The 42,511-nt window shown below is 69.3% G+C and carries 60 protein-coding genes; 36 read left to right on the top strand and 24 right to left on the bottom strand.

Going from position 1 to position 42,511, the window contains the following annotated elements:
- Positions 1-249 precede the first annotated feature (249 nt).
- Genes ACK4SG_RS12505 through ACK4SG_RS12615 form a run of 23 tightly spaced genes read right to left on the bottom strand, consistent with a single transcriptional unit; the run spans position 250 to position 11,673 of the window.
- Complete coding sequence (locus ACK4SG_RS12505) at positions 250-600, bottom strand: Mor transcription activator family protein (RefSeq protein ID WP_409602203.1); 351 nt, start codon at positions 598-600, stop codon at positions 250-252.
- On the bottom strand, positions 597-1,061 hold the full coding sequence (locus ACK4SG_RS12510) for a phage protein GemA/Gp16 family protein (RefSeq protein ID WP_409602205.1): 465 nt from the start codon (positions 1,059-1,061) through the stop codon (positions 597-599). Before ACK4SG_RS12510 ends, ACK4SG_RS12505 begins: the two co-directional genes overlap by 4 nt.
- Positions 1,058-1,312, bottom strand: a complete 255-nt coding sequence (locus ACK4SG_RS12515; protein ID WP_409602207.1) for a hypothetical protein — start codon at positions 1,310-1,312, stop codon at positions 1,058-1,060. The genes ACK4SG_RS12510 and ACK4SG_RS12515 overlap by 4 nt, the downstream gene beginning before the upstream one ends.
- A gap of 7 nt (positions 1,313-1,319) precedes the next feature.
- Entirely contained in the window at positions 1,320-1,646 is a 327-nt protein-coding gene (locus ACK4SG_RS12520; protein WP_409602209.1) for a hypothetical protein, read from the bottom strand.
- Positions 1,639-2,457, bottom strand: a complete 819-nt coding sequence (locus tag ACK4SG_RS12525) for an HNH endonuclease (protein WP_409602211.1) — start codon at positions 2,455-2,457, stop codon at positions 1,639-1,641. Before ACK4SG_RS12525 ends, ACK4SG_RS12520 begins: the two co-directional genes overlap by 8 nt.
- Positions 2,458-2,459: 2 nt before the next feature.
- The gene (locus tag ACK4SG_RS12530) at positions 2,460-3,362 is read right to left on the bottom strand and encodes a recombination-associated protein RdgC (RefSeq protein ID WP_409602213.1); all 903 of its coding nucleotides are present in this window, start codon (positions 3,360-3,362) and stop codon (positions 2,460-2,462) included.
- 2 nt (positions 3,363-3,364) lie between these two features.
- Positions 3,365-3,616, bottom strand: a complete 252-nt coding sequence (locus ACK4SG_RS12535) for a hypothetical protein (RefSeq protein ID WP_409602215.1) — start codon at positions 3,614-3,616, stop codon at positions 3,365-3,367.
- Positions 3,616-3,876, bottom strand: coding sequence for a hypothetical protein (locus ACK4SG_RS12540; protein WP_409602217.1), 261 nt, complete (start codon positions 3,874-3,876; stop codon positions 3,616-3,618). The genes ACK4SG_RS12535 and ACK4SG_RS12540 overlap by 1 nt, the downstream gene beginning before the upstream one ends.
- Complete coding sequence (locus ACK4SG_RS12545; protein WP_409602219.1) at positions 3,873-4,148, bottom strand: hypothetical protein; 276 nt, start codon at positions 4,146-4,148, stop codon at positions 3,873-3,875. The genes ACK4SG_RS12540 and ACK4SG_RS12545 overlap by 4 nt, the downstream gene beginning before the upstream one ends.
- Positions 4,148-4,762 carry a DUF3164 family protein gene (locus ACK4SG_RS12550; protein WP_409602221.1) on the bottom strand — a complete coding sequence of 205 codons (615 nt, stop codon included), beginning with the start codon at positions 4,760-4,762 and terminating at the stop codon, positions 4,148-4,150. The genes ACK4SG_RS12545 and ACK4SG_RS12550 overlap by 1 nt, the downstream gene beginning before the upstream one ends.
- A gap of 2 nt (positions 4,763-4,764) precedes the next feature.
- Positions 4,765-5,097, bottom strand: coding sequence for a hypothetical protein (locus ACK4SG_RS12555; RefSeq protein WP_409602223.1), 333 nt, complete (start codon positions 5,095-5,097; stop codon positions 4,765-4,767).
- On the bottom strand, positions 5,094-5,591 hold the full coding sequence (locus tag ACK4SG_RS12560) for a hypothetical protein (RefSeq protein WP_409602225.1): 498 nt from the start codon (positions 5,589-5,591) through the stop codon (positions 5,094-5,096). Before ACK4SG_RS12560 ends, ACK4SG_RS12555 begins: the two co-directional genes overlap by 4 nt.
- Entirely contained in the window at positions 5,584-5,922 is a 339-nt protein-coding gene (locus tag ACK4SG_RS12565) for a hypothetical protein (protein WP_409602227.1), read from the bottom strand. The genes ACK4SG_RS12560 and ACK4SG_RS12565 overlap by 8 nt, the downstream gene beginning before the upstream one ends.
- The gene (locus ACK4SG_RS12570; protein ID WP_409602229.1) at positions 5,906-6,307 is read right to left on the bottom strand and encodes a hypothetical protein; all 402 of its coding nucleotides are present in this window, start codon (positions 6,305-6,307) and stop codon (positions 5,906-5,908) included. The genes ACK4SG_RS12565 and ACK4SG_RS12570 overlap by 17 nt, the downstream gene beginning before the upstream one ends.
- Positions 6,307-6,564, bottom strand: a complete 258-nt coding sequence (locus tag ACK4SG_RS12575; RefSeq protein WP_409602231.1) for a hypothetical protein — start codon at positions 6,562-6,564, stop codon at positions 6,307-6,309. The genes ACK4SG_RS12570 and ACK4SG_RS12575 overlap by 1 nt, the downstream gene beginning before the upstream one ends.
- Positions 6,561-6,755 carry a hypothetical protein gene (locus tag ACK4SG_RS12580; protein ID WP_409602233.1) on the bottom strand — a complete coding sequence of 65 codons (195 nt, stop codon included), beginning with the start codon at positions 6,753-6,755 and terminating at the stop codon, positions 6,561-6,563. The genes ACK4SG_RS12575 and ACK4SG_RS12580 overlap by 4 nt, the downstream gene beginning before the upstream one ends.
- Entirely contained in the window at positions 6,748-7,053 is a 306-nt protein-coding gene (locus tag ACK4SG_RS12585) for a hypothetical protein (protein ID WP_409602235.1), read from the bottom strand. The genes ACK4SG_RS12580 and ACK4SG_RS12585 overlap by 8 nt, the downstream gene beginning before the upstream one ends.
- 2 nt (positions 7,054-7,055) lie before the next feature.
- Entirely contained in the window at positions 7,056-8,222 is a 1,167-nt protein-coding gene (locus ACK4SG_RS12590) for an ExeA family protein (protein WP_409602237.1), read from the bottom strand.
- Complete coding sequence (locus ACK4SG_RS12595) at positions 8,219-10,018, bottom strand: hypothetical protein (RefSeq protein ID WP_409602239.1); 1,800 nt, start codon at positions 10,016-10,018, stop codon at positions 8,219-8,221. The genes ACK4SG_RS12590 and ACK4SG_RS12595 overlap by 4 nt, the downstream gene beginning before the upstream one ends.
- A 3-nt stretch (positions 10,019-10,021) precedes the next feature.
- Positions 10,022-10,957: a hypothetical protein gene (locus ACK4SG_RS12600; protein ID WP_409602241.1), complete on the bottom strand. Its 936-nt coding sequence runs from the start codon at positions 10,955-10,957 to the stop codon at positions 10,022-10,024.
- A gap of 16 nt (positions 10,958-10,973) precedes the next feature.
- Positions 10,974-11,267, bottom strand: a complete 294-nt coding sequence (locus ACK4SG_RS12605; RefSeq protein ID WP_409602243.1) for a helix-turn-helix domain-containing protein — start codon at positions 11,265-11,267, stop codon at positions 10,974-10,976.
- A complete protein-coding gene (locus ACK4SG_RS12610; protein ID WP_409602245.1) occupies positions 11,264-11,467 on the bottom strand; it encodes a hypothetical protein in 204 nt (67 codons plus the stop codon). The genes ACK4SG_RS12605 and ACK4SG_RS12610 overlap by 4 nt, the downstream gene beginning before the upstream one ends.
- Positions 11,464-11,673, bottom strand: a complete 210-nt coding sequence (locus ACK4SG_RS12615) for a hypothetical protein (RefSeq protein WP_409602247.1) — start codon at positions 11,671-11,673, stop codon at positions 11,464-11,466. The genes ACK4SG_RS12610 and ACK4SG_RS12615 overlap by 4 nt, the downstream gene beginning before the upstream one ends.
- 103 nt (positions 11,674-11,776) lie before the next feature.
- Between ACK4SG_RS12615 and ACK4SG_RS12620 the strand changes: the two genes are divergently transcribed.
- The 33 genes from ACK4SG_RS12620 (at position 11,777) to ACK4SG_RS12780 (ending at position 38,323) form a co-directional block, all read left to right on the top strand.
- Positions 11,777-12,241 carry a helix-turn-helix domain-containing protein gene (locus tag ACK4SG_RS12620; protein ID WP_409602249.1) on the top strand — a complete coding sequence of 155 codons (465 nt, stop codon included), beginning with the start codon at positions 11,777-11,779 and terminating at the stop codon, positions 12,239-12,241.
- A complete protein-coding gene (locus tag ACK4SG_RS12625; RefSeq protein WP_409602251.1) occupies positions 12,238-12,771 on the top strand; it encodes a hypothetical protein in 534 nt (177 codons plus the stop codon). The genes ACK4SG_RS12620 and ACK4SG_RS12625 overlap by 4 nt, the downstream gene beginning before the upstream one ends.
- A gap of 277 nt (positions 12,772-13,048) precedes the next feature.
- A complete protein-coding gene (locus tag ACK4SG_RS12630) occupies positions 13,049-13,369 on the top strand; it encodes a hypothetical protein (protein WP_409602253.1) in 321 nt (106 codons plus the stop codon).
- The gene (locus ACK4SG_RS12635; protein WP_409602255.1) at positions 13,366-14,043 is read left to right on the top strand and encodes a transglycosylase SLT domain-containing protein; all 678 of its coding nucleotides are present in this window, start codon (positions 13,366-13,368) and stop codon (positions 14,041-14,043) included. The genes ACK4SG_RS12630 and ACK4SG_RS12635 overlap by 4 nt, the downstream gene beginning before the upstream one ends.
- Positions 14,043-14,186, top strand: a complete 144-nt coding sequence (locus tag ACK4SG_RS12640; RefSeq protein WP_409602257.1) for a hypothetical protein — start codon at positions 14,043-14,045, stop codon at positions 14,184-14,186. The genes ACK4SG_RS12635 and ACK4SG_RS12640 overlap by 1 nt, the downstream gene beginning before the upstream one ends.
- On the top strand, positions 14,186-14,383 hold the full coding sequence (locus ACK4SG_RS12645; RefSeq protein ID WP_409602259.1) for a hypothetical protein: 198 nt from the start codon (positions 14,186-14,188) through the stop codon (positions 14,381-14,383). The genes ACK4SG_RS12640 and ACK4SG_RS12645 overlap by 1 nt, the downstream gene beginning before the upstream one ends.
- The gene (locus ACK4SG_RS12650; RefSeq protein WP_409602261.1) at positions 14,380-14,856 is read left to right on the top strand and encodes a hypothetical protein; all 477 of its coding nucleotides are present in this window, start codon (positions 14,380-14,382) and stop codon (positions 14,854-14,856) included. Before ACK4SG_RS12645 ends, ACK4SG_RS12650 begins: the two co-directional genes overlap by 4 nt.
- Positions 14,831-15,121 carry a hypothetical protein gene (locus ACK4SG_RS12655; protein ID WP_409602263.1) on the top strand — a complete coding sequence of 97 codons (291 nt, stop codon included), beginning with the start codon at positions 14,831-14,833 and terminating at the stop codon, positions 15,119-15,121. Before ACK4SG_RS12650 ends, ACK4SG_RS12655 begins: the two co-directional genes overlap by 26 nt.
- Positions 15,118-15,438 carry a hypothetical protein gene (locus ACK4SG_RS12660; protein ID WP_409602265.1) on the top strand — a complete coding sequence of 107 codons (321 nt, stop codon included), beginning with the start codon at positions 15,118-15,120 and terminating at the stop codon, positions 15,436-15,438. Before ACK4SG_RS12655 ends, ACK4SG_RS12660 begins: the two co-directional genes overlap by 4 nt.
- On the top strand, positions 15,435-15,746 hold the full coding sequence (locus tag ACK4SG_RS12665) for a hypothetical protein (protein WP_409602267.1): 312 nt from the start codon (positions 15,435-15,437) through the stop codon (positions 15,744-15,746). Before ACK4SG_RS12660 ends, ACK4SG_RS12665 begins: the two co-directional genes overlap by 4 nt.
- A 3-nt stretch (positions 15,747-15,749) precedes the next feature.
- Positions 15,750-16,289 (top strand): DUF3486 family protein, encoded by a 540-nt coding sequence (locus ACK4SG_RS12670; protein WP_409602269.1) that lies wholly within the window; start codon positions 15,750-15,752, stop codon positions 16,287-16,289.
- Position 16,290: 1 nt separating this feature from the next.
- The gene (locus ACK4SG_RS12675; protein ID WP_409602271.1) at positions 16,291-17,724 is read left to right on the top strand and encodes a terminase large subunit domain-containing protein; all 1,434 of its coding nucleotides are present in this window, start codon (positions 16,291-16,293) and stop codon (positions 17,722-17,724) included.
- Positions 17,721-19,250: a DUF935 domain-containing protein gene (locus ACK4SG_RS12680; protein ID WP_409602273.1), complete on the top strand. Its 1,530-nt coding sequence runs from the start codon at positions 17,721-17,723 to the stop codon at positions 19,248-19,250. Before ACK4SG_RS12675 ends, ACK4SG_RS12680 begins: the two co-directional genes overlap by 4 nt.
- Position 19,251: 1 nt before the next feature.
- Positions 19,252-20,514 (top strand): phage minor head protein, encoded by a 1,263-nt coding sequence (locus tag ACK4SG_RS12685; RefSeq protein ID WP_409602275.1) that lies wholly within the window; start codon positions 19,252-19,254, stop codon positions 20,512-20,514.
- A 3-nt stretch (positions 20,515-20,517) separates the two neighbouring features.
- Positions 20,518-21,102: a phage virion morphogenesis protein gene (locus tag ACK4SG_RS12690; RefSeq protein ID WP_409602277.1), complete on the top strand. Its 585-nt coding sequence runs from the start codon at positions 20,518-20,520 to the stop codon at positions 21,100-21,102.
- Positions 21,103-21,317: 215 nt separating this feature from the next.
- Complete coding sequence (locus ACK4SG_RS12695; RefSeq protein WP_409602281.1) at positions 21,318-22,472, top strand: hypothetical protein; 1,155 nt, start codon at positions 21,318-21,320, stop codon at positions 22,470-22,472.
- A gap of 110 nt (positions 22,473-22,582) precedes the next feature.
- On the top strand, positions 22,583-23,035 hold the full coding sequence (locus ACK4SG_RS12700) for a capsid cement protein (protein WP_409602283.1): 453 nt from the start codon (positions 22,583-22,585) through the stop codon (positions 23,033-23,035).
- Positions 23,036-23,122: 87 nt separating this feature from the next.
- Complete coding sequence (locus ACK4SG_RS12705; protein WP_409602285.1) at positions 23,123-24,079, top strand: hypothetical protein; 957 nt, start codon at positions 23,123-23,125, stop codon at positions 24,077-24,079.
- 107 nt (positions 24,080-24,186) lie between these two features.
- Entirely contained in the window at positions 24,187-24,549 is a 363-nt protein-coding gene (locus tag ACK4SG_RS12710) for a hypothetical protein (protein WP_409602287.1), read from the top strand.
- Positions 24,550-24,569: 20 nt separating this feature from the next.
- A complete protein-coding gene (locus ACK4SG_RS12715; RefSeq protein WP_409602289.1) occupies positions 24,570-25,097 on the top strand; it encodes a gp436 family protein in 528 nt (175 codons plus the stop codon).
- Positions 25,094-25,573, top strand: a complete 480-nt coding sequence (locus tag ACK4SG_RS12720; RefSeq protein ID WP_409602291.1) for a hypothetical protein — start codon at positions 25,094-25,096, stop codon at positions 25,571-25,573. The genes ACK4SG_RS12715 and ACK4SG_RS12720 overlap by 4 nt, the downstream gene beginning before the upstream one ends.
- The gene (locus ACK4SG_RS12725; RefSeq protein WP_409602293.1) at positions 25,570-25,746 is read left to right on the top strand and encodes a hypothetical protein; all 177 of its coding nucleotides are present in this window, start codon (positions 25,570-25,572) and stop codon (positions 25,744-25,746) included. Before ACK4SG_RS12720 ends, ACK4SG_RS12725 begins: the two co-directional genes overlap by 4 nt.
- Positions 25,746-26,501, top strand: coding sequence for a hypothetical protein (locus ACK4SG_RS12730; protein ID WP_409602295.1), 756 nt, complete (start codon positions 25,746-25,748; stop codon positions 26,499-26,501). Before ACK4SG_RS12725 ends, ACK4SG_RS12730 begins: the two co-directional genes overlap by 1 nt.
- Positions 26,501-27,040, top strand: a complete 540-nt coding sequence (locus ACK4SG_RS12735; protein ID WP_409602297.1) for a DUF6631 family protein — start codon at positions 26,501-26,503, stop codon at positions 27,038-27,040. The genes ACK4SG_RS12730 and ACK4SG_RS12735 overlap by 1 nt, the downstream gene beginning before the upstream one ends.
- 194 nt (positions 27,041-27,234) lie before the next feature.
- Positions 27,235-29,979 (top strand): phage tail length tape measure family protein, encoded by a 2,745-nt coding sequence (locus ACK4SG_RS12740; protein ID WP_409602299.1) that lies wholly within the window; start codon positions 27,235-27,237, stop codon positions 29,977-29,979.
- Entirely contained in the window at positions 29,979-31,733 is a 1,755-nt protein-coding gene (locus ACK4SG_RS12745) for a hypothetical protein (RefSeq protein WP_409602301.1), read from the top strand. The genes ACK4SG_RS12740 and ACK4SG_RS12745 overlap by 1 nt, the downstream gene beginning before the upstream one ends.
- Positions 31,726-32,568: a phage BR0599 family protein gene (locus ACK4SG_RS12750; protein WP_409602303.1), complete on the top strand. Its 843-nt coding sequence runs from the start codon at positions 31,726-31,728 to the stop codon at positions 32,566-32,568. The genes ACK4SG_RS12745 and ACK4SG_RS12750 overlap by 8 nt, the downstream gene beginning before the upstream one ends.
- On the top strand, positions 32,559-33,002 hold the full coding sequence (locus ACK4SG_RS12755) for a hypothetical protein (RefSeq protein WP_409602305.1): 444 nt from the start codon (positions 32,559-32,561) through the stop codon (positions 33,000-33,002). Before ACK4SG_RS12750 ends, ACK4SG_RS12755 begins: the two co-directional genes overlap by 10 nt.
- Positions 32,999-33,217 carry a hypothetical protein gene (locus tag ACK4SG_RS12760; protein ID WP_409602307.1) on the top strand — a complete coding sequence of 73 codons (219 nt, stop codon included), beginning with the start codon at positions 32,999-33,001 and terminating at the stop codon, positions 33,215-33,217. The genes ACK4SG_RS12755 and ACK4SG_RS12760 overlap by 4 nt, the downstream gene beginning before the upstream one ends.
- Positions 33,207-36,734: a hypothetical protein gene (locus tag ACK4SG_RS12765; protein WP_409602309.1), complete on the top strand. Its 3,528-nt coding sequence runs from the start codon at positions 33,207-33,209 to the stop codon at positions 36,732-36,734. The genes ACK4SG_RS12760 and ACK4SG_RS12765 overlap by 11 nt, the downstream gene beginning before the upstream one ends.
- Positions 36,734-37,117 (top strand): hypothetical protein, encoded by a 384-nt coding sequence (locus ACK4SG_RS12770; protein ID WP_409602311.1) that lies wholly within the window; start codon positions 36,734-36,736, stop codon positions 37,115-37,117. Before ACK4SG_RS12765 ends, ACK4SG_RS12770 begins: the two co-directional genes overlap by 1 nt.
- A 1-nt stretch (position 37,118) precedes the next feature.
- Positions 37,119-37,595, top strand: coding sequence for a hypothetical protein (locus tag ACK4SG_RS12775; protein ID WP_409602313.1), 477 nt, complete (start codon positions 37,119-37,121; stop codon positions 37,593-37,595).
- Positions 37,592-38,323, top strand: a complete 732-nt coding sequence (locus ACK4SG_RS12780; RefSeq protein ID WP_409602315.1) for a LamG domain-containing protein — start codon at positions 37,592-37,594, stop codon at positions 38,321-38,323. Before ACK4SG_RS12775 ends, ACK4SG_RS12780 begins: the two co-directional genes overlap by 4 nt.
- 32 nt (positions 38,324-38,355) lie before the next feature.
- Here ACK4SG_RS12780 and ACK4SG_RS12785 read toward each other — a convergent pair whose 3' ends face one another.
- Positions 38,356-40,143, bottom strand: a complete 1,788-nt coding sequence (locus ACK4SG_RS12785; protein WP_409602317.1) for an acyltransferase family protein — start codon at positions 40,141-40,143, stop codon at positions 38,356-38,358.
- Positions 40,144-40,320: 177 nt separating this feature from the next.
- Between ACK4SG_RS12785 and ACK4SG_RS12790 the strand changes: the two genes are divergently transcribed.
- The 3 genes from ACK4SG_RS12790 to ACK4SG_RS12800 are packed head-to-tail and all read left to right on the top strand — an operon-like array spanning position 40,321 to position 42,298.
- Entirely contained in the window at positions 40,321-40,530 is a 210-nt protein-coding gene (locus ACK4SG_RS12790; protein WP_409602319.1) for a hypothetical protein, read from the top strand.
- Positions 40,527-41,672: a GNAT family N-acetyltransferase gene (locus ACK4SG_RS12795; RefSeq protein ID WP_409602321.1), complete on the top strand. Its 1,146-nt coding sequence runs from the start codon at positions 40,527-40,529 to the stop codon at positions 41,670-41,672. Before ACK4SG_RS12790 ends, ACK4SG_RS12795 begins: the two co-directional genes overlap by 4 nt.
- Entirely contained in the window at positions 41,663-42,298 is a 636-nt protein-coding gene (locus tag ACK4SG_RS12800) for a formyltransferase family protein (RefSeq protein WP_409602323.1), read from the top strand. The genes ACK4SG_RS12795 and ACK4SG_RS12800 overlap by 10 nt, the downstream gene beginning before the upstream one ends.
- Positions 42,299-42,511 lie beyond the last annotated feature (213 nt).

A 42,511-nucleotide genomic window follows, 5' to 3' on the forward strand; every position in this document is an offset into this window, starting at 1 on the left:
GGCGGACTCCGGGGGACGGGTGGATGCTCATGGTACGCACGAAGCGTTGCGACTGGATGCAGGCGCCGGCACCGTCCCGTGATCGCCGCTGCCGGTGCGGGGCACGGCGCGGTCTGGTAGCTGACGGGGAGTGAGATAAATCAGGGGGTTCACTGAGATATCTTGCCGGAAGAGCCCGGAAGAAGGTGGAAGTCGGCGGGTGGATTTGCAAAGGCATTGCGCCACGCGTAACCGCCGACCTTTGGTGAATCAGCTCCCGAACAGCTTACCCTGATCCAGGTCCGGATCGCGGGTGCGGGCGCGCTTCAGGAGGCGCTGCAGGCCGGGCCTGGTCATGCGGTAGTCGCGCTGCAGCTCCTGCAGGGTGGCGCCGGCGCGGTGCCGGTTGAGGATCTCGATCTCGCGCAGCGACAGCTTGTAGCCGAAGTCCTGCGGCACGTAGATCTCCTGGCTGGCGTATTCCTCGGCCAGACCGTCCGCCACCGCCGCGCCGCACTGCTGGCGCAGCGCTTCGTCAACGCCCTGGTCCATCAGGACGCGCTGTACGGCGTCGTCGATGGCGGCGAAGAACTCGTGGCGGTTGGCGTACCGGTTGCTCATCCCGCGGCGGCCCTCCGCGCCCGGCGGTCGGCGTCGATCTGCAGGGCGGCGATGACCTTGGCCAGCTGGTCGGGGTTGCACCACTCGACGCGCTCGACCTTGCACACCCGCTTTGCCACGGAATGCGCGTAGGCCCACTCGCGGCCGGCGTCGGCCAGCAGCGCCTCGACCTTGCCCATCTGCGCGGTCAGGTCGCCCTTCGGCTTGCCGGACCACGTGCGGCGCCTGCCGGCCGCCTGCGCGGGCTTGCCGGCGATCCGGCGCAGCTCGTTGGCGATCGCATCCAGCTGCTTCGGCGTGCACTTGCCGGCGCTGCGCTGCTCCGGGCCGTGTTGGCCGCTGACGCGGGCCACCAGGCAACGGTAGGCGTCGTCCTCCATCAGGCACTCCTTGGCCAGCGCGTGGATCGCGCCCAGGACGCGGCGGCGGGCCTTGTCGGCGTAGTCGGTGCGGCGGGTCATGCAAGCCTCCGCCCGCGCTTCTTGGCGCGCGGGTACCAGATCAGCTCGTGGACGGTGGCACCCTGCGGGATCTCTGCCACGGGCGTCCGGATGCAGCGCAGGTTGCGCCGCCGAGGCCGCGTGGGGCTCTGCCGCATCTCGGCGACGTAGTAGCCCGAGCCGCCGCGGGTGCGCAGGTAGTGGCCCGGCTGCAGCTGGGGGATGCCGTCCACGTAGAGCTTGCATTCGGTGTAGGGCTGGCGGCCTTTCATGGCTGTCTCACAGCGCCCCGCGCGGGCCGCTGGGCGGCAGGCCGGCGCCGGGCTGCGGCGTGGTGGCCGCAGGGCCAGTGATGCGCGCTTGTCGATCCAGCGTGTCGGGCTTGGGCGCGTGGCCGATGAAGCCGCTCGCCGGCATGACGCCGCGGCCGCCGAACGCCTTCACGAACTCGGTTTCGGCTTTCGCAGATTCAATGATGCGGCCGGCCACGTCGGCGACCGCCTTGGCGCGGTTGATGTCCATTGGGTTGGCGGGATCGCGGAGCGCGCGGATGGTGGCGAACAGCTCGCCGCGCAGCTCGGTGATGGTGTTGGTGGAATCAGACATGGCGCTCTCCTCGGGATACGCGGTTGATGACTCGGGTCAGGACAGCCTTGGCCTGGATCGCCTCGTTGATCTCCTTCGGCAGGTTGTGCCGGGTGTTCCGCCGCATCATTTCCGCGGCGGTGACCAGCTCCAGCTTGTCGGGCGTGATTTCTTCCAGTACGGCGGTCTTCATGCCGGGTTTGAAGGCCACGCGATGGCCGGGCGGGATCGGGCCGTTTGCGTCCTCCCACACCAGGCGATGCACGGCGACCCAGCGGCGGGCCGGCACCGGATGGTCGTCGGTGACCTTGCGCTCCAGATAGCCGTCCTTGCCGTCGATGCGCAGCGTGCCGACGGGCACGTAGTTGTGCTGCGCGGCCCCGGCCATGCAGCCCTTCTTGAACTGCGTTTCGGCCATGCGGCCGGGCGCCCAGCCGGGGCGGCGCAAGCCTTTGTTGTGGGGCGTCGCGCCCTTCTTGATGCGGCTGGCGATCATGCGCGGATTGGTCAACGCGTTGCGCCGTGCCAACGTACGCAGGCGCTCTTGTGCAGCCGGCCCCTTCTTGAGGCCCAGCTGCATGGCGCGCTGGTACACGGAACGATCGGATCGGCCCATGTCGCGGCCGATATCGGTTGTCAGCTCATTGGCATAGCGCTCGCGCAGCTGCGCGTCCTCGGCCTCGGTCCAGTACCGGCCGGATTCCAGCCCGAGCTTGCGCGCGCGCTGGCTAACGCAATTCTCGCTGCGCTCCAGCAGCCGCGCGATCTCCGCCGTCGGCAACCTGCCGTAGGCCAACCGCAGCGCGTGGTCTTCCTCCGGAATCCAGCGCATGGTCACCCCGCCTTGCTCAGCCGGAAGCAGGCTTCCAGCGCATCGAACAGCCGCCCGAACTCGCCGGCCATCAGCGCGAAGCGGGCGTCCAGCTCGGCCACGATGTCGTCGCGCTCGGTGGCGTCCAGGGCATCGACGGCGGCGTCGAGCAGCTTGAACTTGCGCACCACCAGGCTTTCGTCCAGCTCGAAGGCGACGTGGTCATCCAGCACCAGCGCCAGGCGCGCGCACTGGCGGCCGATGCCCAGGTGGCCCTCGATCTCGTCGCCGCGCAGCTCCACGCGATAGCAGCGCACCTTGCTGCCGCCGTCGGCGGCATCCTGCAGCTCGCAGTCCGCGCCCAGCGCCAGCCCGTCCGGCAGCACGTCGCCGGCCAGCCAGCCGGTGAGAATGGCGCGGGGCGAGATCTCGGCATGGAGCGGCAGCGCCGGGAAGCTGCCCAACGCGTGGCGCAGCTCGGACACGAAGCCCTCGGCGGCGCGGCGGCTGGTGGTGTCCACGGCGATGACGCCGCGGCGCAGGTCCAGCAGCGCGTCCAGGCGCCAGGGCTTGGCGTGCGAGCGCGGCAGCAGCTCGGTGACGATCTCTTCCTTCAGGCGCTTGCGTGCGCGGCCGCCGGGAACGCGGCCCTCGCGCGCGCCGATCTGATCCAGGCGTTCCTGCAGCGCCTTGTCCACTACCGCGGCTGGCAGCAGCCGGTCCTCACCGCCCAGGGTCAGCCAGAGCGCGTCACCGCAGCGGTGCGAAAGCCCGGGCGCGTGCTTGCCGAGCGGTGACGCGAATCCGCGGCTAATCATTTCCAGCGGCCCCACCGGCTTGAACGCGCACGCCTGCAGGCCGTCGTCCAGCGTGCTGAAATCCAGCGAGGCGGGAAAGCGGAACATGGTGAGGGCGCGGAAGAACATGGTCAGGCCTCGTTGGTGGGATCCGCAGCGCCACGTTCTTGGCGAGTTGCGCTTCCGTCCTGGCGCAGCCGCTCTCGGAATTGCTCGATGTCCATGCCGCGCTTGTCTTCGCCGACCAGACTGATCCACTCGGCAGTTTCCGCAGAGTTGGGGAGCTGGCCGTTCCATCGGTACGCCAGAGCGCAGGCCGCGCGATAGCGCTCCAGCGCTCGCAGCTCCTTGCCTGCGATCCACCATTTGAGGAGCCGCAGCATCAGCCACGCTCCTCGAACCGAAGCAGGTTCAATCGCTCGGCGCCGCGCACCACACGGAAGCCCTCGGTGTCGTCGCCGCGGTCGATCAGCCAGCGCAGCGCGTCGGTCACCGCGACCACGTTGAGCCGGGCGACCTCCTCGACGTTGAACCACTCGATGCCGGCGCCGTCGACGGTGACCGGGCAGCAGAACTCGATGGTGCGGCGGGCCTGGTCGTCGCTGACGCCAGGCGGCTTGCCGTACAGCTCGGAGAGCGTCATGGGCGGGGCTCCACGATCTTGAAGTTGAAGGTGCCGGCGGCCACGTCCTTGCCCACGTAGAGCACGTCGGCGTGCTTCGTGTAGCCCAGCAGCTCGGCCAGCCTGCGGGTGGCCCAGGAGCCGGAATGGCCGTTCGCGCACTTGCGGCGCGCGGTGGCGTGGAAGCCGTTGCCGTCGCGGTGCACCACAACGTCCAGCGTGCCCGGCAGCGCTTGCTTGCGCGTGCCGGCGCGGGGCTTGGCCGGATAGGTCTTGCGGGCGGGCGCGCGCATCACGCCCCCGCCAGGTCAAGGGACAGCAGGCGATACTTGTCGCTGTCGCCGATGCGTTCGTAGACGCGGATGTAGGGCGTGGTGCCGATCACCTGGATGGCGTCGCCGATGGCGTCCATCGCGCGCTTCCAGCGCTCGTCGTCGATCTTGTGGCGGCGCAGGCTGAGGATCTTGCCGACGTTGATGTTGCCGGCCTTGTCCACGTCGAAGGCGTCCTGCACGATCACGCGCAGCTCGCCCGGCCCCTTGTCCGTCCAGTCGTTGAGGCATTCGTCGATCAGCACCTTGGCCGCCTGCAGGCGTTCGTCGAAGGTGATGCGGTCGGCCACCGCGCGCAGGACCTTGTAGCGACCGTCGAAGCTGACCAGCTGGACGTTGCCCTTCCTGCCGCCCAGCTTCACGCCGTACTGGTCGGCGCTCAGTTCCACCAGGGCTTCGATATCGTCGAACGCGCCGCGCTTGAAGGCTTGCAGCTCGGTGGCCAGCTTGCTGGCGCCGTTGACGATGTCGCGCACCAGCTGGTCGCGCGCCAGGTCGATGGGCTTGATCTGCGCCTCGGGGATCAGGCGGCCGCGCGCGTCAACGCGGTAGCCGTCGGGGATGGTCTGTTGCATGGTCAACTCCTGGTGGTGTCGCACGCGGTTGCCGCCGGCACGATGGAAGGGAACTCGGGAACCGGGAAAACGACGCCGTCGAACGCGGCCATTTCCGCGTCGCTCAGGCGCTCGCGCTTCTGGAACTCCAGGCGCGCGGCCAGCTGGCGGTCGGCGTGGGTGGCGAGAATCAACATGCTCACCACGTCGCATGGGTGGAGGCGGAGCGCGTGCGACAGCTCGCGCAGCTGCTCCGCGGCTTCGCGGGTGATGCGCGGGCCGCGCACGTAGCTGGCCTTGCGCTTCGCCTCGTAGCGCTGGTTGTAGAGCTGCACGGAGGCGGAAGGCCTGGTCATTGATCCGCGCCCGCGAACACGGCCTGGAACTGGCTGTGCAGTGCGTCCACGATGCGGCCGCCGATGCACGGCAACAGCTCGCCGTCGGCATCTACGCCTTCATGCGCGCGGTGGCCCAACGACGGCATCAGCGGGCCGCCGCGCATCGCCGGCACCTTGCCGAGCAGCGTGAAGTCGTTCGCGCGCACGCGCGGCTCCGGCTTCGGCGCGGGCGGCGGCACGGGCTTGGTGCTGGGCTTGATCGGCCCCAGGCCGCACGGGTGCTCCCACGCCTTGTTCAGCACCACCAGGTGCTCGTCCTTGCCGGCGCGCTCCAGCAGGCCCACGCTCAGCCCGCGGCTGACGAGGATGTAGGCGGCGTTCTTGGACGGTGCGCCGATGTCCTTCTCCTGCAGGCGCACCAGCAGGCCGGCGATGGTCCAGCTCTTGATGTAGTCGAATGCGATGCGCAGGCGCGCTTCGCCCGGGCGCGACAGGGGGCAGGTCTCAGCCACGGGCCACCTCCAGCACCGGGCGCCCGCACAGCCGCACGCGCGCGGTTTCCGGCATTTCGTCATGCATGGATTCCAGCTGGCACCCGGCCCACTCGGTGGCGCGGACGACGGTGTAGCCGCCGCGGCCGTTCGGGTTGCGGCGCTTGACCACCGACACCAGCTCGTCGGGGATGCGGTCCACCATCAGGACCGGGCGGCGGCCATTGGCGACCACGGCGTACACACAGAAGCCGCGGTCGCTGAGGGTCTGGATCGCGCCGCGGGCATTGGCCATCGCCGAGGCGAGGTGGTCGTTCTGCTGGGCGCGCGGGTTATCAGTCGTGGCAGTCATCGTGGGATTCCTCGGGTTTGGCGGCCGGCATCGGCAGGCCGAACTGGCCGTAGAGCGGCGGAGCGGAAATGCGCAACATCGCGGCCACCTGCTGGGAGGTGGTCTCCAGCCGGTTGATCAGGTGGACGCAGGTGCGCTGCAGGTCGGCCGCGTTGGCGGCCTTGTGGTAGCCCTCGTCGGGCGTGGAGCAGACCGGGTGCCCGGCGCGGCGCAGTTGCACCACCACCTGGCGCAGCAGGCGCTCGTCGCTGGGCTTGGACGGGCGGCCCAGCACTTCGCTGGCCAGCTCCCGCACGGTGGCGCCATTGGCGGGGCCGACGCGCTTCTCCAGCGCTTCCAGTACCGTTTCGGGCGTGATGTCGCGGGGGAGCAAGGCCAGTTGCATCAGTCGTCCTCCTCGTGGTCGATGCCGACGCGGGATTCCAGGGCGGTGATCAGGCGGCTGGCCTGCGCCTTGTCCAGGTCGCGCAGCTGCAGGTCCACCGAGCCGCCGAACTCCGGCTCCGGCAGGCGCGCGGCCACGAACACCGGGCGGTGGCTGTAGGTGAAGCGGTCGACGGCCAGCTCGCAGCGCGCCAGCAGCGTGCGGATGTAGTCGCGTTGTGCCTGCGTGCAACGCTCGGCGTAGGTCACGGCGCTCATCGGGCCAGCTCCCTGCGCAGCCAGACCAGCCACAGCACGCACGCGATGCAGACGATCAGCACGCAGAACGCGCCGATGAAGAGCCCGATAGCCAGCGCCTCGGCCAGCAGGTAGGCGGCGAGCAGCGCAACCCCGAACAGGTAGAGCGCCAAGGCGTAGGGCCGGGAAATCGAAGACGTGGCCTCATGCATGGCACACCTCCGCGGGCGCGGGGCGGGTGTGGCGCCAGATCAGCCGGGCGCCGGCCCACAACGCCACGTGCACCAGCGTGGTGGTGCCGTTGGCTTCGAGGTGGCGGCTCTGCAGGCCGAAGTCCGCACCCACCGGAAGGCTGCTGACGAACAGCTCCGGCAGGTGGCACTTGCGCAGCCGCGCGGCGAACACTTCGATGCCGAGCGCCTCCAGGGCCTCGGCAGCGGAGGTGGCAACGCGAAGCGACTCGGCCAGCGCAGGATCAACAACGGGCGGGAACGCGCGCGAGGGGATCATGGTCAGCCCCCCCGCACCAGGTCGGCGTTGACCTGCGGCACGCCCAGGTCCGCGGCCCGGTTCATGGCGCCCGCCAGCGCGTTGTGGACGGCCAGCGGATAGAGCAGCGAGCCCTCGCCGCGTGCCGGCGTCAGCCGCGCGCGCAGGGCCTCCAGCGCGCCGTTGTCCACCACCTTGTCCAGCTGCAGGCCAAGGCGCTTGAAGCGCTGGCCGAGGTACTCGCCCAGGTGGCTGCCGAGCGGCGGCAACGTGACCAGTTCGATGCGCTGCACCACCTCGCGCACCTCGGGGTTGTGCTCGCTGAGCTTGGTGGCCAGTTCCGGCTGGCCGATCAGGATGATGGACAGCAGCGGGCGCAGACCGTCCTTCAGCTCGCGGAAGCGCTTGAGGTGCTTGAGCGTGGCCATCGGCAGGCTGTGCGCCTCTTCGATGATCAGCACATGGCTATGGCCTGCGCGGGCGCTGTTGCGCAGCGTCTCGTGCACCTGGCGGAAGCGCGCCTCCGGGCTGCTCTTGGTCTTCGCCAGCGGGTCGACGCAGGCCATGATCGCCTCGCCGATGTGCTGGGCGCGCAGGGTCTTGCCGACCTGGTCGGTGCCCTCCATCGCCAGCACGTAGGGCTCGATGATGATCACCGCCTGTTCCTCGCGGCGGATGCGGTCCTGCAGTTCTTCGCGCAGGGTGGACTTGCCGGCGCCGCTCTCGCCGATGACGGCCATGAAGCCGCCGTTGCGGGCCACCTGGTACATGCTCTCGCGCACGTACCGGATGTCCGGGGACAGGAACACTTCGTCGGCGTTGACGGGCTCGGCGAAGGGGTCGCCGGGCAGGTTGAAGTGGCGACGCGCCTGCGGCGTCAGGTTGATCTTGCGGAGCAGCATGGCCAGGGTCTCCTCGGGTTGTTCCTGGGGCTTGATGGACTGCTCGCTCTCCCGCCACGCATCGTTCGCGGCGTTGTGGGCAAGCAGGAATGCGTCGATGCCGGCGGCGACCGCGTCGGCGTTGTTGGCGGGCCAGATGCCGTGGTTGGCCAGGAGGCTCATGGCGGCGCGGGACGTCCCCACATGCGCCGCCAGGTCGCTGAGCTGCAGCCGGGCATCGCGCATCACGCGGCGCAGCCGCAGCGGGCCGTGGCCGGCCTGCGCAATGCTCTTGAGGCGAGCGCTCATGCCGCGCCACCGACTACGCGCAGACCGCCGCGCTCGGGCTTGGCCAGCGCTTCCGCCCAGGCCTCCACCTCGTCAATCGGCAGGCCGTCAGGCCAGCGCTGCGCGGTGCGCGCGTACATGTCGGCCGTCCATGCCTGGCCGGCGCGCTCCACCAGCGGCTTGAGGCGCATCGCGGCCTCGACGTGGTTCAGCGCGGGCAGCTCGGCGCGGATGGGCGCCGGCTCGATGCGCTGCTCGGCAACGACCGGGGAATCCACCTTGCCGGCCGTACCTGCGCGGGGCAGCGCGGTCGCGATCTGCGCCTCGCGCACCGGCTTCATCGGATCCACGGTGCCACCGAAAGCCAGCCGCTTCGCCTTGCGCGCGGCCACGGCTTCGGCGTCGGTCTGGACCTCCATCGCCACGCGCTCCAGCTCCTTGCGCGCGGCGTCCGCCGGGGTTTCGGGAAGCGCCTTGAACTCGCGGCCGACCATCGCGGCCGTGTCCAGGAAGCCCCACGCGCCCACGCCGATGCGGCGGGCGATGTAGTGCACGTCGCGGTTGTCTTCGCCGCCCGCCATCAGTACGCGCACGCTGCCGTCCGCGTCCATCGCGTTGGCCACCACGCGCACCTTCTGGCCGTTGACCAGGCCGGGCACGCCGCGCACGTCGAACACGCCGCCGCGAAAGCGCACCATGCCGTCGCGGACGGTGCAGAGCTTCGGCGCGCTGTTGGCCATCGTGCGCAGCACCTCGATCGACGGCGCCAGCACCAGCTGCTCGCTGTTGATCCGCAGCCAGGCGTCGCGGCGGGTCATGCCGTGGCGGGTGTGGACGCGCGTGGCGTTGAACGCCCGCGCCCACTCCTGCGCCAGTGCGTTGATCTCTTCCAGGCTGGTCACCGGGGCGCGCAGTTTCAGCGCGGCCTCGAAGTGGGTTTCGACCAGGTAGTTGGCGTTCTCGACCTGCCCCTTCGCCCGCGCGTTGCCGACCTCGTTGACGATCAGCTCGATGCCGCAGGCCGCAACGAAGTTGCGCGTGGTGCTGGCGGTGACGGCGCTGCCGGGGTCCATCATCAGCAGGCGCGGGATGCCGTGCATCGTGCCGTTCGGCCGCTGCGTCATCGCGTGCATCAACGACGCCAGCAGGTTGCTGCTGCTCTCCGCGCCCAGCACGTAGAACACTTCGATGCAGCCGCTGGCGTGGTCGGTGGTGACGTAGCGCCAGATGCGCTTGTCGGCGATGCGCTGGAAGTTGCCGGGCTTGCCGCGGTAGAACTCGGCCTTGGGCATCACCCGCGTGCCGTCGTCCGCCAGGTAGAACTGGCGGCTCACCGAGGCATCGATCTGCCACAGGTGGTTCGGGTGTTCGCTGGCCAGCCGCGCCGCTGGGCTCGGCGCGGCCAGCTGGTCGCGGTGCAGGCCGTAGTAGCGCAGCGCCCGGCAGATGCTGGACACGCTGAGCGGCTGCCACTCGCCGGTGCCGCGGTTGATGCGCGCGGCCTCGATCCGGCCGTTGCTGCGGAGGATTTCCACCGCCTGCTCCACCGGCAGGGTGCCGGTGCCGGTCAGGCGGCGGGTCTCTTCGACCAGCGCCGCGATGGTGACCGCCTCGTCGCGGGAGAGGGCCAGCATGCCGGCGTCGCTGCGACGCTTGCGCGGCTTGGCCGGGGCGGTCAGCGCCGACAGGCGCCGGAATGCGGTCTGCACGCTGACGCCCAGCTCACTCGCAAGACCTTCAACGATCCGCCGCTTCTCTCCGTGGCGGGCCGCCAGTAGCTCGCTGGCGGCGTTCTGCAGCAGGAGCTCCCCGGGCATGGATCAGGCCTCCGCGTCGTTGACGACGGGGATGGCGAAGCCGAGCTCGTAGCCGTCGCGCACGAAGCGCACCGCCTGCAGCAACTCACCCAGCGTGTCGCCAAGGAACTGCGCGCAGTCCAGGTCGTGCTCGTTGCAGTGGTTGGCCAGTTCCAGCACCGCCGAAACCAGGCCGGATTTCTCGCTGCCGATGTTGGCGATGATCGCGTGCTTGGCCTCCACGATCCGCTGCTCCAGCACGACCTGCTGGTCGTCCGGGGTGCCCGACTTCCACTTGCGCTGCGCCTTGGCGGCCTTCTCTTCGGCGCGGTTCAGGTCCTCGGACAGCTTGCCGATGCGCTGGTCCTTCGCGTCGATGTCCGCGCGGGCCTCGCGCACGGCGGCGCGCAGTTCGTCGCGCGTCATGTCCGCCAGCTCGTCCAGCTCCAGATCGCCGGTGGCGCCCTTCTCGGCCAGCTCCGCGAACTGGTCTTCGGGGAGCGAAAGCAGCTCGATCAGCTTGGATTGGGTGCCGGCCGCTTCGACCAAATGCGTCGCCCGCGACGCATTTGGGAGGGCGCAGACGCGCCGCGCCGCCTCCATCATCCGCTGCGCCTGGCGGGGTTCCATGCCCAGCCGCCCAAGGATCCCGGCCCACTCGCCGTGCACGGCGCACTCGCGCGCCACGATCAGGTAGCGGCCGGCGCGCAGGAAGGCATCGCAGCCGCGGCGCAGCTCGCCCCGGATCGCCGCCTCGTAGTGGTCCGGGTGCCAGGGCAGGCCGTCGCCGAATTCATCCACCAGCGCCTGCTGCTGCGCCGTCATCACGACCAGCTCGCCGTGGCGTGCGGCCAGCTTGTCGGGATCCATCACGTCGCCCTGCAGGGCGACTGTTGCCAGCGGCTTCGCGCCGCGCTTCGGTTCGGGTTGCGGCTGGTCGGCCGCGGACTTCTTCGCCATCGGGTGGTTCCTCGGGTCAGTTGGGGTTGCGGGTGTAGCGCTGGTTGAACTCGTCGAGCTGGCGCTGTTCGCGCATCACTTCCTGGGCGTGCGCGGTGGCGACCTGCACCACGCGCGGCGACAGGCGCCAGCACTTGTCGTCCTGCGGGCTGCGCTCGGTCAGGCCGTCGGCCTCCATCGCCTGCAGGTTGCGCAGCGTGGTGGCGGGGGATTCGCCGATGCCGTCGGCGATCTGCTGCAGGCGCAGGCCGCGGTAGCTGTGGCCGGACAGGGCGAACAGCAGGCGGGCGAAGATCGACTGGCCGCTCATGCCTGCGACCTCTTGGCGATGCGCCGCACGATGGCGAAGGCGGCGCGGGAGTAGTCGCGCGCCAGCTGCTGGTGGATCAGCTGCGGGCCGGCCTGGCCGGCGTCCTTACAGCCCGCCGCGTAGCGCAGGTGCGCTTCGCACAGGCCGGCGATCCGGCGGACTTCCTGCACCTCGATGGGCCTGGCGGCCAGGGCGGTCATGCGCGCAGCTCCGCGCCGCTGGCCTTGATGAGGCGATTGCGCAGGGCGACGCCTTTCGGGCCGTTCCAGCGGCCGATGAGCGCGTCGCGGGCGTTGCTGGGGGTGATGGCCTGGTCGATGCACCAGCGCTTGAGGCTGGTGCCCTTGGAGACGAATCCGGCGCGCACCTTTCGATGCAGGTCGAGTCCGGGAGCGGGTGCTGTCACGTGGTGTACCCTCTGCGTTCTTAGTTCTTGGGCGGCCCGTTTGTGAGGCCACCTTGGGACTAGATTCAATCAAGAAATCTTGACTTAGTCAAGAAGGTAATCAGTGCGAGAGTTCGACCACCAACTGCTGCGCCTCAAGCAGACCCTTGGCGAAACCGAGGACCAGGCCATCGCAGCCGCGCTAGGCATGAGCAAGGCGGCCTTCGCCGACAGGAAGAAGCGCGACGCGTTCCCGGTCGACAAGCTCAAGGCACTGGCCAGCGACAACCCCGCGCTGCGCATCGACGTGGGCTATGTGCTCACCGGCGAAAGCAACGAACTCGAGCGACGCCTGTACGCGGTGAAGAAGGCCACCAGGATCGCCAGCGGCGTGCGCGACGGAGACAGCCGCGCGGCCGTGCAAGACGAAGTGTTCAGAGCCCTGGTCGACGCGCTGAGTGAGGACGAGCAGCGCCTGGTCAGTTGCTATCGAAGCGCCGACGCGCAAGGCAAGGCAGTGTTGCTTTCCACCGCATCATTGCTTGCCAATGCGCAGCCCGCGAAGCCGAAGAGGAAGGGAGCGAAATGAAGACGATGCTGTTCGTTGCATTGCTTGCCGCCGGTTCCGCGCACGCGGCTGACGCGAAGATCGAGACCGACGCATTCGACGGCGCCACGCGCGTGTGGGTGGAACCGCATGGCCTGGACTGCGGGGCGCAGATGGTGTGCCCGCTGCTGGGCGCGCGCTGGACGAGCGGCCGGAAGGATGAGGCCGTGCTGCAGGTCGAGGTGGTCAACGCCTACGCCGGCATCCGCGGCGCAGCGCTCAACGTGGGCGGCGAAATCATCGAGCTGGTCCCGCTGGACGAAGGCGCCGCGACCCGCTTCACCAGCAACGTGCAGACGGCGGCCGGTGCCCCTGTATCGCGCCGATCTTCGCGCGACTACCTGGTGCCGCTCGCGCTGGTGCGGAAGATCGCCGATGCGCCGAGCGTGAAGGTCCGCGTCTACACCGCTGAGGGCACCGTCGACGGCACGCTTGCCGGCGGCAAGAAGCCGGCGAAGGCATACGGCGCCCTGCAGCGGTTCGTGGCCAAGGTGGCGACGACAGGCGCTTAACCGCGCGCCGCGCCGGCGCGCATTTCCGCCAGCGCCAACGCAATCGCCAGCGCCAGCTGGTTCCGGCGGAACGGGAAAGAAACCATAGCCGTGCTCCTGGGTGACAGGCGCGCACGGTCCCACGCGCGCGCGCGTGATTGCTCGGAACGCGCGTTCCGAGACGCCCATCCGCAACCGGACGAAAGTGGCCACGTCGCGGGGCTTTTGCCTCGCGGTTCAGCCGGCGGCGGTGTCTCCTCGGGCGCCGTCGCCGGCCCCTTTCAGCCGGAGGCGCGCTATGCCCAAGTTCGATCCCATTCCGCTGCTGCAGCGCGCGTTCGCGCCTGACGGTTGGCTGGCGAAGCTGTGGCCGCTGTGGTCGCTGTTCCTGGTCTGCCTGCTGGTGGTGCTGTTCCTCAACCCCGCCAAGGCTGGCCTGATCGTGTACGGCATCAGCAAGCCCCTGCTGGGCGGCCTGCTGGGCCTGATGGTGCATTGGGGTGTCAAGCAGATCCTGCCGCCGCCCGATCCGCTGTCCGGCATCGCCGACGGGCTGGACCGCAAGTGCGCCACCTGGATCGTGTGCGCCTGCATCCTGACGATGGGTTTCCTGCCGTGAGCGCCCGGCTGCTGCGTGACCGGCTGGGCGACATCGCCCGCGCGATCGTCGCGGCGGCCGGCTTCGTCCTGGTGATGTCGCTGATCTGCGCGCCGGCCCGCGCGCAGGTCTACGTGGCCCCGGCGTCCGCGGTGTACCGCCTGTCCATCGAGCGCGAATCCGCGCGGGTGTTCGGCCTGGCCGGTTCGGAGCACGTGGCCCGCCTTGCCGCGCAGCTGCATCAGGAGAGCGGGTTCCGCCCCGATGCGGAAAGCCCCTACGCACAGGGCCTTGCGCAGTTCACGCCCGCCACTGCGAAGTGGCTGCCCACCATCTGCCCCGCCGTGGGCACGCCGGACCCGTGGGATCCGCAGTGGTCGCTGCGCGCGCAGGCCTGCTACATGGGCTGGCTGCTGGGGCGGGTGAAGCCGTTCCAGCACGCGCGGCCGATGTCGGCATGCACGCAGTGGGCCTTCGCGCTACGCGGCTACAACGGTGGCGAAGGCTGGTTGCAGCGCGAACGCCTGGCCGCGCAGCAGGCCGGCGCGGACGCGAACGACTGGAGCGAGGTGGCCCGCTACCGCGTGCGCGCGAGGTGGGCGCACAAGGAGAACAAGGAATACGCGCTGCGCATCCTGCTGGTGCTGGAGCCCCGGTATATCAACGCTGGCTGGCCCGGCAAGGCGGTGTGCTGATGGCTACCCGTCGCGCGCGCCTGGTCTCGCTGGCGATCTGCTTCGCCGTCAGCCTGTTCGCCGTCATCGGATTGGCGGCCACTTACGCCTTCGCGTACTGCACGCGGCCGGGCGTGATTTGCACAATCGAGGGGGCACGCTGATGCTCTGGCCGCTGCTGCTGATCATTGCCGGACTGATCGCGCTGGTGGTCGGGCTGGCGTCTGCCTTCGGCAGTCCATTCGCATCGCCCACGCCCCTGCAGCGCGCGTTGTGCTGGCTGGTGCCGCTGGGGTTCGGTGCGGCTGCAGTGGGCGTCATCTGGGCGCTGGTGGCGTTGATCGCAGGAGCCGTGGCATGAAGCCGATTCCCACGCACGCGGGCCACCGAGGCGCCGTCGATCTGGCGCTTGCCATCGCCGTGGCGGCATTCCTGGCCGGCGGCGCGTTGGGCCTGTGGATCGGCCACGCCTGGGGCGGGAGCGCGCGCGCCGATGAAGTGGCGGGGCTGCAGGGCAAGTTGGGCACCGTGACCGGCGAGCGCAACCTGGCGCGCGAGCTGGCCAACGGCAACGCCTCGCAGCTCACGTCACTGCGGCAGACGCTGGACAACGAACGCCGTACGCGCCAGGCCCAGCAGGCGTGGGCGCTGGAAGAAATGGGCAAGCGCGATGCGCGCATTGCCGCCCTGACCGAAGCGGCGAACCGCCGCGCCGAAACCATCACCAAGAAGGCCCAGGCCGATGAAGACTGCGCTGACCTGCGCCGCCTCCCTGTGTGCGCTGCTGTTGCTGAGCGCCTGTGGGGCGATGCGGCAACCGCTCGTCCGCACTGAGCTGGTCGAAGTGCCGGTGACGCAGTACGCGCCGCTGCCGGCGGCGCTGACCGAGCCGCTGCCACGCCCGCCCATGCCGCCGCGGAACTGCGTCTATGCGAAGCCGCCGCTCACCGGTGTACCGGCGGTGTGCGCGCTGGACGGGTTGATTTCGCTTGTCCACTGGCAGGGCCTGGCCGACCGTGCGAATGATGATCGCCAGACGGCCGGCAAAGTCACTGCCGGCGCCAATCTCACGAATCGAGACGACAAGGTGCTCCCATGAAGTTTTCGGTGGAACTCTGGCAGCTGATCACGCTGGTCACGTCCGTGGCCATCGCGCTCAGCGGCGGGTTCGCGTTCCTGTTCCGGCAGCTCCTGCGGCAGTTCGAGGGGCGGCTTGGCGCCAAGTTTGCGGCGCTGGAGTCGCAGAGCGAGAACTGGCACCGCGTGGAGCGCGACCTGATGCAGCTGCGCATCGACCTGCCCCAGCAGTACGTCCGCCGCGAGGACTACATCCGCAACCAGACGGTCATCGAAACGAAGCTCGATCTGGTGATCGAGCGGACGGCGCAGCTGCATTACCAGGGGGGTAAGTCGTGATCGACGGAATCGACATCGTCAAGCGCCGGCGCGAGCACATCCGCTGGATCCTGCTGCGCGCGCTGGACAACGCGCGGCCCGAGGGCACGAACGAATCCGTGCTGCTGATGACCATCCAGGGGCTCTACGGCGATGCCACCCAACTGGAGATCCGGCGCGAGCTGGACTACCTGCAGGACCGCCGCGTCGTGACCGTCGAGAACCAGCACACCGGCCTGTGGCATGCCGAGCTGGCGCGCTACGGCGTGGACATCGTGGAATACACCGTGCCGTGCGAGCCGGGCATCGCGCGCCCGCCGAGGGCCTGAGCAATGCCGCCGCCGAGCAAGATCGACCTGCTGGACGAGGACACCCGCCGCGAGCTGGAGGCCAAGATCGTGGCCAACGGTTTCGGGGGCTACGTCGCCCTGGCCGAGTGGCTGGCCGACAAGGGCTACAGCATCGGCAAGTCGGCCGTGGGCGCCTACGGCAAGAACCTGGAGCGTCGGCTCTCCGCCATCAAGACCAGCACCGAGGCGGCGAAGCTGATCACCGCCGCGGCGCCGGACGACGCCGACGACCGCAGCAACGCGATCATCAGCCTGGTGCAGACGGAGATCTTCGAGAGCCTGCTGGCCCTGCAGGAGGCCGAGGAAGAAACCGACCCGGCCGCCAAGATCGAGATCCTGGGCAAGGCCGCCAAGAACATCGCCACGCTCACCCGCGCCAGCGTGGCGCGGAACAAGTGGGCGCAGGAGGTACGCGGCAAGCTGGCCGAGGCGCGCGAGGAAGTGCGCCGCATGGCCGAGGGCGCCGGCGTCTCGGAGGAAACGCTGGCCGCCATCGACCGGCGCCTGCAGGGCGTGGTGTGACATGGGCGCCGCGCGCTGCATTCCCGCCGACCGGCAGGCGATCTTCCTGACGCCGCAGTCGAAGTGGATCAACGACCGCAGCCGGCTGAAGCTGGCCGAGAAGTCCCGCCAGATCGGCTGGTCGTGGACGAGCGCGTATGCCTGCGTGCGGCGCACCGCAGCGAAGGGCGCCAAGTTCGACCAGTGGGTCAGCAGCCGCGACGAAATGCAGGCCCGGCTGTTCATCGACGACTGCAAGCTGTGGGCCGACATCCTCAACCTGGGCGCGGCCGACTTCGGCGAGCGCGCCCTGGACGGCGACCAGCGCCAGACCAGCTACGACCTGCGGTTCCTCAACGACCGCGTGATCCACAGCATGTCCAGCAACCCGGACGCGCAGGCCGGCAAGCGCGGCGGCCGCGTGCTGGACGAGTTCGCACTGCACAAGGACCCGCGCAAGCTGTGGGCCATCGCGTATCCGGGTATCACCTGGGGCGGCCAGCTGGAGGCGTTCAGCACCCACCGCGGCAGCCACAATTTCTTCAACCAGCTGATCCGCGAGATCCGCGAGGGCGGCAACCCCAAGGGCATCAGCCTGCATCGGGTCACGCTGGAGGACGCGCTCAACGCCGGTCTGCTGTGGAAGCTGCAGCAGAAGCTGGCGGCCGACGACCCGCGCCAGGACATGGACGAGGCCGCCTACTTCGATTACGTGCGCAGCGGCTGTGTGGACGAGGAATCGTTCCAGCAGGAATACATGTGCGTCCCGGCCGATGATGACGTGGCCTTCCTGGAATACGACCTGATCGCCAGCTGCGAATACGACCAGTTCGCCGACTGGCGGCTGATCGAGGGCCGCGAGCTGTACCTGGGCGTGGACGTGGGCCGCAAGAAGGACCTGACCGTGCTGTGGGTGGTCGAGCGCCTGGGCGACGTGCTGTACACCCGGCACGTCGAGTGCCTGGCCAACATGCCCAAGCCGCAGCAGGACGCCATCATCTGGCCGTGGATCGCCCGCTGCCGCCGCACCTGCTTCGACAACACCGGCCTGGGCATCGGCTGGACGGATGACGCCAAGCGGCGCTTCGGCGAATACCGCGTGGAGGGCGTGACCTTCACGCCCAAGGTCAAGGAAGAACTGGCGTACCCGCTGCGCGGCGCGATGCAGGACCGCAAGCTGCGCATCCCCTACGACCCGACCATCCGCAGCGACCTGCGCAGCGTCACCAAGCAGACCACCGCCGCGGGCAACATCCGCTTCACCGCCGAGCGCACGCCGGACGGCCACGCCGACCGCTTCTGGGCGCTGGCGCTGGCGGTGCATGCCGCCGCCACGCCGGCCGCGCCCATCGAGTTCCAGTCCACCGGCCGCCGCTCCTTCGCCAGCGCGGGCGATTTCACCGCGGACGGCTTCGGCGGCATCGGCGGCGGCAACGATTTCGAGGGCTACCTGTGAACGACCTGACCAATACCCCGCGCCCCGTGCTCAACCGCGAGATTGCGACGACCCGCGACGGCATCGACATCACCCGCGGCTACACAGGCCCGCTGCTGACGCCGTTCGACAGCGTGCTGCGCAACCGCGGCGGCGACCTGCTGATCTACGAGCAGGTGCGCAGCGACGAAGAGGTGAAGTCCGCGTTCGGCCAGCGCCAGTCGGCGGTGGTCAAGTGCGAGTGGCGTGTGGACGCCGGCGGCGAGCGGCGCAAGGACAAGCAGGCAGCCGAGTGGCTGCAGAAGCAGCTGGCCAAGCGCAGCTGGGACAACGTGACCGAGAAGATGCTGTTCGGCGTGTTCTACGGCTATGCGGTCGCCGAAATTCTCTACGACGTGGACGAGGGCAAGATCGGCATCAGCGGCATCAAGGTGCGCAACCGCCGCCGCTTCCGCTATGGGAAGGACGGCGACCTGCGCCTGCTGACGCAGGCCAGCATGTTCGAGGGCATCCCCTGCGAGCGCCCGTACTTCTGGGACTTCTGCTGCGGCGCCGACCACGACGACGAGCCCTACGGCCTGGGCCTGGCGCACTGGCTCTACTGGCCGGTGCTGTTCAAACGCAACGGGATCAAGTTCTGGCTGACCTTCCTTGAGAAGTTCGGCATGCCCACGGGGCTGGGCAAGTACCCCAACGAGGCGACGCCCACCGAGAAGCAGGCCCTGCTGGCCGCCACGCGCGCCATCCACCAGGACAGCGGCGTGATCATTCCCGCCGGCATGGAGCTGGAGCTGCTCGAGGCCGCGCGCAGCGGCACCGCCGATTACAAGGCCCTGCACGACACCATGAACGCCGCCATCCAGAAGGCGACGCTCGGGCAGACCGCCAGCACCCAGGGCACGCCCGGCAAGCTGGGCAACGAGGACCTGCAGGGCGACGTGCGGGACGACATCATCAAGGCCGACGCCGACCTGGTGTGCGAGAGCTTCAACCAGCAGATCGTGCCGCAGCTGATGGCCTGGAACTTCCCCGACGCCGAGCTGCCGCGCGTGTGGCGCGTCACCGAGGAAGACGAAGACCTCAACACCGCGGCCGAGCGAGACGACAAGATCCAGCGCTGGGGCTTCAAGCCCACGCTCAAGTACATCAAGGACAAGTACGGCGGCGAGTGGGTGGAGCGTCAGGCACCGGCGGAACTGCAGCCCGGCGAGGCCGGCACGCCCAGCGCGATCGCCGGGGCCGAGTTCGCAGACCCGGGCCACGCGGTGGCGCAGCTGCTGCGCCGGCACGGCGCGCACTTCGCCGAGGGCGAGGATGCGATCGAGGTCCGCATGGGCCGCCAGCTGGACGCGCGGGTCAACCCCACCGGCAAGCGCTGGAACGACCAGGTCCGTGCGCTGGTCGACAAGGCCGCAGATTTCGCCGAGCTGGAGGCCGGGCTGCTGTCGCTGGCCAGCGACATGGAGCTGGACGACTACGCCCAGGCGTTCGCCGAGGCGATGACCGCCGCGCACCTGGCCGGCCGTTACGAGCTGATGCAGCGCTGACGTGGCCACGGTCGCCTACGGCTCGCTGCCGTTCAAGCAGCAGATCGCGTTCTTCCGGCAGAAGACCAACGTCCTGACGGACAGCTGGCTGGACCTGTGGGAGGCCCAGCACGACAACGGCTTCATGGTGGCGGGCGCCAACCGCATCGACCTGCTGGCCGATCTTCACCAGGCGGTGCGCGCCACCGTCGAGGACGGCGAGACGCTGGCGCAGTTCCGCGCCCGCTTCGACAGCATCGTGGCGAAGCACGGCTGGGACTACAACGGCGGGCGCAACTGGCGCTCGCGCGTGATCTACGAGACCAACCTGCGGCAGAGCTACAACGCCGGCCGCTGGCACCAGGAGCAGCAGCTCAAGACGCTGCGCCCGTGGAAGCAGTACAAGCACAGCGACGCCGTGGAGCACCCGCGCCCGGTGCACCAGAGCTGGGACGGCAAGGTCTGGCACGTGGATGACCCGGTGTGGAAGGTGATCCACCCGCAGAACGGCTGGGGCTGCCAGTGCTACACCCAGCTGCTCAACGACCGCGACCTGAAGAAGCTGGGCAAGACGGGCCCCGACGCGCCGCTGCAGCTGCAATGGGTGGACGTGATGGTGGGCCAGCGCAGCCCCGGCGGCCCGCGCCTGGTGCGCACGGTCGAGGGCATCGACCCCGGCTTCGCCTACGCGCCGGGCAGCAGCCTGGACACCTGGCCGAAGGCCGGCCCCAAGGCCCCGCGCACGCCGCCGGCGCTGCAGCGCACGTTGGTGGAGTCCGCCCAGGACGCGCTGCGCAAGAGCGCGCGCCTGCCTGCCGCAGCAGCGGCGGCGGCACTTGGGGAAATCTTCGCGCTGCGTCGCGCGCAGGATGCGTTGCAGGCGGGCTACGCGGAGTTCCAGGCATATGCCGCCGGCGGGTCGTGGCAGGGCGCGCGCTACATGGTCGGCATGTTCGACGACGTGCTGCTGCAGGCGATGGGCGCGCGCGGCATCACGCCCGCCACCGCCGCGATTGCGATCCGCGATGCCGAGATCCTGCAGTCGCTCGCCAGCGGCGCCGACGCCGCGGCGATGGCCGCGCTGCCGGCGTATCTGCGCAGCCCGCTGGCGGTGCTGTGGGACGCATCGAGGGCCGAGCTGCTCTACCTGGCCACCGACGGCACGCGCCTGCTGCTGGCGCGCGTGGGCGTGACCGGCGCGCTGCCCGAGGTGCGCGGCGTTTCGATGCTGGACAACGTGACGGCGCTGGAGCGGTTCCCGCTGCTGCGCGGAAGCCTGGAGTAGGGCATGGCCGGCGCACGCGTCGAGATCACCCGCAACACCGCCAGCCCCAAGCTCAAACGGCTGGCGGCGCGGCTGCACGGCGAGGGCCGGCAGCTGCTGTTCGCGGACATGGGCGAATACCTGCTGCGCAGCACGCGCGAACGCGCGGCCAAGCAGATCGACCCCGACGGCAACAAGTGGCGCGCGCTGTCGCCCGGCTACGCGAAGTGGAAGGCGAAGAAGCGCCCCGGCGTGCCGATCCTGAAGTTCGACTTCCACATGCTGGGCGACCAGCTCAGCTACGAGGCCGGCCAGGATGAGCTGCTGGTCGGCACCAATGCGCCCTACGGCGCCATCCACCAGTTCGGCGGCACCGTCCACCGCGCCGCGCACTCGCGGAAGCTGGCCTTCGGCAAGGACAAGCCCAACCGCATGAAGGTGTTCGCGCGCGCCGGCAGCAAGGACGTGGACCACGAGCAGTGGGCGACCGTGGACGCGTACGATGTCACCTTGCCCGCGCGCCCCTGGCTGGGGCTGTCGCAGGAGGACGACACGGAGCTGCTGGCGATCGTCGTCGACCACCTCGGCGAGGCGTTGGACGGCGATTGAACGTGCGGCGATTTGAGGCCCGTTGCTGGCCTGCCCGGGGCCACCGCACCGCCGTACCCCTGCACGCCGCGTTATAACGCGTCACGGGCGCAGCAATCCGCCTTTTCGGTCGCCGCCCAACCCCCCACTCGCCGGAAACCGACTCGCGCGCACGCGTGTGTGGTCGGAACCTGCGTTCCGAGACTGACGCGCGGCGTGGCCCGAAAGTGCGGGCCATGAAGACGAACGCCGCCCTCCTGCATGTGTTCCGCGCTGGCACCCACACCGCCACCGACGGCAAGGCCTACGAGTTCAGCGAGGCCGACGTTGCCGACATGGTGGACAGCTACGACCCGAAGGTGTCGCGCGCGCCGCTGGTAGTGGGCCACCCGAAGATCGACGACCCGGCCTTCGGCTGGGCCGCGGAGTTCAGCCGCGACGGCGGTGAAGTGTTCGCCACGCCGGAAGCGGTGGACCCGCAGTTCGCCGAGATGGTCAACGCGCAGCGCTTCTCCAACATCAGCCTGTCCGTGTACCTGCCGGAATCGCCGGGCAACCCGAAGCCTGGCCACTTCTACCCGCGGCATATCGGTTTCCTGGGCGCGCAGCCGCCGGCGGTGAAGAACCTGCAGCGCCCGCAGTTCGCCGAGGGCGACGGCGCGGTGGCGTTCTCCATGCCGATGCCGCGGCGGCTGTCCAGCCTTGGCTACTACCTGAAGCGGCTGTTCCAGGGCACGCGCGACGACGCCATCGAGCGCGTTGGTGCCGAGAAAGCGGAACAGCTCATCCCGCAGTGGTGCATCGATGGCATCGCCGAAGCCACCGCGGACGACGACCAGGCCCATGCCGCGTTCGCGGAGGCCAACAACACGGAGCAGACCATGTCCCAGGACAAGACCAACGCCGCCGCGGCCGACTTTGCCGAGCGCGAATCCCAGCTCACCGCCCGCGCCACCGAGATCGAGCAGCGCGAGAAGGCGCTCAAGGAGCGCGAGGACGCCGCCCGCCGCGCTGACGCGGCCGAGTTCGCCGAGGGCCTGGTGCAGGCCGGCAAGGTGCTGCCGCGCCAGAAGGCCGGCATCGTGGAGCTGCTGCTGGCGTTCCCCGCCGGCACCGTCCTGAACTTCGCCGAGGGCGACGGCCAGGCCGCCACCGACCACGACGCTCCCGAGCTGCTTCGCGCCTTCCTGGACGATCTGCCCAAGCGCGTGGACTTCGCCGAGAAGTCGGCCGGCCACGACAACGGCGCGCCGGCGCCCGCCAACTTCGCCGCGCCGGAAGGCACGCAGGTGGATGCCGGCCGCATGGAGCTGCACAGCAAGGCCGTCGCCTACCAGGCCGCGCATCCCGGCACCGCGTACATGGCCGCCGTCAAGGCGGTCGGCGGCTGACCCCTTCGGCGGCACCCGTAGGTCGATATGCCGGGTAAGGCGCAGCGCGCGGTGGCCGGCCCGCCGAACCAGAGACCCCAGCAACCAACTCGCGCCAGGAGCGCATGACCATGACCCAGAAGATTTCCATCCTCACCCTGGCCGTGATCGCCAGCGCCGCCATCGCCGCGGAGCGCTTCATCGGCGCCGACGGCAACTACCCCACCGCGGGCGGCGCCGCCTTCGGCGTGACCAACACCAGCGGCGCCAACGGCGACCGCGTGCCGGTCGATGTCATGGGCACCTCGATCGCCACCGCCGGCGACGTGATCGATGAAGACGATCTGCTGCAGGTCGGCACCGACGGCAAGCTGGTGCCGCACACCACCGGCGTGGCCGTGGCCAAGGCGCTGCAGGCGGCCGGCGCGGACGGCGAGCGCTTCGAAGTGCTGTTGCTGCCGAACGCCGGCGTGCGCAAGGCCGCCGCCCAGGCGGACTCCGTGGCCGCGGACGTGGCCACCCTCACGACCGACTTCAACGCCCTGCTGGCCAAGCTGCGCACGGCCGGCGTGATCGCCACCTGACCCATCGCGCCAGGCAGCGGATAACCCGCCTGCGCCCGCGTCACCTGACCCCGCGCCACGCGCGCAACCACCACAAGCGAGAAGACCATGACCCAGATGACTACCGGCCAGGCGCGCATCGTCGATCCGGTCCTGACCACCCACGCCACCGGCTACATCCGCCCCGGCAACATCGGCAGCGCCCTGTTCCCGCGCGTGGAAGTGGCCACCCGCGCCGGCAAGGTGCTGGCGTTCAAGAAGGAAGGCTTCCGCCGATACAACACCAAGCGCGCGCCCGGCGAGGCCACCAAGCGCATCCAGTTCGGCTACGAGGCCGGCAACTACGCCATCGTCGACGCGTCGTTGGAAGCGGTGGTGCCGGACGAAGTGGGCCAGGAGGCCGCGGCCGGCCCCGGCATCGATATGTCGATGGATTCCGTCGACCTGGTGCTGGACGTGTTCGAGATCGAGCACGAGTGCGAGTGCGCGGACATCGCCCGCAACCCCTCCAACTACGACGCTGACCACAAGGTTGCGCTGGTCGGTGCGGCCCGCTGGCGCGGTGCCAACGGCGACCCGACCGCCGTGATCGAGGCGGGCAAGGAAGCCATCCGCGCCACCATCGGCGTGCGTCCGAACACCGCGGCGATTTCCGCGTCCGCATTCGCTGCGCTCAAGGCCAACGCCAAGATGCAGACGCACGTGCAGAACCTGCAGAAGGACACGCTGACCGTCGAGATGCTGAAGGCGCTGTGGGAGATCCCCAACATCGTCATCGGCGAGGCGGTCGTGGCCGAAGGCGCGGACGATGACCTGGGCGATATCTGGGGCCACGACGTGATCCTGGCCTACGTGGCGCCGCCGAATGGCAGCAACCGCCGCAGCGCCGCCCGGCCGAGCTACGGCTACACCTACAGCCTGCGCGGCCAGCCCAACGTCCGCCAGGCGTACCGCGACGAGAACCGCCAGTCGTGGATCCACCAGGTCAACAACAACCGCACGCCGCAGCTGACCGGCATGGTCGCCGGCTACCTGATCCAGAACGCGGGCGCGGCCCCGGCCTGACGCACAACCGTGGGAGCGGAGCGGTCGCTTTAGGGCGGCCTAGCGAACGCCGGCGAAACCAGGCGTGACAGCCGGAGAGACGGCCCACTTTCAACCGAGGATCTGACATGCCCAAGGCCAGCAACACCACGAAGGCCGCCGCCAAGCAGGCCGGCAAGAAGACGGCCACGGCGCCCCGCGTGGTGCGCAGTGAATCCGCCGCGGCGGCCAAGCAGAACGCCAACCCGGAAACCGCGATGTTCCAGGTGCTTCAGCCCTTCTGGCTGGGCGGCGACGTCGTCAAGCCGGCCGCCCCGAACGGCGCGCCGGTCTTCGTGGAAATGACCCCCGCCGAGGCGGAGCAGTACCAGGAGGCCGGCGTGCTGGGCACCGAGGCCGGCGAAGTGCCGGCCGCACCGAATACCCCCCCGAGCGACGAAGCCAACCCCGCCGGCGGTGAGCCGCCGGCGGGCGCGGCCGGCGCGCAGTAATCCCACCAGAGCCCGCGCCCATGTATTGCACCCTCGTCCAACTTGCCGATGCCAAGCTCGCCCGCGAGCTGGCGCAAGCCGCCACGCCGGAGCGCCTGCGCATCCCCGCCGACGAGGTGATGGATGCGGTGCTGCGCGGCGCCGGCACCACCAGCATGGACCCGGACGACGTGGCCGCGGCGCAGGCCGCTGTGGTGGTCATCGGGCGCGCGCTGGACAGCGCCGACGCGCTGATCGATGGCTACCTGCGCATGCGCAAGCCGGTGCCGTACACCGTGCCGCTGTTGCCGGTGCCGGAGGTGGTGTCGGTGTGGGCGCAGTGGATCGGCCGCTACCTGCTGCACAAGGAACGCTTCGGCACCGAGGAAAAGACCGACCCGGTGGTGCGCGACTACAAGGAGGCGATCCGCCTGCTGCAGGAAGTCCGCGACGGCAAGTTCAGCCTGGGCGTCGAGGACCCGCTGGCGCCGCCCAGCAGCGGCGCGCCCGCCTTCTGCGGCCCCGCCCGCGTGTTCTCGATGGACACGCTGAAGGACTTCGGCACGTGAGCGCCGCGCCCTTCGACGTCGGCCCGATCATCGCCCGCCTGCGCACGCGCGCAGTCAAGCCGGACGGCCTGCGCCTGGTCGAGGGCCGCGGCGCCTACGCCAAGATCCGCTCGCTGCAGGACTTCCCCGCGCCCTGCGCCTACGTGCTGCTGGCCAGGGAATCGGCCATGCGCACCGATACCGGCATGAGCATGCCGGGCGAGCAGTCCGACATCGGCCAGCTGATGCAGGTCGGCGTCGGCGTGGTCATGGCGTTCCGCAACCACCGCGGCCTGGCCGGCGACGAGCTGCGCGATGAGCTCAACGCCCAGGTCGGCATTGTGCGCAACCACCTGCTGGGGTGGACACCGGACGTCCCCGGCGCCGCGCAGCTGCAGTTGGTCGGCGGCGACCTCGAGGATTACGACGCCGGCGTCGCATTGTGGGCCGACCGCTGGCAGACCCGCCACTTCATCCAACCGGAGATCACCCCGTGAACGATCCGAAGCAAACCACCGTGGTCATCACGGCGGACAACCACACCCACGCCGGCCAGCCCGTCGCCAAGGGCACGCCGCTGACCGTGGACGAGCACACCGCGGCATGGATGGTGGCCAACAACATCGCCAAGCCGGCCGCCGCTGAAGCCCCGAAGAAGGAGGCGAAGTAATGTCCACCGTGACCAAGTATTTCTCGCTGCAGGGCCGCCTGAGCAAGTTCAAGCGCAACCCGGACGGCAGCAAGGGCGCCGGCCTCTGGTTCCAGAACGTGCCCAAGTTCGACCTGTCCATCGAAGTGAGCGAGGAGTCGATCAAGGAATCGCACTCCGGCAACAAGATGAAGGACCTGATCTTCGAGGTCGAGAAGGGCATCAAGACGGCCTACACGCTGCATGGGTTCGCCCTGGAGAATCTGGTCTCCGCGCTGTGGGCCAGCCGCTATACCGTCGCCACCGGCACGGTCAGCGGCGAAGAGCTGCCGACCGGCCTGCTGGTCGGCGACTACTTCGCCCTGGACAAGCAGAACACCTCGGCGTGGTCGCTGGTCGATTCCACCGGCACGCCGGTGGCGCTGGTCGCCGGCACCCACTACGCCCAGGTCTCGGCGTTCGCCGGCCACGGCCAGATCCTGGACCTGACCGGGCTGACCCAGCCGATCAAGGCCAGCTACAGCCACGCGGAGAGCAACGCGCTGTCGCTGCTCACCACCCGGCCGGACGACCACTTCCTGGTCTTCGACGGCATCGAAACGATCAGCAAGTCGCGCGCGTACCTGGAGATCCCGCGCCACACCAACAGCCCGATCGCATCGCTGCCGCTGATCAACAACGACGGCGTGGGCACGATGGAACTGTCGGGCGAGGCGCTGTTCAGCGGCACCGACCCGAACTTCCCGCTGGGCAAGTTCGTGCTGAGCGCCGCCTGATGGCCAAGAAGATCAGCCGGAAGGAAGCGACGGCGTCGGCGCAGGAACGCGCCGCCGCCGACGCTGCGGCGGCGGCCGCCGCCCAGGCCGCCGCCGAGCTGGACATCCTGCACCCCGAGCGCAGCATCCGCCTGCGCGGCCGGCTGCTGACGCTGCGCGAGTACGGCTACATCGAGGGCCTGAACCTGCAGCCCGGCATCCGCGACCTGCTGGAAGCGCTGTACGGCCTGTTCGATCGCGCCTCCGCGCCGCCATCCGCGGCGCAGGTGCGCGAGGTGTTCACCGCGCACGCAACCACCCTGCAGTGGCTCATGGCGCAGGCGTTCACGCCGTACCCGGAAGACCCCGGGCAGCTGCAGGCATTCTCCGCGCAGGTGGCCGAGAACTGCCGCTTCGTGGCCACGCTGGACGACATTGAGGGCGATGCCCTGATGGCCGCCTGGTGGGGGGCGAACGCCGGTTTTTTTATCCGCCGCTTCCGCGAGCGCCGGCTGGCGGAGGCAAGCCGGTCGGCGCCATCCGGCTCTACGCAACCCTGATCCGCGCCAACTACGGCCGCACCCCGGACGAGATCGGCCGCCGCTTCACCCGCCGCCAGGTCAACGCGTTCTTCGCCGAGGAACAGGCCCGCGAACGCCGGGAGCGCCGCATCCGCATTTCGGACACCAACGCCGCCATGAGCGGCGGCGACCGCGCCCAGAAGCTGCTCCACGACCTTGAGGACTGACCCGCCGTGAACACCCGCACCCTTGACGTCGCGCTGCGCATTGCCGCCGACCTGGACGGTGCGGCGAAGGAAGTCGATGCGCTGAGCGGTTCGCTGGACGGGGTGAAGGGCGCCGGCCAGAACGCCGCCCAGGGCCTCAACGCCGCGGCCACCGCCTCCGGCAAGAGCAGCGCCGCCAACCAGGCCAACGCGGCAGCCGCGAAGGCGGCCAGCACCGCGCAGACCGCGCTGGGCGCCGCGACGCAGAAGACCTCGGCCATCCAACAGCGCGCCGCCATGACCGCCGGCGAGCTGCGCAACGCGCAGCGCCAGCTGCCCATGCAGATCACCGACATCGTGACCGGCCTGGCCAGCGGCCAGTCCGTCTTCATGGTGGCGATCCAGCAGGGCGGCCAGCTGCGCGATGCGTGGGGCGGCATCGTGCCGGCGGGCCGGGCGCTGCTGGGCACCATCACGCCGATGGTTGCGGCCGTCTCCGCCGGCGCCGCCGCATTTGCGGTGCTGGGCATGGCTCTGTACGAAGTCGCGCAGGACGAGAAGGCCGTCAACGACGCGCTGCTCACCACCGGCAATTACGTCAACACCACCGCCGCCAGCGTGGATGCGATGGTGGGGAAGCTGGCCGAGCTGCAGGGCGTGACCGAAGGCGGCGCGCGCGACGCGCTGTTGGCGGTGGCCCAGAGCGGACGAATCACCGGCGAACAGTTCGAGCGCGTGGCAACGGTGGCCGCGCGCATGGAGGCTGCGGTTGGCCAGAGCATCGACACCACCGTCGAGAAGTTCGAAGCGATCGCCAAGTCGCCGGTCGAGGCCCTGCTGAAGCTCAACGAGACCGAGCACTTCCTCACCGAAGCGCAGCTGGAGCGCGTGCGGGCCCTGGTCGAGGAAGGCCGCGAGCAGGACGCCGTCGCCGAGGGCGCGCGGATTTACGCCGACCGCTTGGACGACATCGCCGACGCGGCCGAAGTGGCGCGGCCGCACCTTGCCCGTATGTGGCAGGACGCCAAGGAGGGCGCTGCATCTGCATGGGAGGAAACCAAGAACTTCGCCGAGTTCCTAGCCGCCGCCGGGGCCAAGTTCAACGAGCTGCCCTGGTACATGAAGTTCGGCCCCACTGCGGGCATCAGCGCCATCCGCGCCCTGTACCAGGCTGAGCCGGCCCAGCCCGGCCAGGTGGCATCGGTTGCCGGCGCGGTGGACTCCGAAGCCGAGCGAAAGCGCGACAAGGACCGCAAGCAGGCCGAGCAGGAATGGGCGCGCCTGCAGCAGTCCAACCTCAGCAAGGAGCAGAAGCTGGAAGCGGAGATCGTCGAGATCCGCAAGACCGGCGTCGCGCTGGGGAAGAACGACGCCGAGATCGAGGCGCAGATCGCGCAGGCCCGCGCCCGCTACAAGGAAAGCCTGCCGAAGGGGCGCAAGGGCGACAAGACCGAAGCGCAGAAGGACCAGGAGGCCGCCGCCCGCGAGCTGGCCAACCTCGAAAGGCAGATCGCCCTGGCCGGCGCCCTCGCCGACGGCGAAAAGCGCGTCAGCGAGGAAGCCCGCGTCCGCTACGAGGTGGAGAACGGCGCCTACAAGCTGGCCAGCGCGGCGACCCAGCAACAGCTGATCGACCAGGCCAAGCTGCTGGACGCCCGGCGAGCAGAGCGCGAAGAGGCCGAGAAGAAGGCCAAGGCCGACGAGGACGCGCGCCGCGCCTACGATCGCCTGCGCGCGGAGCTGGCCACCCCGGTGGAAAGCACGCTGCAGCAGATCACCGACCAGGTGAAGACCCTCAACGACGCGCTGCGCGTGGGCGGCGAAAAGCTGGTGCCGGAGTACCAGGCGCAGCTGGCGCGCATCTTCGATGGCGCGTACACCAAGGCGCCGAAGTTCCAGTCGCCATATGCAGGGCAGGACGACCTGACCGGCCTGCTGGGCGACCAGACGCAGTTCGATGGGTATCTGCAGCGCCTGCAGGACTGGTATCAGAAGCAGCAGGACATCGTGGCGCAAGGCCGGGCCGAGAACGCGGCGCTCAACGCGCAGTGGGACGCGCAGGAAGAGCGCGCCCGCATCGAGCACGCCGCGCGCCTGCAGGAGCTGACGCAGGCCCAGCACCAGATGCAGCTGGCGGCCACCGCCTCGATCTTCGATTCGATGGCGCAGATCGCCTACAACGCCGCCGGCGAGCAGTCGCGCGCCTACCAGGTGCTGTTCGCGATCTCCAAGGGCTTCGCCGTTGCGCAGGCCGCCGTGGCGCTGGCGCAGAACGTGGCCGAGGCCAGCAAGGTCGGCTTCCCGCAGAACCTGCCGCTGATCGCCGCGGCGTTCGCACAGGGCGCGCAGATCACCGCCATCCTGTCCGGCGCCAACTTCCGCCCCGGGGGTTACGCCGACGGCGGCTATACCGGCCCAGGCGGCAAGTACCAGCCCGCCGGCATCGTCCACAAGGGCGAAGGCGTGTTGAGCCAGGAGGACATGCGGGCGCTGGGCGGCCCGGCGGGCTTCTACGCGCTGCGCCACGCTATCCACAACGGATACGCCGAGGGCGGGCTGGTGATGCCAGCGGAGCGTGCCGAGCCGCTCGTCCGCCTGCAGGCGCCGCCCGCGCCCTCGGTGCATCAGCAGGCCTCGATGCGCGCGTACCTCTATCAGGACATCGACCAGCTGCGCGCGGCGATCCTCAACCACCCCGCGGCCGAGAAGATGATGGTCGCCACCATCGGCGACAACGGCCAGGCGATTCAGGCCAGCTGGGGGAACGGCTGATGCCCTGGGTGCCGATTGGCCAGGCGGCCTACCGCGCGGCGTTCTACGCGAATTCGCAGAACCCTGACGTGCACATCAACATGCGCAACAGCAGGGTGACCTACGCGGCCACCAGCCGGGACAACGTGTCCGCGTCCTACAGCATTCGCGTGGGCAGCAACCACTACCCGAGCAGGCAGGTCAAATATCGGGTCACGGTGGAGAGTTACGAGGCTGCCGACTCAGCGGGCAAGGAAGGGCTCTGGTACTCGCCGGCGTACTTTGTGGTTTACCACAGCCCGGTCATGCCGCAGCCGTTCATCCAGAAGAATCTGGCAGCGCCCTACGTTGACGGCGAACCCGACCCGTCGATGCCAAGCAATGATCCAGTGATGGAGTGGACCCCGGCGCAGGTCGAAGTGGACACCCCCATGCAGTACTTCGTCTACCGGGGCTCCTACACGGGCGAAGTGCACCTCCCCGCAGATGAAACCGACACGGCCTGGTCGCACTTCATCGAAGTGTGGGTGGACGACGACATCCTTGCCGCCGGCGGTGGCAGCAGCGGCGGCGGCGCGAGCCCCGCCGGCGATGGGCGCCTCTGGCCGCTGACGCCGGACTGGAACGAGCCCGTCACCGAAGGGCTGGCGTGGGGCACCAGCGTGAACGTGGCCAGCGCTACCGGCGTGTCCGTGCACGAGGCCTACCAGCTCGGCCCGCAGAGGTCCTTCACCTTCGAGGTTGCGGCCGCACGGCGCGGCGATCGGCAGATGGCCGACGCGCTCCTGGCCGGCCATCGCGGCGCATGGCTGTTGCCGGTCTTCCACGATGTGCAGCGCCTCACGTCGGCGGTGGACGCAGGCGACGATTACATCGCCTGCAGGACGGACGGCTTCGACTTCGTGGCCGGCGGCCGCGCGGTACTGTGGGCGTCGCCGACGCATTGGGAGCTGGTGTGGATCAGCGAGATCGATCCCGCCGGGCTGGCCCTGTCCGGCGCCCTTGCGGGCAACTGGCCGGTGGGCACTCGCCTGTACCCCGTTCGCCGCGCGCGCGTCCAGGACGGCTCCGAAGAACGCCTGCTCACCGACCAAGCGAGTCGACGCAAGCTGGCCTTCGACATCGACGAGCCCTGCGACTGGCCCGCGCTAGGCTCGCTGCCGCTGTACCTGACCCACCCGGTGCTGGAAGCACGGCCGGATGAAAGCGAGGCGCCTACCGCGTCCTACGCCCGGCTGCGCCAGGGCTCGAACTATCCCGGCGCGCTGCCCTTCGCCTACGACCTGGCCGACCAGGCGCTGCGCGCCCAGAGCACTGCGTGGAAGCTGGTGGGCCGCGCGCGCCACACCTGGCACCGCTCGCTGCTCTACCTGCTGGCGGGCCGCGCAACGCCGGTATGGCTGCCCAGCTTCGCCGCCGACCTGATCCCGGCGGCCGCGATTGCCGGCGGCAGCACGGCACTGAGCGTCGAGTGGGCCGGCTACACCCAGCTGGGCAAGGGCCGCCATAACCGCCGCGACCTGCGCATAGAGCTGGTCGACGGCACCGTCCATTACCGGCGCATCACCGACGCCGTAGAGGCCGGGGCAACCGAAACCCTGACGCTGTCGGCCGCGCTGGGCGCCGGGGCGATTGCGCCGGCGCAGATCCGGCAGGTGTCGTTCATGGCGCTGGCCACGCTGGCCGGCGACAGCGTGGAAATCACCCACGTCACCGACGCCGACGGCACGGCCACCGCCACCCACGGGTGGCAAGCGGTGGTGCCGGATGTCTAGGTTCGGCGGCAGGGGCGTGCGGCTGTTCCGCTTCCAGCTGCAGAACATGGTGTGGCTGTTCGCTCAGGCAGACCGTGTGGTGACGGTTGGCGATTCCGTGTGGCAGCCCGGCGGGATCGAGCGCGACGAGATCAAGCAGAACAACGAGCGCGCCCAGGACAAGCTGAAGATCCGCATGGATTACCTGCGGGACAGCGCGGCCCCGGTGGGCATGCTGCCGGCCACACAGTCGCTGGGCGACGTGTGGCACCCATACGTGCCCAGCAGCGTGGTGCGCGTCTCCTGTTACACGCTGGACGCCGCCGGCGCGCTGAACCATGACTGGTCCGGCGAGGTTCGCCAGCCGAAGTTCACCGACGTGGAGCTGGAGCTCACCTGCGTGCCCGGCAACAGCCGGGGCGAAGCGCGCAACCAGGGCATGAAGTTCCAGCGGAGCTGCTCCAAGACCGTGTATTCCACCGGCGTCCGCGGCTGCAATCTGAACCCCGCCGCCTTCACCATCGCCGCAGTACTCACCGGCGCCACCGGCCTGACCCTCACTGCAGCTGAGTTCGCCACCGCGCCGCATTCGCTGCTGCAGGGCTGGCTGTCGTGGACGCGGCCCAACGGGATCGTTGAGCGCCGCACCATCGTCCACCACAGCGGCAGCGAAGTGCGCCTGCTGTACGGCGGCCAGGGGCTGGCCAATGGCCTGGCCGTTACCGTGCTGCCGAACTGCCCCGGCACGTTCGCCGCTTGCGCCGCACGCCGTGGCGACCCGGAGCTGCACTACAGCGGCGCGATCTATGAGCCGATCGAGAACCCGCACCAGGGAGGCTCGATGTCATGGGGCTGATCGAGAAGTGCCGCCCGTCTGAGCGCTTGCGTGCCCTCGTGGATCTCCACACGCTGCGCCTGCGCTACTGGTATCTGGACACCGACGCCGGCATCCACGCGCAGCTGTGGGCGTTCGCGGCGGCGCTGCTGGTGCTGTTGGTACAGATCGTGCGGATGGCGGTTGCCGCGGCGTTTCCGGAGGCCCGCCCGGAGCCGGCGCAGGCTGTGGTCTGGTGGGTCGTACAGCTCGTGATCGCCATCGTCTCTGCGGTCATCGCCTACGCGCTGCGACCGAAGATCGAGACGCCGAAGCCCGCCGAAGCCGACATGCCGACGGTCGAAGACGGCCGCGCGGTGCCCGAGGCCCACGGCACGGTCTGGATCGAGGACGAATTCATGCTGGCCTACAAGGTCGTCGACCGCGTGCCGATCAAGAGCGGGGGCAAGAAGTGACCGCCCGCATCCACATGCGTCACGTGCGACAGCTGCGAGGCCGCGGCGTGACCTGCACGGCCGGCATCCGCGCGTGGTGCGCGCAGCACGGCGTGGATCTGCGCGTGCTGGCCAGCGAGGGCTTGCCAGTGGAAGTGGTGGCGCGCATCGGCGGGCCGTTCGTGGAGCAACTGCTGGAGATCCAGCGCACGGAGGCACAGCGCGATGGGCGGTAAGAACAAAAAGGTCACTACCGGCTACTGGTGGGAAGTGGCGCTCCACGATGGCCTGTGCCTGGGCCCGCTGGACGCCTTCCTGGAGTTCCGCCCCGGCACCAAGACGGCGTGGTCCGGTCGCATCACCGCCAGCACCACCATCAGCATCAACCAGCCCGACCTGTGGGGCGGCGAGAAAGACCAGGGCGGCGTGGTGGGCCCGCTGGCGGTGATGTTCGGCGAGGCCGACCAGTTGCCCAACGCCTACCTGACCGGCGCGTTCGGCAACCAGACCGTCGCCTGGCGCGGCATCGCCACCGTCGCCCTCGAGGGCGCCCGCTATGGCGCCAACAACCCGTGGCCCCAAAAGCGCGCGTACAAGCTCGAGCGGATCAAGCAGGGCTGGGATGCCGGGTGCTGGTATGAGGCAAAGGCGGCGGTACCGCTCGGTGGTAGTGGCGGCGGTGGTCCAGGTGTTCCTCCTGAACTCGGATACAACATCGGCAGGAGGGTCGAGATCGTCGCGGCTGTGAGTGCGCCGTCCATTTGCACAGTCGAGCTTGCGGAAGCGCACGGGCTGGACTACACGTTGTTGGACGAGGCGTTCTGGTTCTGGAGGGAAAACGAGTCAGGCCTTGGCTTCATAAAACTGCATGCCGAGGGCGATTCTGAGGTTGCGCTCAATCTCATTTCGCGCGGCTGGCAGATTAACGAAACCGCCCTGGTGAAGTTCTATAGCGGCGTACTAGGCGCGGTGATCCTGACAACGGACGATGTTCCGCCTTTTGCACCTGAGGGCTACTCTTGGGATGTTACCGCCGCTTTCCCTGTGGCCTCTTCGCTTGGCACGGTTTACATGTGGGTGTCCGGGGTCAACTCCATAGGCCCCAATAACTCATCCGTTTCAGGCGAAGCACTTTTCGCCGAAAACCCCGCCCACGCCATCGTCTGGGCGCACACGCAGGAGCACTGCGGCGCGCAGCCGCTGGCCACGGTCAACGCCGCCAGCGCGCAGGCCGCGGCCGACTGGTTCTATGCGCAGGGCTTCGGCATCTGCACGCTTCGCTACCCGGACAAGGAGAGCGCCGCCGAGTTCATTCGCCGCATCGAGCGCGTGGCCGGCTGCAGCTGGATCCAGAACCGCGCCGACGGCCAGTGGTACATCGACATCGCCAACGGCCAGTACACGCTGGCCGATCTGCCCGCCCTCACCGACGACGACATCGTCAGCTTCGAGGAAGTGCCCACCGTCCTGGATGAGGCGGTCAACTCGGTCAGCGTGAAGTACTTCGACCCGCAGCGGAAGGAAGCCATCACCACGCCGCCGCTGCGCGCGATGGGGCTGGTGGCCGAATTCGGCACGATCCACCAGACCTACGAATTCCCGGAGCTGCCCACCGACGCACTGGCCAACCGCGTGGCCAACCGCGAGCTGCTGGCCCGCTGCACGCCCACCCGCGTGTTCAACCTGGTCACGACCCGCAAGACCGCCGGCTGGCGCCGCAACACCTACTTCCGCCTGCAGTCGCCGAAGCGCGGCATTGCCGACATGGTGTGCCTGTTGGCCGAAGTCAACGACGGCTCGCTCAAGTCCGGCGCGGTGCAGATCAAGGCCACGCAGGACATCTACAGCCTGCCGACCACGGTCTACACCGAAACCGAGCAGGGCGTGGACACCCGGCCGCCCACCGAGCCGGTACCGGCCACTGCGCAGCTGGTATTCGAGGCGCCCTACGTCGACGTGGTGGCCGCGCTGCCTGCCGCGGAGTTCGATGCCCTGGCCGGCGATGCAGGCTTCGCGGTGGGCGTGGCCGCCAACCCCGGCGGCATGCTGGACTTCACCATGCGCGTGGACGCCGGCGCGGGTTTCGCCAACACCGCCACCGGCGACTTCTGCAAGATCGCCACGCTGGCGGCGGACCTGCCCCCGCAGCAGCAGACGGCCATCGCGCTGGTCAGCGCAGCCGGCCTGGCCGGCGTGGAAGTTGGCAGCGCATGCATTGTCGGCGCGGAGTGGTGCCGTGTGGATGCGATCGACACCGGCGCCAACACCATCGCCCTGGGCCGCGGCTGCGCCGACACCGTGCCCGCGTTGCACCTTGCCGGCACCCGGATCTACTTCTACGCCTCCGCGGCCGCCGCCGACCCCACGGAATACACCGACGGCGAAGCCATCGACATCAAATTGCTGCCGCGCACGGGGAGCAAGCTGCTGGCCGATGCGGACGCCACAACGCTGCCGCTGACCTTTGCGCGTCGGCTGGCACGGCCTTACCCGCCCGCGCAACTGCAACTCAACGGCGTTTCAATCTTCGAAGCGTCCACCGTAGACCCGGGCGCGGGCGGTGGCGGTGGTGGCGGCGCTGGCGGCGGCGCAGACCCCGGCGGCGGCGCCATTCCCTCCACGGGCCCAGCGGTGACGCCGGAGGGCACGCCGGCTTCCACCGCGCTGGGGCCGAATGGCGGCTTTGCCGATGATGCGCCCTACGCGCTGCCCCTACCGCCGCACAGCCCGTCCACCTCACTGATCGCGGATGGCGACTTCGCCGGGGCCGATTCGCTGGCCCCGTGGTCCACGGCAAGTGGCGCGGCGCCAGGTCCTGAGTGGAGCCTGGAGAGCGACGGCGCCGGAGGCAACCGCGCTCGGTACGCCGGCACCGGAACGGACCTCTATTACTACTCGCAGACCTACCGGATGCCGAGCCAGCCGCTGCCGCGCTACGAGCTCCAGCTCAGCGCTTCCATGCAGGCAGAGCCCGGTATGCGCGTGACGGTAGGGTTCTTCACTGGCTTGAGCACGAGCTCCGTCAAGGCGCTCAACTACGAGGGCCCGTTTGACGCCCCCGGCGCGCTGACCGTGACCAAGAACCTGGCCGGCAGCGGGTGGTTCGACAAGGAGGTGAAGGTGCTGCCCACCGGGCAACACGTTGCGAAGTACGCCACACCGATGGTGGTGTTTGAGAAATCCTCCGGGCTGGACGTGCCGAGCGCGGGGTGGTTCGACAAGTGCTACCTGTACGCCACCAAGATCGACCCGGCCGCGACCGCGCAAACCTTGGCGCACCTTGCCTTCGATACCGGGCTCACCGGCTGGACGCTGCAGCCCGCGGCGGATGCGGGCTCGCCCACGCTGTCGGCAACCGCCGGCGTGCTGGCGATGTCGCCCACGGGCGCGCAGCGCACCTACCAGAACGTCATCTGCGATGATCCGATCGACTTGGCCGACGCCGTCGGCAAGTACGTGGGCATCACCGCCGATTTCTGGAGCGACGACCCCGCCGCCGCCAGCGGCGTGACGCAGAACGGCGTGGCGCTGGGCATCATCGCCAAGGACACCGTGGCCGGCACCTACGCCGCTGCGCCCATCCTGGGCTGCTCCTACCAGCGCGGCGACTTCACGCAGCGCGAGGTGTGGATCCGCGTGCCGGAGATCGCCGGCGTGACCTGGCACCTCTGCGCAAGCCTGCGCGCGGCCACCGGCAAGGCAGCCAAGCTCCGCGCGATCAACGTGCGCGTCACTGACGCGGTGGTGGACTGATGGCACTCACCCTGAGCTGGGTTCCCCGCAACCGCGACCTGCAGGCCGACCTGCTGGTGGACCACTTCGCCGCCGGCACCACCGCGCCCGCCGGCTGGGCGGTGGTGGTGGAGTGGCGCTTCCGCGCAACCAGCGGCGACCCGTGGGGCGCGCCAACAATCCAGACCGTGGCACCGCCCACGCTGTCGGCGGAATACACGCCGCCAGGCGACGGCTTCGTGCAGGTCACCTGCTACGCGATCGAGGGAGGCCTCGCCAGCTGGCAGGGCTACGTCGCGGAGTGCGCGGTATCTGGCGGCGTGCCGATTACCCCCGAGCCCTACGTCGACGAAGACGCTCAAGGCTACGTCGACGAGCTTGGCAACCAATACGAGGATCTCTGACATGGCTGTACGTTGGAAAGACAAGGGCAAGCTGGCTGCGCTGGCCGGAACGGAGCGCATGCCCGCAACCAGCATGGCGGGCGGCACAAAGGAAGGCGGCGGCACGGTAGCCGAGGAAGAGGACATCCACCTCACGCCGGATGACCTGCGCGACTTCGCAACCAAGTCGAAGATCGTCACGGAGATCGTGAGCGGGGTGATCACGCCCGCCGGCGACACCGATGAACTCCGCCCGCCCGCATTGACCGCCGCGCTGACCATCGCGAACCCCAGCAGCGCGATGCGCGACGGCGACGGCTTCACCATCGAGCTGATCGATAACGGCGCCTCCCGCGCGCTCACCTGGGGCAGCAAATACGCCAACCGCATGGGCACGTTGCCCGCGGCAACCATCGCCGGGAAGCGGCACTACCTGGGCGTGAAGTACGTCGCCGCCGACGACACGCTCTACTGCATGTACGCGCAGGTGCAGCCGTGAAGCCGTGGGAGATGATGCGGCGGTTTGGCGCGGTGTCGACTGCGCCTCCCGCCGGGAGCACAACAGCATCCCTCTTGCATTTCGATGGAGCAGATGGCAGCACGGTGTTCACTGATGAAACGGGTAAGGTGTGGACACCAACCGCCGGACCGACGATCGACGCAGCCAACAAAAAGTACGGAACGGGGTGCGGGAAATTCCCTTACATCACCAATGCCAACGGCTACCTCACCACGCCTTACAGCGATGACTTCGCCTTCGGCAGCGGGGATTTCACAATCCAATTTTGGGTGCGTTGGATAAGTACGACGCCTTATTACGGTCCGGTGATCTGTCTTGACTCAATCGGCGGCACTCGCGGCTGGAGAATTGTGAAAGGGGACACAACGAACATTTTGCAGTTCGCCATTGATACCAATATCGACTCGTACGTGCTGAATGATTCCGGCGTCGTCCCGACAGCTAGCATGGCCCACTATGCTTGGGTGAGGGATGGCTCCATGCTGCGTCTGTATCGGAATGGCGTGCAGGTGGCCAGTCGTTCGATCTCCGGATCCGCCAATGCACCTAACGTCCCTTGCGTGGTTGGCGCGCTGTGGGCTCTGACCGGTCCGGTCAACAACAACCGTCTTTACGCCTACCTAGACGACCTGAAGGTTGAGAAGGGCTTCTGCCAATATCCGGGAGGGGCCGCTTTTTCTCCGCCTCCAGGCCCCTTGGCTTTGTGATACCTCACTGCTAGACCAGCCAGGCGGGCCGTCTACTCAGCGAGTTGCCCAGGAATAGGCTCGGCTGTGCCTGGCACCAGGCGTCGAAACCTTGCGTCCAGGTGCGGCGTCAAGGATTCAGCGAGCGCCGCGGCGATGTGCCGACGATCAAAGTACGCGGCCCTATCGCAGGCGCCGGCCGGGCAAACGAACGGATTCATGTCCACCGCCGAGACGTTGGGAATCCCGCGCATGGCCTCGAGTTCCCACCGGCGGACGTTGTCATAGGCCTCTTGGCCATTGACCCGCAGCAGCGGCGTGGATCGCATGAGGGCCACGCTTCCAGCAGCCGCAGCGGCGCGCTCAAGAACGCTGCGGGTGCCCGCCACCCACTGTTCACCGCTGAACCCGTAGCTGTTCGCCGATCCGGTGATGACGAGATCGGGGTGATGCCGGTCTAGCCATTGCAGCGCGCCATCTCGCCACTCTGCGCACTTGGTGAAGACCCCACCAATCCGCTCGTAGTAGAACGCCGCGTCGACCATCGGGCAAGAGGATTTGGTCAGCACCACCAGGCGCCACCCCGGCCTGTCGAAGATCCGGCGCACGGCCGGGAACCATTGCATTACGACGCTGTCTCCCAGCATGACCACGGTGCGCTCGCCATCCTTGTCTCCGAAGACGCACGGCACCACCTGCGCGCTTTCATACCAGCCGTCGCAGCCCATGTCGTAGATCGGAATCAGCCGTGCCCTGGTGGCCGCGGCCTGTTCCTTGGCGGGCGTGGGCTTTGGCAGCTCGCTGGCCAGCACGAGCGCCGAAGCGCACAGCACGGCGATCGCGGAGGTTGCAGCAGCGACCGTTTGGCGCGCCGGCCGCACCCAAGTGCGCCGCAGCGGCTGCTCGATCCAACGGTAGGACGCGGCGGCCGCCGCCAGTGCCGCGGCGACTTGCAGCCACACCGGCAGGGCCTTGCCCAGCACCATGACTGGCCAGTGCCACAGGTAGAGCGAATAGGAGACCAGCCCGACCAGCACCAGCGGCCGCGAGGCCAACAATGCGTTGCGCTGCCCCGCGTGGACGCCGGCGATCACCATGCTGGCGCCTACCACCGGCAACAGCGCGCCGGTGCCGGGGAAGCGCGCAAGCGGCACCAGGCACGCGACCAGGACCACCACGATGCCGAGCGGCGCCACCCACGGCCGGGCCGGAATGCGGTTCACTGCAACCAGGCCGCCGGCCGCCAGTTCCCAGGCGCGCATCGGGGCTTGATAGAAGGCCGCGCGATCCTGCCCGTGCGCCAGCAGCCATTCGGCCGCGGCGAACGAGGCGGCCGCGATCAGGCCGAACACCAGCGCCGGCCGGCGCCGCGCCAGCAGCACCACCAGCGGCCATGCGAGGTAGAACTGTTCCTCCACGCCGATCGACCACAGATGAAGCAGCGGATTGGCGTGGGCTTCCGGGTCGAAGTAGCCGTTTGCGGCGGTGGCGAAGAAGACGTTGGCGGCGAACGCGAAGGCGGCCGCGCCGGCCTGGACGGTCTGCCGCAGCTCGGCCGGCGGCAGCAGCGCTGCGCTGGCCAGCAGCGTGGCCACGGTGACCACCAGCAGCGCCGGCAGGATGCGACGCGCGCGGCGCGCGTAGAAGTCGATGATGTCGATACGCTGGTGCGCCAAGACCTCCTGGCGCAGCATCCGGGTGATCAGGTAGCCCGAGATCACGAAGAACACGTCCACGCCCACGAACCCGGCCGGCGGCCCGAAGCCCGCGTGGAACCCCACCACGGCGAGGACCGCGATAGCGCGCAGACCGTCGATCTCGGGCTTGTAGGCGGTGCTCATGGGGCGACTCTATACCCCCGCCGATTTCACTTTCCAAGCCGTGCCACGCGAGAATCACGAAAACAGGGCGGCGAGCCGATGCCGGCAAGCATCGACCCGCCGCCGCAACGCACGCGATCTCACCGCGTGGAATTGGCCGAGGCCCTGCCGCTCCCGAGAGCGCAGACATCCTCGGCGATGACCATCGCAGGAGGTGAGACTGTGCAGAAAGACCAACCCACCGGGGCCAGCCTGAGCGGCGCCAAGGCGTCGCCGGGGCGCAACCGGTACCGCTACAGACAGCAGTTCGGCATCGTGGTGATCTGCGACAGCGAGCGCGCCCAGGAAGCCGCCTACAGGCGCCTGCAGCGCGCGGGGTTCAAGCAACTCAAGGTGGTGACCGTATGAAGATCTCGGTCAACCACAGCTGCTCCGACTTCGACAGCTACCGCGCCGCTCGGGTGAAGTCGCTGTTCAACTGCGACAGCGGGGCCAACTTCGCGCTCGAGGCCGACCTGCCGATCGACGACAGCGACTGGCGCGTTGGCGTGGTGGTCGGGCCTTCCGGATCCGGCAAGACCAGCATCGGCCGCCAGTTGTTCGGCCCGCGCGCGGTCTGGCGGCCACGCTGGCCGAAGGATGCGCCCATCGTCGATGCGATCGCGCCGGCGTCAGAGTTCGATTCGGTGCCCGCCGCGTTGTCCGCCGTCGGCCTTGGATCGGTGCCGGCGTGGCTGCGCCCCTATCACGTGCTGAGCAATGGCGAGCGCTTCCGGGCGGATCTGGCCAGGCTGATTGCCGAGCGACCGGCGCGCGCCGTGGTCGACGAGTTCAGCAGCGTGGTGGACCGCCAGATTGCCCGCATCGGTGCGATGGCCTTCGCCAAGGCGTGGCGGCGCGGCGCCGGCCAGGCTGTGCTGCTCAGCTGCCACTACGACGTGCTGGATTGGGTGGAGCCGGACTGGATCTTCGACACGGCCAAGGGCACGTTCGAGCGGGCGGAAGCCGGGAGGCGACTTCGGCGACGCCCGCCGATCTCGTTCGAGCTCTGGGAGACCGACCGCCATCAATGGCCGGCGTTTGAGCCTCACCACTATCTGAAGCTGCCGGCGATGATCGCGGCGACGTACTACGTGGCCGCGGTGGATGGCCAGCCGGTCGCCCACGTGGCCGTCAGCACGCGTCCGGGGATGGTCGAGGCGCGCGCGTGCCGCCTGGTGGTAATGCCGGAGTGGCAGGGCGCCGGCATTGGCCTGCGCTTCCTGCAGGCCGTCTGCGAGCGCTGGCGGGCTGGCCAGAACCGCCACGGCATCTGCGTGCCCACGCTGTTCCACACCAGCCACCCGGGGCTTTGTGCGGCCCTGCGACGCGACCCGCGCTGGACGCAGGTCAGCGGTGCCCTGGTCGGCGACAACCGCACGAAGTGCAAGGAGTCGATGGCGCGTGCGGCCGCACGCGGGCGCATGGCGTTCACCGGCGCCGGCTATGGGGGGCACTTCCGCGCGGTCCAGGGCTTTCGGTACCTCGGGGAGGGCGCGGCATGCGCGTGATGCTGATCGGGCAGAAGTGGCTGGGCGCCGGCGCGCTGGCGCTGTTGCTGGAAAAGGGGCACGACGTGGCCTCTGTCGCCGCGCCGGTGGGCGACCGCCTGCACCTCGCGGCGGTAGCGGCGGGCGTCCCGGTCGCCGATCCTGGGCGCATTCTGGCGGCTTCGTGGGTGCCGCCCGGCACAGATTTGATTGTGGCGGCCCATTCACACAGCTACATCACCGGCGGCGCCCGGCGGGTGGCGCGCTTCGGCGCCATCGGCTACCACCCAAGCCTCCTGCCGCGGCACCGCGGCCGCGACGCTGTGCGATGGACGATCCACATGCGCGACCAGTTCGCCGGCGGCACGGTCTACTGGATGAACGACCGGGCCGACGGCGGTCCGATCGCGGCGCAGGACTGGTGCCATGTCCGGGACGGCGACACGGCCGATTCGCTGTGGCGGCGGGATCTCGGCCCGATGGGCCTGCGGCTGCTCGGCCGGGTTCTCGATGACGTGACCGCCGGGCGCTTGGTCATGGCCCCGCAGGACGAGGCGCTGGCCACGTGGGAGCCGGCCTTCGATCGGGCGGCACTCTCGGCGGCTTCACCGGCCGCCGCCCCGGCCCGGCGCGAGTCGGCTGTATGATTACGCCCCGTGAAATTACTTTGCGGCTACGGCAATTCGCCGGCGGCCGCGTTTATCTCACCCAGCCGGGCGATTTATCGCGCGCGGCTACAGGTAGCGTCGCGTTGATGACGTCCCCGTCCGCCACGCCACCCGATGCCCCCACGCCCCGGCCGTTCGTCGTGCCCTGCCGTCGCTTGGGCATGGACGCGCCCTGGCGCTGGCTGCGGCTTG

Source organism: Thermomonas sp. (assembly GCF_046293095.1).
Lineage (GTDB): Bacteria > Pseudomonadota > Gammaproteobacteria > Xanthomonadales > Xanthomonadaceae > Thermomonas.

What these genes read in the sequence shown, in the direction of transcription:
- ACK4SG_RS12625 (WP_409602251.1), top strand. Translation starts at nt 12,238, where the DNA reads ATGAAGACGATGCTGTTCGTTGCATTGCTTGCCGCCGGTTCCGCGCAC.
- ACK4SG_RS12515 (WP_409602207.1), bottom strand. Translation starts at nt 1,312, where the DNA reads ATGAAAGGCCGCCAGCCCTACACCGAATGCAAGCTCTACGTGGACGGC.
- ACK4SG_RS12765 (WP_409602309.1), top strand. Translation starts at nt 33,207, where the DNA reads ATGGGCGGTAAGAACAAAAAGGTCACTACCGGCTACTGGTGGGAAGTG.
- ACK4SG_RS12750 (WP_409602303.1), top strand. Translation starts at nt 31,726, where the DNA reads ATGTCTAGGTTCGGCGGCAGGGGCGTGCGGCTGTTCCGCTTCCAGCTG.
- ACK4SG_RS12705 (WP_409602285.1), top strand. Translation starts at nt 23,123, where the DNA reads ATGACCCAGATGACTACCGGCCAGGCGCGCATCGTCGATCCGGTCCTG.
- ACK4SG_RS12715 (WP_409602289.1), top strand. Translation starts at nt 24,570, where the DNA reads ATGTATTGCACCCTCGTCCAACTTGCCGATGCCAAGCTCGCCCGCGAG.
- ACK4SG_RS12630 (WP_409602253.1), top strand. Translation starts at nt 13,049, where the DNA reads ATGCCCAAGTTCGATCCCATTCCGCTGCTGCAGCGCGCGTTCGCGCCT.
- ACK4SG_RS12545 (WP_409602219.1), bottom strand. Translation starts at nt 4,148, where the DNA reads ATGCGCGCGCCCGCCCGCAAGACCTATCCGGCCAAGCCCCGCGCCGGC.
- ACK4SG_RS12770 (WP_409602311.1), top strand. Translation starts at nt 36,734, where the DNA reads ATGGCACTCACCCTGAGCTGGGTTCCCCGCAACCGCGACCTGCAGGCC.
- ACK4SG_RS12755 (WP_409602305.1), top strand. Translation starts at nt 32,559, where the DNA reads ATGGGGCTGATCGAGAAGTGCCGCCCGTCTGAGCGCTTGCGTGCCCTC.
- ACK4SG_RS12505 (WP_409602203.1), bottom strand. Translation starts at nt 600, where the DNA reads ATGAGCAACCGGTACGCCAACCGCCACGAGTTCTTCGCCGCCATCGAC.
- ACK4SG_RS12745 (WP_409602301.1), top strand. Translation starts at nt 29,979, where the DNA reads ATGCCCTGGGTGCCGATTGGCCAGGCGGCCTACCGCGCGGCGTTCTAC.
- ACK4SG_RS12710 (WP_409602287.1), top strand. Translation starts at nt 24,187, where the DNA reads ATGCCCAAGGCCAGCAACACCACGAAGGCCGCCGCCAAGCAGGCCGGC.
- ACK4SG_RS12565 (WP_409602227.1), bottom strand. Translation starts at nt 5,922, where the DNA reads ATGACTGCCACGACTGATAACCCGCGCGCCCAGCAGAACGACCACCTC.
- ACK4SG_RS12735 (WP_409602297.1), top strand. Translation starts at nt 26,501, where the DNA reads ATGGCCAAGAAGATCAGCCGGAAGGAAGCGACGGCGTCGGCGCAGGAA.
- ACK4SG_RS12670 (WP_409602269.1), top strand. Translation starts at nt 15,750, where the DNA reads ATGCCGCCGCCGAGCAAGATCGACCTGCTGGACGAGGACACCCGCCGC.
- ACK4SG_RS12800 (WP_409602323.1), top strand. Translation starts at nt 41,663, where the DNA reads ATGCGCGTGATGCTGATCGGGCAGAAGTGGCTGGGCGCCGGCGCGCTG.
- ACK4SG_RS12600 (WP_409602241.1), bottom strand. Translation starts at nt 10,957, where the DNA reads ATGGCGAAGAAGTCCGCGGCCGACCAGCCGCAACCCGAACCGAAGCGC.
- ACK4SG_RS12525 (WP_409602211.1), bottom strand. Translation starts at nt 2,457, where the DNA reads ATGCGCTGGATTCCGGAGGAAGACCACGCGCTGCGGTTGGCCTACGGC.
- ACK4SG_RS12675 (WP_409602271.1), top strand. Translation starts at nt 16,291, where the DNA reads ATGGGCGCCGCGCGCTGCATTCCCGCCGACCGGCAGGCGATCTTCCTG.
- ACK4SG_RS12540 (WP_409602217.1), bottom strand. Translation starts at nt 3,876, where the DNA reads ATGACGCTCTCCGAGCTGTACGGCAAGCCGCCTGGCGTCAGCGACGAC.
- ACK4SG_RS12550 (WP_409602221.1), bottom strand. Translation starts at nt 4,762, where the DNA reads ATGCAACAGACCATCCCCGACGGCTACCGCGTTGACGCGCGCGGCCGC.
- ACK4SG_RS12535 (WP_409602215.1), bottom strand. Translation starts at nt 3,616, where the DNA reads ATGCTGCGGCTCCTCAAATGGTGGATCGCAGGCAAGGAGCTGCGAGCG.
- ACK4SG_RS12575 (WP_409602231.1), bottom strand. Translation starts at nt 6,564, where the DNA reads ATGAGCGCCGTGACCTACGCCGAGCGTTGCACGCAGGCACAACGCGAC.
- ACK4SG_RS12555 (WP_409602223.1), bottom strand. Translation starts at nt 5,097, where the DNA reads ATGACCAGGCCTTCCGCCTCCGTGCAGCTCTACAACCAGCGCTACGAG.
- ACK4SG_RS12785 (WP_409602317.1), bottom strand. Translation starts at nt 40,143, where the DNA reads ATGAGCACCGCCTACAAGCCCGAGATCGACGGTCTGCGCGCTATCGCG.
- ACK4SG_RS12520 (WP_409602209.1), bottom strand. Translation starts at nt 1,646, where the DNA reads ATGTCTGATTCCACCAACACCATCACCGAGCTGCGCGGCGAGCTGTTC.
- ACK4SG_RS12655 (WP_409602263.1), top strand. Translation starts at nt 14,831, where the DNA reads ATGCGGCAACCGCTCGTCCGCACTGAGCTGGTCGAAGTGCCGGTGACG.
- ACK4SG_RS12610 (WP_409602245.1), bottom strand. Translation starts at nt 11,467, where the DNA reads ATGACCGCCCTGGCCGCCAGGCCCATCGAGGTGCAGGAAGTCCGCCGG.
- ACK4SG_RS12530 (WP_409602213.1), bottom strand. Translation starts at nt 3,362, where the DNA reads ATGTTCTTCCGCGCCCTCACCATGTTCCGCTTTCCCGCCTCGCTGGAT.
- ACK4SG_RS12580 (WP_409602233.1), bottom strand. Translation starts at nt 6,755, where the DNA reads ATGCATGAGGCCACGTCTTCGATTTCCCGGCCCTACGCCTTGGCGCTC.
- ACK4SG_RS12590 (WP_409602237.1), bottom strand. Translation starts at nt 8,222, where the DNA reads ATGAGCGCTCGCCTCAAGAGCATTGCGCAGGCCGGCCACGGCCCGCTG.
- ACK4SG_RS12795 (WP_409602321.1), top strand. Translation starts at nt 40,527, where the DNA reads ATGAAGATCTCGGTCAACCACAGCTGCTCCGACTTCGACAGCTACCGC.
- ACK4SG_RS12595 (WP_409602239.1), bottom strand. Translation starts at nt 10,018, where the DNA reads ATGCCCGGGGAGCTCCTGCTGCAGAACGCCGCCAGCGAGCTACTGGCG.
- ACK4SG_RS12570 (WP_409602229.1), bottom strand. Translation starts at nt 6,307, where the DNA reads ATGCAACTGGCCTTGCTCCCCCGCGACATCACGCCCGAAACGGTACTG.
- ACK4SG_RS12790 (WP_409602319.1), top strand. Translation starts at nt 40,321, where the DNA reads ATGACCATCGCAGGAGGTGAGACTGTGCAGAAAGACCAACCCACCGGG.
- ACK4SG_RS12640 (WP_409602257.1), top strand. Translation starts at nt 14,043, where the DNA reads ATGGCTACCCGTCGCGCGCGCCTGGTCTCGCTGGCGATCTGCTTCGCC.
- ACK4SG_RS12645 (WP_409602259.1), top strand. Translation starts at nt 14,186, where the DNA reads ATGCTCTGGCCGCTGCTGCTGATCATTGCCGGACTGATCGCGCTGGTG.
- ACK4SG_RS12660 (WP_409602265.1), top strand. Translation starts at nt 15,118, where the DNA reads ATGAAGTTTTCGGTGGAACTCTGGCAGCTGATCACGCTGGTCACGTCC.
- ACK4SG_RS12650 (WP_409602261.1), top strand. Translation starts at nt 14,380, where the DNA reads ATGAAGCCGATTCCCACGCACGCGGGCCACCGAGGCGCCGTCGATCTG.
- ACK4SG_RS12585 (WP_409602235.1), bottom strand. Translation starts at nt 7,053, where the DNA reads ATGATCCCCTCGCGCGCGTTCCCGCCCGTTGTTGATCCTGCGCTGGCC.
- ACK4SG_RS12605 (WP_409602243.1), bottom strand. Translation starts at nt 11,267, where the DNA reads ATGAGCGGCCAGTCGATCTTCGCCCGCCTGCTGTTCGCCCTGTCCGGC.
- ACK4SG_RS12775 (WP_409602313.1), top strand. Translation starts at nt 37,119, where the DNA reads ATGGCTGTACGTTGGAAAGACAAGGGCAAGCTGGCTGCGCTGGCCGGA.
- ACK4SG_RS12695 (WP_409602281.1), top strand. Translation starts at nt 21,318, where the DNA reads ATGAAGACGAACGCCGCCCTCCTGCATGTGTTCCGCGCTGGCACCCAC.
- ACK4SG_RS12730 (WP_409602295.1), top strand. Translation starts at nt 25,746, where the DNA reads ATGTCCACCGTGACCAAGTATTTCTCGCTGCAGGGCCGCCTGAGCAAG.
- ACK4SG_RS12700 (WP_409602283.1), top strand. Translation starts at nt 22,583, where the DNA reads ATGACCCAGAAGATTTCCATCCTCACCCTGGCCGTGATCGCCAGCGCC.
- ACK4SG_RS12510 (WP_409602205.1), bottom strand. Translation starts at nt 1,061, where the DNA reads ATGACCCGCCGCACCGACTACGCCGACAAGGCCCGCCGCCGCGTCCTG.
- ACK4SG_RS12690 (WP_409602277.1), top strand. Translation starts at nt 20,518, where the DNA reads ATGGCCGGCGCACGCGTCGAGATCACCCGCAACACCGCCAGCCCCAAG.